Annotated in this window: 42 protein-coding genes, 1 pseudogene and 1 riboswitch (2 of these 44 running past the window's edge); of the genes and pseudogenes, 12 read left to right on the top strand and 31 right to left on the bottom strand. The window is 48.3% G+C overall.

What is annotated here, in order from left to right; translation table 11 throughout:
- The 12 genes from BUB38_RS04725 to hisE all read right to left on the bottom strand — a co-directional run.
- Window positions 1-194, bottom strand: the start of a protein-coding gene (locus tag BUB38_RS04725; protein WP_083538299.1) for a ribonuclease R family protein. 2,179 nt of this gene lie to the left of the window's left edge; the window shows 194 of its 2,373 coding nt (coding positions 1-194); its start codon is at window positions 192-194; its stop codon lies beyond the left edge, outside the window.
- Between the two features lie 13 nt (window positions 195-207).
- A complete protein-coding gene (locus BUB38_RS04720; protein WP_073157749.1) occupies window positions 208-960 on the bottom strand; it encodes a lysophospholipid acyltransferase family protein in 753 nt (250 codons plus the stop codon).
- A 111-nt stretch (window positions 961-1,071) separates the two neighbouring features.
- Window positions 1,072-2,073, bottom strand: coding sequence for a dihydroorotase (gene pyrC / locus BUB38_RS04715; RefSeq protein ID WP_073157746.1), 1,002 nt, complete (start codon window positions 2,071-2,073; stop codon window positions 1,072-1,074).
- 164 nt (window positions 2,074-2,237) lie between these two features.
- The gene (locus BUB38_RS04710) at window positions 2,238-2,750 is read right to left on the bottom strand and encodes an ATP-binding cassette domain-containing protein (protein WP_254794877.1); all 513 of its coding nucleotides are present in this window, start codon (window positions 2,748-2,750) and stop codon (window positions 2,238-2,240) included.
- Between the two features lie 123 nt (window positions 2,751-2,873).
- Window positions 2,874-3,875 (bottom strand): dihydroorotase, encoded by a 1,002-nt coding sequence (pyrC, locus tag BUB38_RS04705; RefSeq protein ID WP_073157746.1) that lies wholly within the window; start codon window positions 3,873-3,875, stop codon window positions 2,874-2,876.
- A 164-nt stretch (window positions 3,876-4,039) separates the two neighbouring features.
- Entirely contained in the window at window positions 4,040-4,855 is an 816-nt protein-coding gene (locus tag BUB38_RS04700) for an ABC transporter ATP-binding protein (RefSeq protein ID WP_083538298.1), read from the bottom strand.
- Window positions 4,855-5,733, bottom strand: a complete 879-nt coding sequence (locus tag BUB38_RS04695) for an MlaE family ABC transporter permease (protein WP_073157744.1) — start codon at window positions 5,731-5,733, stop codon at window positions 4,855-4,857. Before BUB38_RS04695 ends, BUB38_RS04700 begins: the two co-directional genes overlap by 1 nt.
- Window positions 5,733-6,371 carry a ribosome biogenesis GTP-binding protein YihA/YsxC gene (gene yihA, locus BUB38_RS04690; protein WP_073157742.1) on the bottom strand — a complete coding sequence of 213 codons (639 nt, stop codon included), beginning with the start codon at window positions 6,369-6,371 and terminating at the stop codon, window positions 5,733-5,735. The genes BUB38_RS04695 and yihA overlap by 1 nt, the downstream gene beginning before the upstream one ends.
- Complete coding sequence (gene recR / locus BUB38_RS04685; protein ID WP_083538296.1) at window positions 6,368-6,964, bottom strand: recombination mediator RecR; 597 nt, start codon at window positions 6,962-6,964, stop codon at window positions 6,368-6,370. Before recR ends, yihA begins: the two co-directional genes overlap by 4 nt.
- Window positions 6,961-7,824 (bottom strand): EAL and HDOD domain-containing protein, encoded by an 864-nt coding sequence (locus tag BUB38_RS04680; RefSeq protein ID WP_073157739.1) that lies wholly within the window; start codon window positions 7,822-7,824, stop codon window positions 6,961-6,963. The genes recR and BUB38_RS04680 overlap by 4 nt, the downstream gene beginning before the upstream one ends.
- A 175-nt stretch (window positions 7,825-7,999) precedes the next feature.
- Complete coding sequence (gene hisG / locus BUB38_RS04675) at window positions 8,000-8,839, bottom strand: ATP phosphoribosyltransferase (protein ID WP_073157736.1); 840 nt, start codon at window positions 8,837-8,839, stop codon at window positions 8,000-8,002.
- Window positions 8,836-9,096 (bottom strand): phosphoribosyl-ATP diphosphatase, encoded by a 261-nt coding sequence (hisE, locus tag BUB38_RS04670; protein ID WP_073157733.1) that lies wholly within the window; start codon window positions 9,094-9,096, stop codon window positions 8,836-8,838. Before hisE ends, hisG begins: the two co-directional genes overlap by 4 nt.
- A gap of 131 nt (window positions 9,097-9,227) precedes the next feature.
- Between hisE and BUB38_RS04665 the strand changes: the two genes are divergently transcribed.
- Together BUB38_RS04665 and BUB38_RS04660 are read left to right on the top strand one after the other, a co-directional pair.
- Window positions 9,228-10,283 carry a hypothetical protein gene (locus tag BUB38_RS04665; protein ID WP_073157730.1) on the top strand — a complete coding sequence of 352 codons (1,056 nt, stop codon included), beginning with the start codon at window positions 9,228-9,230 and terminating at the stop codon, window positions 10,281-10,283.
- Window positions 10,284-10,334: 51 nt separating this feature from the next.
- A complete protein-coding gene (locus tag BUB38_RS04660; protein WP_073157727.1) occupies window positions 10,335-11,561 on the top strand; it encodes a hypothetical protein in 1,227 nt (408 codons plus the stop codon).
- Window positions 11,562-11,656: 95 nt separating this feature from the next.
- On the opposite strand, the gene BUB38_RS04655 is transcribed toward BUB38_RS04660, so the two are convergent.
- The 6 genes from BUB38_RS04655 to BUB38_RS04630 form a co-directional block, all read right to left on the bottom strand.
- Entirely contained in the window at window positions 11,657-12,394 is a 738-nt protein-coding gene (locus BUB38_RS04655) for a tRNA (guanine(46)-N(7))-methyltransferase TrmB (RefSeq protein WP_073157724.1), read from the bottom strand.
- Window positions 12,394-13,644, bottom strand: a complete 1,251-nt coding sequence (locus BUB38_RS04650) for a carboxypeptidase-like regulatory domain-containing protein (RefSeq protein ID WP_139258236.1) — start codon at window positions 13,642-13,644, stop codon at window positions 12,394-12,396. Before BUB38_RS04650 ends, BUB38_RS04655 begins: the two co-directional genes overlap by 1 nt.
- A 35-nt stretch (window positions 13,645-13,679) precedes the next feature.
- Window positions 13,680-14,537 (bottom strand): TIGR02147 family protein, encoded by an 858-nt coding sequence (locus BUB38_RS04645; RefSeq protein ID WP_073157948.1) that lies wholly within the window; start codon window positions 14,535-14,537, stop codon window positions 13,680-13,682.
- A 114-nt stretch (window positions 14,538-14,651) separates the two neighbouring features.
- A complete protein-coding gene (locus BUB38_RS04640) occupies window positions 14,652-16,769 on the bottom strand; it encodes an ATP-dependent DNA helicase (protein ID WP_073157719.1) in 2,118 nt (705 codons plus the stop codon).
- Between the two features lie 11 nt (window positions 16,770-16,780).
- Window positions 16,781-20,566: a UvrD-helicase domain-containing protein gene (locus BUB38_RS04635; protein ID WP_254794876.1), complete on the bottom strand. Its 3,786-nt coding sequence runs from the start codon at window positions 20,564-20,566 to the stop codon at window positions 16,781-16,783.
- A 1-nt stretch (window position 20,567) separates the two neighbouring features.
- Window positions 20,568-24,266, bottom strand: a complete 3,699-nt coding sequence (locus BUB38_RS04630) for an exodeoxyribonuclease V subunit gamma (protein WP_073157716.1) — start codon at window positions 24,264-24,266, stop codon at window positions 20,568-20,570.
- Between the two features lie 131 nt (window positions 24,267-24,397).
- Here BUB38_RS04630 and BUB38_RS04625 point away from each other — a divergent pair, with 131 nt between their 5' ends.
- From BUB38_RS04625 to BUB38_RS16255, 3 genes are all read left to right on the top strand, one after another.
- On the top strand, window positions 24,398-25,729 hold the full coding sequence (locus BUB38_RS04625; protein WP_073157713.1) for an FISUMP domain-containing protein: 1,332 nt from the start codon (window positions 24,398-24,400) through the stop codon (window positions 25,727-25,729).
- 121 nt (window positions 25,730-25,850) lie between these two features.
- Complete coding sequence (locus BUB38_RS04620; protein ID WP_073157710.1) at window positions 25,851-26,918, top strand: glucokinase; 1,068 nt, start codon at window positions 25,851-25,853, stop codon at window positions 26,916-26,918.
- Between the two features lie 182 nt (window positions 26,919-27,100).
- Window positions 27,101-27,505, top strand: coding sequence for a hypothetical protein (locus BUB38_RS16255; RefSeq protein WP_083538295.1), 405 nt, complete (start codon window positions 27,101-27,103; stop codon window positions 27,503-27,505).
- 56 nt (window positions 27,506-27,561) lie between these two features.
- On the opposite strand, the gene BUB38_RS04610 is transcribed toward BUB38_RS16255, so the two are convergent.
- Together BUB38_RS04610 and BUB38_RS04605 are read right to left on the bottom strand one after the other, a co-directional pair.
- On the bottom strand, window positions 27,562-28,350 hold the full coding sequence (locus BUB38_RS04610) for a hypothetical protein (protein ID WP_073157707.1): 789 nt from the start codon (window positions 28,348-28,350) through the stop codon (window positions 27,562-27,564).
- A 9-nt stretch (window positions 28,351-28,359) separates the two neighbouring features.
- On the bottom strand, window positions 28,360-29,772 hold the full coding sequence (locus BUB38_RS04605) for a hypothetical protein (protein ID WP_139258234.1): 1,413 nt from the start codon (window positions 29,770-29,772) through the stop codon (window positions 28,360-28,362).
- 266 nt (window positions 29,773-30,038) lie between these two features.
- On the opposite strand from BUB38_RS04605, the gene BUB38_RS04600 reads away from it, so the two are divergent.
- Both BUB38_RS04600 and BUB38_RS04595 read left to right on the top strand, forming a co-directional pair.
- Window positions 30,039-35,339: an InlB B-repeat-containing protein gene (locus tag BUB38_RS04600; protein ID WP_073157701.1), complete on the top strand. Its 5,301-nt coding sequence runs from the start codon at window positions 30,039-30,041 to the stop codon at window positions 35,337-35,339.
- 40 nt (window positions 35,340-35,379) lie between these two features.
- The gene (locus BUB38_RS04595) at window positions 35,380-36,975 is read left to right on the top strand and encodes a DEAD/DEAH box helicase (RefSeq protein WP_073157698.1); all 1,596 of its coding nucleotides are present in this window, start codon (window positions 35,380-35,382) and stop codon (window positions 36,973-36,975) included.
- 870 nt (window positions 36,976-37,845) lie between these two features.
- On the opposite strand, the pseudogene BUB38_RS04585 reads toward BUB38_RS04595, so the two are convergent.
- Window positions 37,846-38,046 (bottom strand): annotated as a pseudogene (locus BUB38_RS04585) (FAD-binding protein); the annotation flags it as partial.
- Between the two features lie 586 nt (window positions 38,047-38,632).
- On the opposite strand from BUB38_RS04585, the gene BUB38_RS04580 reads away from it, so the two are divergent.
- From BUB38_RS04580 to BUB38_RS04570, 3 genes are read left to right on the top strand one after another with little or no spacing between them, the layout of a single operon-like run.
- Complete coding sequence (locus BUB38_RS04580; protein ID WP_073157693.1) at window positions 38,633-39,535, top strand: BRCT domain-containing protein; 903 nt, start codon at window positions 38,633-38,635, stop codon at window positions 39,533-39,535.
- A gap of 17 nt (window positions 39,536-39,552) precedes the next feature.
- Complete coding sequence (locus tag BUB38_RS04575; RefSeq protein ID WP_073157690.1) at window positions 39,553-40,689, top strand: type I restriction enzyme HsdR N-terminal domain-containing protein; 1,137 nt, start codon at window positions 39,553-39,555, stop codon at window positions 40,687-40,689.
- Window positions 40,686-41,468, top strand: coding sequence for an ion transporter (locus tag BUB38_RS04570; protein WP_073157687.1), 783 nt, complete (start codon window positions 40,686-40,688; stop codon window positions 41,466-41,468). Before BUB38_RS04575 ends, BUB38_RS04570 begins: the two co-directional genes overlap by 4 nt.
- 134 nt (window positions 41,469-41,602) lie before the next feature.
- Here the strand turns inward: BUB38_RS04570 and BUB38_RS04565 are convergent, their stop codons facing one another.
- The 8 genes from BUB38_RS04565 to BUB38_RS04530 form a co-directional block, all read right to left on the bottom strand.
- Window positions 41,603-42,019 carry a putative toxin-antitoxin system toxin component, PIN family gene (locus BUB38_RS04565; RefSeq protein WP_073157685.1) on the bottom strand — a complete coding sequence of 139 codons (417 nt, stop codon included), beginning with the start codon at window positions 42,017-42,019 and terminating at the stop codon, window positions 41,603-41,605.
- On the bottom strand, window positions 42,016-42,237 hold the full coding sequence (locus BUB38_RS04560) for a hypothetical protein (protein ID WP_073157682.1): 222 nt from the start codon (window positions 42,235-42,237) through the stop codon (window positions 42,016-42,018). The genes BUB38_RS04565 and BUB38_RS04560 overlap by 4 nt, the downstream gene beginning before the upstream one ends.
- A 232-nt stretch (window positions 42,238-42,469) precedes the next feature.
- A complete protein-coding gene (locus BUB38_RS04555; RefSeq protein ID WP_073157679.1) occupies window positions 42,470-44,179 on the bottom strand; it encodes an acyl-CoA dehydrogenase family protein in 1,710 nt (569 codons plus the stop codon).
- 5 nt (window positions 44,180-44,184) lie between these two features.
- On the bottom strand, window positions 44,185-45,213 hold the full coding sequence (locus tag BUB38_RS04550; RefSeq protein ID WP_073157676.1) for an electron transfer flavoprotein subunit alpha/FixB family protein: 1,029 nt from the start codon (window positions 45,211-45,213) through the stop codon (window positions 44,185-44,187).
- A 3-nt stretch (window positions 45,214-45,216) separates the two neighbouring features.
- Window positions 45,217-46,098: an electron transfer flavoprotein subunit beta/FixA family protein gene (locus BUB38_RS04545; protein ID WP_073157673.1), complete on the bottom strand. Its 882-nt coding sequence runs from the start codon at window positions 46,096-46,098 to the stop codon at window positions 45,217-45,219.
- A 279-nt stretch (window positions 46,099-46,377) separates the two neighbouring features.
- The gene (locus tag BUB38_RS04540) at window positions 46,378-47,832 is read right to left on the bottom strand and encodes a YncE family protein (RefSeq protein WP_073157671.1); all 1,455 of its coding nucleotides are present in this window, start codon (window positions 47,830-47,832) and stop codon (window positions 46,378-46,380) included.
- Between the two features lie 57 nt (window positions 47,833-47,889).
- Entirely contained in the window at window positions 47,890-49,860 is a 1,971-nt protein-coding gene (locus BUB38_RS04535; RefSeq protein ID WP_073157668.1) for a TonB-dependent receptor, read from the bottom strand.
- Between the two features lie 112 nt (window positions 49,861-49,972).
- Window positions 49,973-50,170, bottom strand: a riboswitch (cobalamin riboswitch).
- Window positions 50,171-50,227: 57 nt separating this feature from the next.
- On the bottom strand, window positions 50,228-51,373 hold the full coding sequence (locus BUB38_RS04530) for a sigma-54 interaction domain-containing protein (protein ID WP_073157666.1): 1,146 nt from the start codon (window positions 51,371-51,373) through the stop codon (window positions 50,228-50,230).
- A gap of 315 nt (window positions 51,374-51,688) precedes the next feature.
- Between BUB38_RS04530 and BUB38_RS04525 the strand changes: the two genes are divergently transcribed.
- The gene (locus tag BUB38_RS04525; protein ID WP_073157663.1) at window positions 51,689-53,815 is read left to right on the top strand and encodes a glutamine synthetase III family protein; all 2,127 of its coding nucleotides are present in this window, start codon (window positions 51,689-51,691) and stop codon (window positions 53,813-53,815) included.
- A 72-nt stretch (window positions 53,816-53,887) separates the two neighbouring features.
- On the opposite strand, the gene BUB38_RS15755 is transcribed toward BUB38_RS04525, so the two are convergent.
- Both BUB38_RS15755 and BUB38_RS04510 read right to left on the bottom strand, forming a co-directional pair.
- Window positions 53,888-54,220 carry a helix-turn-helix transcriptional regulator gene (locus BUB38_RS15755; RefSeq protein WP_083541920.1) on the bottom strand — a complete coding sequence of 111 codons (333 nt, stop codon included), beginning with the start codon at window positions 54,218-54,220 and terminating at the stop codon, window positions 53,888-53,890.
- Between the two features lie 733 nt (window positions 54,221-54,953).
- Window positions 54,954-56,192: an aminotransferase class V-fold PLP-dependent enzyme gene (locus BUB38_RS04510; RefSeq protein WP_073157658.1), complete on the bottom strand. Its 1,239-nt coding sequence runs from the start codon at window positions 56,190-56,192 to the stop codon at window positions 54,954-54,956.
- A 132-nt stretch (window positions 56,193-56,324) separates the two neighbouring features.
- Between BUB38_RS04510 and BUB38_RS04505 the strand changes: the two genes are divergently transcribed.
- A protein-coding gene (locus tag BUB38_RS04505) for an FISUMP domain-containing protein (RefSeq protein ID WP_254794874.1) crosses the window boundary here: on the top strand, window positions 56,325-57,671 show its 5' portion. The gene runs 45 nt beyond the window's last position; the window shows 1,347 of its 1,392 coding nt (coding positions 1-1,347); its start codon is at window positions 56,325-56,327; its stop codon lies off the right edge, out of view.

Raw genomic sequence — 57,671 nt, 5'->3', positions numbered from 1 at the left:
CCGTCACCAATCTGGTATTCCTTGTGATTGGTACGCTTCAAGACGCCCTGGCTGACCAAATCGGCCAGAAGCTGCTTGAATTCCATTTTCTGTTTCTTGGGAAGGCCGAGGGAGGCGCGGAGTCTGCTCCCAACCATGGGTTCTTCTCGGAGAACGGCGACAATCTGCTCGACTGTCGGTAATTGCTGTGCCATGTTAATCCTCCTTTTATGCTTCGGCCTGGGCCGCTGCCATTTCCGCCTGCTTATAGGGCAATGCGGATTCAATCAAATCGTGTACTTCGTCGCGGAAGTCTGCCATAGGTTTATCGGCGTAATCTTCGTATTTGTAAACCGGATGGACGACAATCTTGACTTCACCGGGAACGAGCGAAAACTTCGTCTTGGACAGACGTTCGCCGGTTCCAATTAATGTAATTGGCAAAATTGCAAAATGTTCTTCTTTCGCCATGCGAAATATTCCATTTTGGAACTTCAGCATTCGGCCATCGGCACTACGGTGTCCTTCGGGGAACACGCTGATGGTGTAGCCCTTGGAAAGTCGGTCACTGACCAGCTTGCCCATGCCGGCATTTTTCTTGGGATCCTTGTGGTTTACTGGGATACAACCTACGTGGTTGAGGACCCATCCGAAAATGGGGATGTTCCAAAGTTCGCCCTTGGCGATAAAGGAGCTAATGATGATGCCCGGCCAGATAACGTTGATGTCCAGGAAACTCTGGTGGTTGGACACGATAACGAAATTGGTACCTTCGGGGATATTTTCTTTGCCGATCACGTTCAGCTTGATTCTAAAAATCTTGAACAGTACGTTAAAATAGGTGATACAGACACGGGTACATTCTTGCCATTGACCCAAAAGTCCACCACGGAAAAGCATGTAGGGGACGCCGATGATGATAAGGGAAACGGCGATGGTCAGGTAATAAAGTATTGCTCTAATAAAAGATACAAAAGCCATAATTGGAACCTTAATGTTGTGATGCGATGGGTCCTTGTTCTCTTGTAGACAATCTACATAAAAAAAGGGACCCCTGCGTCATCAAGGGTCCCGTACTAGATGTTTTTTAGCTTACTTCAACTTCCATTCCAAGGTTTGGCCGGCTGCCAGGGGAACCACTCCGTTGACGACCTGGGGAACAGTCCAGTTTTCCTTGACCACTTCGATTTGACTGGTGGTTCGGGGAAGTCCGTAGAAGTCTGCACCGAAGCCCGCGATGAAATTGGCTAGCTTGTCCAATGCACCTGCCCGGTCAAATTCCTGCACGAGAAGCGGGATGGCTACGGGGGCGCTATAGACGCCAGCGGCACCGCAGGGGCATTCCTTCTTACCCTGCTGATGGGGGGCGGAATCGGTGCCCAGGAAGAACTTGGGATTGCCGCTAAATGCGGCTTCGCGAATGGCGGCGCGGTCTTCGGGGCGCTTGGGCAGAGGTTTGCAGAAGTGGTGGGGACGCAGGGCGTCGCCAATCACATCGTCCAGAGTCATCATCAGGTGATGAACGGTAAAGGTGGCTGCCACATTGGCGGGCAGACGCTTTACGGCTTCTACGGCCTTTGCACTGGAAAGATGTTCAAAGACTATCTTCAGCTTGGGGAATTTTTCGGCCAGAGTTTCCACGCGCTTGATGAATGCGGGTTCGCGATCCAGGCAGAATTCGCCCGGTTCTTCACCATGGACGCAGAGAATAAGGCCCAGTTTTTCCATCATGGCCACTACGGGGAATACGGCTTCGAAATCACTGATTCCGTCGGCGCTGTTGGTGGTGACGCCTGCAGGATAGTACTTGCCTGCCACGACACCTTCTGCCATCATGTCCTTTAGATCCTGTTCGGTGTAGTTCGGATTCAGCTTGAAGGTCATGAGGGGCTGGAAATCCGGGCGGACACTCTTGGCGGCTTCAAGAATCTGCTGCTTGTATTCCTTGATGGATGCGGCAGATGTCATGGGGGGCATGGTGTTGGGCATGATGATGGCACGGCCGAATTGTGCAACAAGGTCGCGGACATAGCCGGGCATCAGTTCGCCCTGACGGAGATGGGCGTGAAAGTCATCGGGTAAAGGAAGGAACATAATAGTGAACAGTGAATAGTTGGGAGTGAATAGTGAAGAGTTATGAGCGATGAGTGATGAGTTATGTGCTAAAGTTAGGTGCCTTCGGCGCGATTATCTAGCTCATTGCTCTCGGCTCAAAACTCACCGATGAAAGGAGCCGTAGGCGACCGCCCTCGCGCCTCTTATCCGCTTGTTCTTAGGTCTCGGAACAGTTCCCTGGAGATTTCGCTGTTGGAGGTTCTCCAGTATTCAAAGGAGTTGGGTTCCGTAAGAACTTTGCGGTGCAAGAAGCAAATATTGCAATCCAATTCTTTAGAAATCAGCAAGTCATGGGTCACGATGATGATTGTTGTCTTAAACAGCATTCGCATGTTGTCGATCAGAGGCAACAGGTTTCGGCGATTGTAGTTGTCCAGACCTGCGGTAGGTTCATCCATCAAAAGGAGCTTCGGGTCCATGGCCCAGGATCTTGCGATGGCCACGCGCTTCTGCATACCCATAGAAAGCTGGTGCGGGTAAAGGTCTGCTTCTTCACGGACTCGCATCAAGTCCATGGCCATGTTGATCTTTTCGTCGATTTCGTCGGGTGAGCCCATCTTGTGGTATCGCAGGGGGAGGGCGATGTTATCTCGCACCTTCAGATTGGAAATGAGGGCTCCATTCTGAAAAACCAGTCCTACCTGACGTTTTGCCACTTCCAGTGCCGTTAGACGTTCCGGTGGGATGTATTGCGATGGGTCCTTGTTCTCTTGTAGACAATCTACATAAAAAAAGGGACCCCTGCGTCATCAAGGGTCCCGTACTAGATGTTTTTTAGCTTATTTCAACTTCCATTCCAAGGTTTGGCCGGCTGCCAGGGGAACCACTCCGTTGACGACCTGGGGAACAGTCCAGTTTTCCTTGACCACTTCGATTTGACTGGTGGTTCGGGGAAGTCCGTAGAAGTCTGCACCGAAGCCCGCGATGAAATTGGCTAGCTTGTCCAATGCACCTGCCCGGTCAAATTCCTGCACGAGAAGCGGGATGGCTACGGGGGCGCTATAGACGCCAGCGGCACCGCAGGGGCATTCCTTCTTACCCTGCTGATGGGGAGCGGAATCGGTGCCCAGGAAGAACTTGGGATTGCCGCTAAATGCGGCTTCGCGAATGGCGGCGCGGTCTTCGGGGCGCTTGGGCAGAGGTTTGCAGAAGTGGTGGGGACGCAGGGCGTCGCCAATCACATCGTCCAGAGTCATCATCAGGTGATGAACGGTAAAGGTGGCTGCCACATTGGCGGGCAGACGCTTTACGGCTTCTACGGCCTTTGCACTGGAAAGATGTTCAAAGACTATCTTCAGCTTGGGGAATTTTTCGGCCAGAGTTTCCACGCGCTTGATGAATGCGGGTTCGCGATCCAGGCAGAATTCGCCCGGTTCTTCACCATGGACGCAGAGAATAAGGCCCAGTTTTTCCATCATGGCCACTACGGGGAATACGGCTTCGAAATCACTGATTCCGTCGGCGCTGTTGGTGGTGACGCCTGCAGGATAGTACTTGCCTGCCACGACACCTTCTGCCATCATGTCCTTTAGATCCTGTTCGGTGTAGTTCGGATTCAGCTTGAAGGTCATGAGGGGCTGGAAATCCGGGCGGACACTCTTGGCGGCTTCAAGAATCTGCTGCTTGTATTCCTTGATGGATGCGGCAGATGTCATGGGGGGCATGGTGTTGGGCATGATGATGGCACGGCCGAATTGTGCAACAAGGTCGCGGACATAGCCGGGCATCAGTTCGCCCTGACGGAGATGGGCGTGAAAGTCATCGGGTAAAGGAAGGAACATAATAGTGAACAGTGAATAGTTGGGAGTGAATAGTGAAGAGTTATGAGCGATGAGTGATGAGTTATGTGCTAAAGTTAGGTGCCTTCGGCGCGATTATCTAGCTCATTGCTCTCGGCTCAAAACTCACCGATGAAAGGAGCCGTAGGCGACCGCCCTCGCGCCTCTTATCCGCTTGTTCTTAGGTCTCGGAACAGTTCCCTGGAGATTTCGCTGTTGGAGGTTCTCCAGTATTCAAAGGAGTTGGGTTCCGTAAGAACTTTGCGGTGCAAGAAGCAAATATTGCAATCCAATTCTTTAGAAATCAGCAAGTCATGGGTCACGATGATGATTGTTGTCTTAAACAGCATTCGCATGTTGTCGATCAGAGGCAACAGGTTTCGGCGATTGTAGTTGTCCAGACCTGCGGTAGGTTCATCCATCAAAAGGAGCTTCGGGTCCATGGCCCAGGATCTTGCGATGGCCACGCGCTTCTGCATACCCATAGAAAGCTGGTGCGGGTAAAGGTCTGCTTCTTCACGGACTCGCATCAAGTCCATGGCCATGTTGATCTTTTCGTCGATTTCGTCGGGTGAGCCCATCTTGTGGTATCGCAGGGGGAGGGCGATGTTATCTCGCACCTTCAGATTGGAAATGAGGGCTCCATTCTGAAAAACCAGTCCTACCTGACGTTTTGCCACTTCCAGTGCCGTTAGACGTTCCGGTGGGATGTATTCACCAAAATAATATAGGTTCCCCTTGGTGGGGCGCACCAACCCTGCAATGATTCGCAGAATGGCACTTTTTCCCTGACCGGATCCACCACCGATACAAATAGTGTCGCCACGGGTCACGGTAAGATTCGCTCCGGTCACTAACTCTTTCTGGGGGTCGTCTTCAACTTTCTTGAAGAATCCCAAGGCTCGGGGCTTTGAGAAAATCGTTCCTGCCAGATCGTTGTAGGACAGGTGAATATCTTCCATTCTTAAAGCTTCGTCAATCATTAGATAATCGAGTTGATGTTGTTCATGTAGTCGACGAAATAGAATATAGAAAGCACTACGTCTGCGCACACAATATACAGGAAGGACTTGATAACGGATCGGGAGGTGGCCTTGGGGACCTGGCGGATGTCTCGCGGAATATTCAGTGCCTGGTAACAGGCGTTGGTTGTAATGATTGCCCCGAAAACGAGAGGCTTGATTATGATATAGACGAAATCTGTAAGGGTCAGTGCGCTCAGGATTTCAGTGGTCAGATAATCCCAGGTCAGCTGGATGTTGATGATATTTCCGGTGAGGGCGATCATGGCCTTGGTTACGAGGAACCCTGCACAGATGGCGCTTGCACTGAAGATGATGTTCATGAAAAACAGGGCGATGCATCCACCAAAAAGGCCCGGCATAACAAGGAATCGAATCGGGTCCACACCCATGGTGGCCAGCGCATCAACTTCCGAATTAATGACCATGCTTCCGATGTATGTGGTCAGCGAGGATCCACTTCGGCCAGCGATAAGGAATGCCGTAAGAATGGGCCCTAATTCTCGGATGATTACAATAACAATCAGACTTCCAACCACATCGGAGAAACCCATCCTGCCCATGAGGGAGATTACTTCGATGATGACGACTGTACCGAACAAGGTGGCCACGACGAACAATACCGGAAAAATTTCTACGCCGGTAAAGAACGTCTGGGTGATGATATTCTTGGTGTCTGTCTTGAAATTACGGTTGCGAGAGAAAAGACTGGTGATGGCGTTCCAGAAAAGAGCGCACTGCTGCCCAAAGGTACGATGCAGCAAGAACATTCCCAGGTAGTGGAATATCTTTGCCGGGGGGCTGAGCTTCTGCCAGTTTTTTGATCTCTTTGTTCTCACTAGACCTTTTCGCCTTGGTTCATTGCTTCAAGAATTTCAGTCCAGAGCTGGTCAAGACCGAATTTTTTTAGGGAGCTCACGCAAAGAGGGTTAGATTCAAGACCGAACTTTTCCTTGATGGAACGAAGTCCCTTGGCAAGTTCAGACTGATTGACCTTATCGCGCTTGCTGGCAACGATCAGCACGGGGCATCCTGCGGCGCGGATATTTTCCACGGCGTCGATGTCTACGTCATGTCCGCCGTGGCGGATGTCTACCAGATAGACCAGACCCTTCAAGTCCTTGCATTTTGCGATGTAGTCTCGAATGGCGGTGGACATCTGCTCGCTTTTGGACGAACTGACCTTTGCGTAGCCTACACCTGGTAAATCTACTAGAAAAAACTTGTTGTTGACTTTGAAGAAATTGATTTCGCGGGTTTTTCCGGGGGTAGAACTGACCTTGACCAGTCCGTTCTTGCCCATAAGTGCATTCATAAGGGAAGATTTTCCCACATTGGATCGTCCAAGAAATGCGATTTGAGGGAGGCGTTCCTCGGGAAGCCCTTTCATGTTTACGGCTGCCGTTACAAAGACTGCCGAGGTGACGGTGAAGCCGCCCACTTCAACGGGGGCTTGGTGCTTTACGGGTGCGCTCATAGGCTTACTCTTCCTTCGAAGGCTCTTAACATGGTGACTTCGTCTACAAATTCAAGATCGCTGCCCATGGGGATGCCGCGGGCCAGGCGGGTACGCTTAACGTTGACTCCGTTGAGCATGCGGTCGATCATGAGGGCGGTGCTGTCAGCTTCGGGGCTGGAACCTAATGCCAGGACCAGTTCTTCGATCCCTTCGGTCTTGATGCGGTTGACCAGTTGGTTTAAGTGGAGTGCCTCGGGACCGATACCGTCTAACGGAGAAATGACTCCCCCCAGTACAAAATAAAGTCCGCGGAAAATGCCTGACTTTTCAAAGGGGATGATGTCTGAACTTTTTTCTACGACGCAGATGGACTTTGCTCCTGCCCTGGCCTTGCAGGTGGGGCAGAGGTCTTCGTCGGTAAAGGCGTAGCAGTTGGGGCAATGATGAACTTTGGTAATGGCGTTCACCAGGTTCTCGGCGAAGCGTTCCACGTCGGATTGCTTGCGGGTGAGAATGTGATAGGCCAGGCGTCGGGCTGTCTTTTGCCCGATGCCGGGGAGACCTGAAAATTCCCCGATGAGAGCTTCAAGACTTTGTGGTTCTACCATCATAGGCTATTTTCCGGTCTGGCGTATAACATGAGCAGCAACCATTCCTGAATGTGGCGCATACCAACCCAGACGACTGCATCTTTTATGTTGTCTATATGGTCGTGGGCCTGGCTGTCGGAATTGACGAACTTTAGAAGGTTTGCGGCAATTTCCGGATGTTTGTCCAAGTTGCTGCAGAGTTCTTCTAGAGTGGGGCGGATCCGCAATAGCTGGAGCAACTGCAAAATGGCTGTAGATGTGGCGTCAATTTTTTGACCGGTGACCATTTCGGGTCGGGCGAAATAGAACCCTTGAAAATAATCGTAACCGGCTTCTACGCAACGCTTGAAGGTTTCTTCGTCTTCGACTTTTTCGGCTAGGAGCTTGATGTTCCTTGCCTTGAAGAAGGCGGCGGCCTTGCTCATGCTGTCTAGGCTGTTTTCTACAACGTCCATCTTGATGTAGCTGACGTAGGGGAACAGCGGGGCGAAGCGGTTGATGAAGTTCTCTTCGAAGATAAAGTCGTCCAGGGCGATTTCGAAACCCATGGACTTATACTCCTCGATGGCTTCGATGACGCGATCGTCCACTTCTACACTTTCGAGAACTTCCAGAACGAAATATTTAGGATTCAGCAGGCCGAATAAATTGTCCAGCAGCATGTTCCGGCTGCAGTTGACAAAAGCCTTGCTGCTGCCGACCAGACGCTGGATGCCGATGTTGTTCAGTACGTTCTCCAACACCTGTGCGGTTGCCAGCAAGTCGCTGGAAATAACAGCCGTACTGCTGTTCGGAGAATCTCTGAACAGCAACTCATAGGCGCACACCTTGCCATCGCGGTCAAGGATCGGCTGACGGGCTAAATAAGCGAGTGATTCCATGAGGTAGTGGCTAGTGGTTGGTGGTTAGTGGTTAGTGGTTAGTGGTTGGCGGTTAGTGATGTTGGAAACGTTTTTTACCTGCATATCCTGTTTACTAACCACTGCTTACTAATCACTATTTTAAGGTCCTGTTTACTAACCACTAATCACTGTCTACTGAATTTAACGCGAAGCGTTAAATTCGGGCGGACTTGATACCGAAGAGCAGGATGCTGCGTGCGCCTGCGTCCCAGAGCTTGTCCATGATGGCGTTGGCATCTTCCTGGGGCACCATGGCCTTTACGGAGTACCAGTCACGACCGTGGAGCTTGGCAACGGTAGGAGCATCGAGACCCGGGGTCAGGGCTACAGCCTTGTCGAGAACGTCTGCGGGGCAGTCGTATTCGATCATCATGTAGGACTGTGCGACCAGCTTACCCTGGATGCGGCGGATCAGGGTGTTCACTTCTTCCAGGTCGGTCTTCTGGGGGTTGCAGTAGAGGGCTGCGTTGGAGCGGAACAGCGGTTCGCCGATAATACGGAGGCCTGCCTGCTTCAAGGTGGTACCGGTTTCCACAACGTCTACGATAGCGTCGGCCACGCCAAGGCTAACGGAGATTTCCACAGCGCCTTCCAGAACCACAAAGTTCATGGGCTTCTTGTAGTAGCCTTCAACAATGTTGGGGAAGGAGGTGGCGATGGTGGAATCCTTCAGTTCGTCGAGAGTCTGGATGGGGCTTTCGTTAGGAACGGCGGCGCACATCTTGGAAGCGCCATAGGGCAGGTCCAGAACCTTGACAGCCGGGCTCTTGGCTTCTGCGTTGAAGTCGATGCCGGTGATTCCTGCGTCGATGATGCCGCGACCCACATACATGGGGATGTCGCTAGGGCGCAGGAAGAAAAATTCGATACCGTTCTTGGTGTCGATCTGGGTCAAAGTCTTGTAGGGCTTGGATGCCTTGTAACCGCAGGCCTTCAGAAGTTCCTGGGTGGGTTCAAAGAGCATGCCCTTGTTCGGGAGAGCTACCTTAATCATAGTTTAGCGTACACTTCTTCGAGGGTGAGACCTTTTTCTGCCATCATGCAGGCCACATAGTACAGAACCTGGGAAAGTTCCAGGCACTGGTCGTCGCGGGTTTCGTAACGGGCGGCCATCCAGCTTTCGCCGGCTTCTTCCACCAGCTTCTTGCCGATACCGTGAGCACCCTTCTTGAAGAGTTCAGTGGTGCTCTTGCCTTCGGGCATGGTTCTCTTGCGCTCGCAAACCAGCGCGTAGATTTCTTCAAACGTCATGATTGACCTCTTTTTGATATTTCTTTACGAGGTACAAGATAGAAAATTCAAAAAAGCCCACTTATGCATTTTGAATGTTCAATAAGGTTTAACGTCCTATTTTGCGGAACATCTATTTTATATTTGGAAATATGAAGTCTTTCGTGAAAGTTCTTGTTGCTGTGGCTCTTGTATTGGTGTTGGGAGTGTCACTTTACCAGTTTATCAGTTCTCGTGAAAAGGGGATTGCCCCGCAAAAATTGAGTTTCCCTGAAGCCCTTGAAAAAGCGGACCGAATGGAAGTGACTGCGGCGGGCCTTGGTAAAATTGAACGTAGCAAGATAATAGATGGTCGGTTGTACCAGAACTTTGTACAGATACTCCGTGTCGGTCTTCTTTATGAACATCCGCAGGATACTCTCGAATCTGACTGTAAAGAGGGTGCCTATATTACTTTGTATCGCGGTGCGGATTCCCTGGACAGATTCCGTTTTACCACTGCGTTTAACCGAGAAGGTTCGGTGGGATACTGGAGTACTCCCAGATTGCATAAGATCAATAAATTCCTGAAGGATGTGGGCGTTCCCTTTAGAGGTTGCAAAATCGAATCTGACGTGGTTACTGAAAAATCTGAAAAGACCGAAGTAATGACTGTTCCCAAATTCAAGAAAAGACATGGGAAACGGGATGCTGATTCTTCTGAGATCCAGTATGAAGTAGACAGAGACGGTAACGTGTTTGAGTTGGGCGATTCTGTAAAAAAACAGGTTGCCGTAACGATGGAACTTTTGAACGAACTGATTTTCCCGGCCGATACGGCTCTTGGAACACCGCTTAGTGAACTTGTACGAGACTGCAACCGGGCCGAAGTGATTTTTAACTGCAATGAGGATTGTAAGAAAGAGGTTCGCGTAGCTTCTAAGAAGGTGGTGCTTGATTCTGTGCAGCTGGCGGAATTCAAAAAAATGTTGCTGAACCCCACGTTTGAAACTTTTGCTGGTTCTACTGTGTCTCGTGCCGAAACGGTTATTACTTTGTATAAAGATTCCGCCGAAGTTCTAGAACTTTGGACTATTGGCTCAGGCTTCGGAAATATTGACAAGCATCAGCGGGACAAGGATTTTGATAGAGGTGGCGCCTGGTATAAGAAAGAGCCCAAGGATTTGGATGCCTTCTTCGCCCCAATCAAGGCTGCCGCATTTGAATAGACATCCCGTTATTTCTATATTTGCCACCGATTTTTTTTAAGGTGGAAGAAAATGAACAAGTTTGCAAAGAGTATTTGTGCTTTGTCCGCTGTGGCCGTGACGGGTGCCGCACTGATGGCATGTGCCGGCGGTTTCAAGGTCAAGGATCCGGAGTCCTTCAAGAATAAGTCCGGCGTGATTGGCGTGTTTCGCCAGGCCGCTTTTTATTGCAGCGATGTGAATCCCCAATACATGACTTTGGGCGACAAGCGAATCCTGGTAAAATCCGGTTGGAGCAGCGAACAGGACAACCTGTTTGTGAACGAAATGAATCCCGGCGTTGCAACTCTTTATTCCTACGAATATACTTGCGGTGAAAACGATAACAAGCTGGTTCTGGATACTGCCGATAATGGCAAGCGTCCGTTCCCTATTGCCGTAAAGATTCCGGATGACGGCTTCTGCAAGATTGTGATTTCCTTCCTGGAAAATGACAATCTGTTCTCTCACAATGACGCCCTGTTGCAGGAACAGTTTGAGAAGGAGAAGGTGGCCCTGAATCCGGATAATGTTCCTTACTGCGATATTATCGATACCAAGGGTAACGTGGTCTCCTTCGTCAATCGCGATTCTTTGATTGATGCCCAATATGAAGCAGCACTGAAGAGCGCTCCCAAGTTGACTAGCGATGACATTCAGCCCCTGGTGAACCTGGACCAGAATTCCAGCGTCGCTACCTTGAGCGGCGACAACACTCAGGTGATGTTGGTGACCTGGCACAATGATCCGGACCAGTTCAAGGATGGTCAGATCATGACCTTGAAGAAGGACTTCGTGTGGGCCTTTACCGACAAGGAATTCATGAAGTGGTTCAACGAAAATAAGGATGGCGTGAACAACTGGACTTTGCGCCTGAAGCAGCTCCTGGGCAAGGCTCCTGACTTTGACGGAACTTACTTTACCGTATTCTGGGTCCCCGTGAAGGATGTGTTCCGTCCGGCATTTGTTCCCGATCCCACCAATGACGTGATGAACGTGGCGTTCCCCAGCTCTTTCGAAGAAGACCGTAGCGAAAGCGCCATGTGGTTCAAGAAGTGGTTCGACAAGACTCGCTCTCAGGCCTATGGGCGCGAAGGCGGTTTCCCCTGGACACGTCTGGGCTATACATACGACTGGGGTCGTACCGATGGCGGCAAGTATGGCCTTACCGAATTCATTGTTAGGGAAGGTGCCGAAATCGAAGTGAAGTTTACACGTGGAACCAAGGGTTTCCTGGCCTGGACTAGGGACCGTAAATAATAGGGTTCTGCAGGTCTAGTACCGCTAACTTTTAAAAAGAGCGGGTTCACCATTTGAGTGAACCCGCTTTTCTATTTGAACTCAATTTGGGAATTCTATTTGCGGACTAGAGTTCGCCAGAGTTGCTGGCCTGCTTCCTTGAATTTTCGCTCGAATGCCGTTTCCGGATTTTCGGGATTGAAGGATTCGCAAACGACAGTGGCTGAAGTGTTCACGATGCGGGCTGCTTCTGCAAATTCCTGTGCATAGATGTCCCAGTTGGTACGAAGTTCCGTAACGGGACTCAGGGACAGCAGCGTAGGAAAGATGGGGTGCAGATGGAATCGTCTGCCGGCTTCGCTTTCCTTGGGCCAGGGGTTGGGGTAGAACACTGCGTGATGTTCGATGATCCAGTTGCCTGCAAGAACTTCTTCCTGGGCTAGACGCCAGAAATCCAGAAGTTCGGCTCGGATCCAGAAAGCGTTGGCGGGCTGGTCTGTGCCTGCGGCCTGTTGCTGGTGCTCGTTACCGGCCTTGTTCAGGCGAACTGCAGACTTGTCCACTCCGATGACAGGAATGCCTGGAAAACGTCGGGCCAGATGTAGCGTGCTTTCACCTGCGCCACAGCCCGAATCCAGAACGATGCGGAACCCTTCGGCGTTGCCAGAGACCTTGTTCCCATTCTTCTCGTAAAAAGATTTGACGTAGTCCTTTGCGACCCCAAAAGCCTCGCGGGTATGGTCGGCTATAGGACGCAAAAAACGGGTCGCAATATACTTGCGAACCGTTTCGTCTAGATTTTTGTAAAGACCGTCTTGATTAGATGTTACCGCATGAACTGCGTTGTCTGTCATTACTTTTCCCAAATGCTCTGTCTGTCGCCACCAATCAGTTTGACATCATCCATCCAGAAGTCAACCGTATTAGTGAACTGCCAGGTCAAGATGGTGACGCAGCTGAGGCTACCCTTGGTTTCGTCGACGATGTCGGCGGTCGCCACGGTAACAGTTTCCCACTCGTCAGAAAGTTCCTTAAATCCGTAGGACTTGTTTTCGACGGTGATGGAACCGTTTCCGTCGGTAGGCTTCTTGTGTGCTTCGTCTTCGATGATGAAGTAATAGCTGCCAGTACCTCTAACCTTAAAGCTAATGGAATCGACGGAAGAAAGGTCGTAACAGATAGACTTGTCGTTACTGCCGATGCCGACGCCCACATTAGCCCAGGGGTAGACCAGCAGGGCGCCCTTGTCGTCGGTGTTCGTGTCGCGCAAGGTGTCGAAATTGAAGGTGACGTGCAACAGACGCTGTTCACCGTCGTCGTACATCTTCAGGTATTCGCTGGTATCGCCTTTTGCAACGACAATCTCGGTACCTGCATCGATGATGACATTGGAATGATGAGACTGGAACCACCAGCCGCCATCACTGGGACCAAAATACTTGGGACCAAAACGATGCTGGTTGTTGCCGTCTTCGAAGTCGTCCAAAAGCAAGGCTTGGCGTTCGTTGGCAAAAGTGCTAGTGGAGGATTCCTTACCTGCATCAATCTTCAGGTATGTGCTAGTGGTATCCTTTGCCTTTTCGTTGGGAATGTACACCAGGTCGAAATGACCGGCGGGCAGGGAATCCAGAACGAATTCGCCGTTGACAACTTTTGCGGAATGGTCGAGGCCGCGAACCTTGATGGTTCCTTCATCGATGTAACCCAGGAAACCGTTGATGGTTGCCATATCGGCCAGGTTCACTGTTCCAAGATCTACTCCGGCGTCAGAAACCTTGACCTTTGTCTGGATGGCCTTGCCCTCGAGGGAGGCTTCCAGAATGTAGCTGCCGCTGGCAACGCCTTCAACAACTACCTGACCGTTCTTATCGGTTTCGGCGGTGTAGGCATCCTTGGAACCTTCGAGGCTTGCGCTTTCTACAAGCTTAACCTTGGCTCTTGCGGCAGGAGTCTTGTCGGCTGTTAAAATCTGTGCGGTAATGGCGTTTCCGGCTTCGGTGCCAGAGGGGCCGCCGCCTGCAACCTTGTCGTCAGAACATGCAGAAAGACCGAGGCCAAAGCCAAGGACTGCTGTAACTGCCAATGTTCTATAGGACTTGCTCATACCCAAAAAATAAAAATTTTTTCCGAATAGTTCCATCATCCCTCCTTCTTTGGCGGCTCGGAACCCGTGCAAGGGTCATCCACTTTGTTGGAGAGGGGGAACATGGCGATATTCAGTGCGTAAACTCGGTCGGCGCGTTCACTCTTGCGGGCGAACTGCAGAAGTCCGCGGCGGAATTCCTCGATGCGGTGGCGGATTTCCGGCAGATCGGACTCGTCTGCGGTAAATACCACGCTGGAAATGTCACGGTCTTCGGGCTTGTGGCGGTCGATAGATTCCAGGGCCAGTTCCATGGTATGTCTATGGAAGTCGCGGACAGCGGTGCTTTTGACTTCGCCGCCGGTACTGATAATCTGGTCGGTAATGTTCCATCCGCCGTTGCCGTCGGGTACCACCAGGCCCAGCTGCTTCATGACGCCCAACGCGTTGCGGGCTTCATCCTGGGAAATGGCGGGATTCAGGTTGGATGCCAGCTTGTTGATGTCGCTGGTGTCCTTGGTAATGCCGATAAGGGCGCGTAGAGCTGCGCATGCCCAGCTGCCGAAGTAGGAAAGTTCCGGTGTAGAGAGCACTCGGGTTTCCAGGGAGCGCAATTCCATAAGGCGGTAGTACAGTTCGGAAAGAGCCTGCTTTGCCTTGGTCTTGTTAAAGCGGTAAAGTGTCTTGAAATATTCCGCACGGCGGTCGTCGAGTCCGCAAAGGCGGATGAACACCGGCAAGGTGCTTTCGTTCAGGTGTCCCTCTTTCTGGAACACGCGAACAAGCCAGGCCGGGTCAACACCGGTCTTCTGGCCAAGATAGCGGTATGAGGTGAAAGGATTGTCTTTTTTCGTTTCGACAAACCAATCTCTCAAAAACTCACGATACTCTAGATACTCTAATACTTCGGGCATGTTCATAAATCTAAACAAAAGTAGTTACATAATGCCACTCTGGAAACCGGGTGTTGAGAAATGCCGTTGAAAAAAATACAACGAAGTGTAAAAGTGCCTTTTTTTTGGAAAAAACTACAACTCAATCCCTGTTTCGCGTTCGGTGACCGTGCAACAAGCCGCCTTGAAGGTCTCGGGGGAGGCTATTATGGTTACAGATTCCTTGGCGCGGGTAATGCCCGTATACAGAATTTGGTTCGTTAATAGGGGGTGGCCCTTCTGCTTTGGGAGGTACATGGTTACATGTTTGTATTCGGATCCCTGGGATTTATGGATGGTGATGGCGAAGGCGCTTTCAATGGCTTCTTCTGGCAAAACCGCAATGGGATAGAATACATAGTTGTCCCTTTGGATGTTGGAATCCTGAGGTGGCGCTTTTTTTAACATCAGGTAGGGAGTATGCCCATCAAAAACTACAATACCGGTATCACCATTGTACAACTTGTACATTTCTTGGTTCTGGGTGATAATCAAAAGTTGACCGGGGAAATATCCGGAATCCTGAATGGCTATAGTTTCGGTGGGTTCTGTTTCTCGCGCAGTCTGTTTGGATTTCTTCCAGAGGCTGCGGAGTTTACTGCAAGCTTTCTTGTTCAGGTTTTCAACACCGCGGGGGCCGCGACGTTCTGCCGAAAGCATGCGCTGGGTGAGGCTCAAGTTCCAGAGTTCATCACGGAGTTCTGTTTCGCCAGTGGCCTTGTTCGGGTGAACCTGTTCTGCTAACTGGGAAAGTTTGCTGAAGTTGCTGACCCAGGCATTTACGATTTTTTCGATGCGTTTTTCCTCGATCTTTTTGGCGGTCTTACATTCGCTTTCGGATTCCAGTCGGTAATATGAAACCAAGTCCTTCATCTTTTCGGAACCGTTGTCTGCACTAGACATTGTATCGCCTTCGGAACAGAGGGCCGGATGCAACAGGAAATTATGGGGCTTGAAGTTGCCGATGTCCTTGGTTTCGGCTACAGTCTTGATTTCGTGAGCCAGGCGTCCGATGAGGGAATCATCGGTAAAACGGTTTGATATTTCTAGTTTGACAGTAAAGTTGCGAGCGCTGTTTTTGGCCTTTAGGATTTCTCCCAGAACTGCTCCCGAATCCACAGAGGGCAACTGGTACGGATCACCAAGAATAAAGAGACGTGCACCTTCGGGAATGGCCTGCAACAGGGCGGCGAACATTTCAATATCGATCATGCTGGCTTCGTCAATGACGAAGATGGAATTTTTGGAAAACTGTTCATTCTTGTTGTAATGAAAGTCGCCTTTTTCTCGGGAGAATTTCAGCAAACGGTGAATAGTGCTGCTTTCCAGATCCTTCAGCTTCTTGAATATGGGAGCGCCTTCTTCGCTTTCACGGATTTCGTCGTTGATGGCGGAAAGACCATCAGAAAGGCTTTCTCGCATACGGTCTGCAGCCTTGCCGCTGGGGGCTGCCAAATAGATAGACCAGTCCAGCATATCGCTGTTAGATTGCAATAGCTTCCACAGGATGTAGAGAACCACGGTGGTTTTACCCGTACCCGGGCCACCTGTAATAATCAAATTCTCAGAAAGTCCGCGAAGGATTGCCGTTGCCTGTTGTTCATTGACCAGGAATGGTTTACCGTTTATAGGCTTTCTAATTTTTGAAATTTCATCAATGCATTTCTTGATTGATGTAGCAGAAGGGTTGCTGCCGTTCTTGAACAGAAGTGCTGCCGACTTTTCAATGAGACATTTTGCATTGAAATGCTTGGCAAAATAAAGGTAGGGCGTTACGCCGGTGGTGATGATAAATGGCTTAGAATAGTTATCATTGTCAATGGCTTCGTTTACCAGGCGTCCTTCTACGATTTCAGAAAATTTTAGGCTCTTGAATTCGGAGATTCCCGCGTCTATAATGTCCAAAAATTCATGCGGTGCGTGGAAGTTGTTTTCGTCTATTTCTGTTTCAGAAGCGCTGATGCTCAATTGCACAAGGCCTTGCCACTTCTTGGACCACATTTCAAAAAATTCTTCGGCGATAAGAGGCAGGCGGGTATTGCCATCGTCCAGCAACGAAAAGCAGAGTGCGAGAAACTTCTGTACCTTCAGGCTGATATCCGGCTGAATGTCAAACAGCAAAGAGAGAAGGTGCTTGTCGATGGCGGAAATCCCACGCATTTCCTTTAATGCGTTGTAGAAATCTTCAAAGTTTTCTGTTTCAATAAAGTTCATTATGTTGCCTCCTACTTGCTCATCAATTTTTTGATTTCGCCATAGGCATTTTTAAGATCGTCATAACATTTCCAGGTCTGGGCGTAAATTCCCTTGCCTGTTCCGCCCTGGGTGCCGCGGACAAATGCGTAGTAGATGCCGCCGAAATGCTTGTTGAAGATTTCTTCTTCAGTCAGGTTTTCTGCAGTACCTTCTCCATAGAACTGTTTCAGCCATTGAATAAGGCAGTAGCTGTATAGCACTCGTTGAATGGAATAGTCTGCATCAACGCGTTCCTTTAAGGCTTCTGGTGTATAGCGATTTTCCTCCAGAACGTCGGATTTCCAGTCCAGAATGCTGTAGAGGTTGTTGCCCTGGGCATCAGTTCGCACGAACATCAAATCGATAAAACCCTTGCAGAATCTGCGGAGCTCTTCGGAGGTTCCTGCATTCAGGTTGAACTGCATTTCTGCCTTATGATTTTCCAGAGGAATTTCTGTTAGGGTGAAAAATTCTCCTGTAGCGCAATTTCCTGCGATGGCGGGTAGTTTTGCATTCAGTGTATTCCACAAGTAGGCAATGGCGATGTCAGTCCATTCCTTCTTGTGATTCCAAATAGGCAACGCCTCGTTCTTGAATTCTTCTTCGACGACATTTATGCATTTGGAATCTGCCAAGGCACTTTCTAGAGTAGGCAGCTGTTGTCCGATTTCAAAGAACTTGGCTCGTTCAAAGACATGGTGGATGGCGTTACCCAATTTGCTTCCGCGAGGGAACTTCTTTAGATTTTCTTCGTAGTGGCTCTGATAATCGCGAGATTCCTCGTAGGCAAGGGTACAATCTAGTGCATTGACATCAATACTCTTGATGGAGACCTTGTTCTTGCCTGCAACATCAGCCACAGAAGATTCTTCGTTGCCGTCTTGATCGATGGGAGTATCGTCTTCGTTGCTGATGCCGTTGTCGGCCTTGCCCGAAAGGGATGAGTAGGAATACTGCATAATGCAGGCCTGAGGCACATGCTTCTGCAGGTCTTCCATGATGCCTTTTTGTTCCTGAATCAGCTCTTCGATATTGTCTGTGGATTCCGCAGAGGAACTGTTTTTGCTTAATGGCTGCAGAATATATTCCCGTACGAGTTTTTTCTTTTCGGCAATGCTCCAATCGCTGTCTGTTTTTAGAATTGTGTAGCAGGGATATTCAAAAACGCTGTTTTCAGCATTTTCGATACATACGGCATTTTCACAAAATTCCTTATGGGAATCATGTAGAAACTTGAATTCTGGTTTAACAGAAATAATGGCTCCGCTCTTGTCCTTTTTGGTCCAGTTTTCGTAGCGAGGTAGCATTAGAATAGATGATGCTCGTGTAAAGTCCACGTAGAACAAACGCTTCCATTCTTCCAGTTCTTCTGCCTTGCGAATTTCCTTGGCGTCGCTGCCTAAGCCCAAATGGATTCCATTGTCGTCATGATACAGGAAGGGACCTCTAGAAAGATTATTCACGCCCTTGAATCCTGCCACAGAAATTACCACGGGGAATTCCAACCCCTTGGAGGCGTGAATGGTCATGACCTGAACGGCATCGTAGTCGGTTCCCTTTTCAACGAGGCTTCCGTCTTCATCGTCGGCGTCATCACGGAATGCAGCCAGTCCTTCCAAGTGACGGACTAGATCTTCCAGGGAACAGTTGTGGCTATAAAGGAATTCTACGGCGTAGTTTCCGATCTGACGGAGCTTCGCCAAATTTTGCAACTTGGAAATATCCATTAGACGTTGCTCAATCTGGGTGTCGCTATAAATACGCTCCAGCATTTCGGCGTATCGACGCTTAAGAGCCAAGTCTCGCCAGACATTCAGCAGTTTGCGTTCCCTATTATTGGGGTCGTCAAAAACCTTGCTGTCAACATAATGAAGTTCATCCATGCTGTGATCTTCAGAAGAATTGTCTTTTTTGGTAAAGACCGTCTTAAAGAAATCGGTAATGAGAACTTCACTTAAAAGTTTACGGTTCCATGCAGAAAAATCCGGAGCATTCAAGGCACGGAACAGGGCTATCCATTCGGCACATTCACGGCTGTTAAACAGGTTGTTGTCTTTGTAACGACTGAAAGGGATACCTGCGTGTCGCAGTGAATCTTCCATGACTTCCATTTCGCTGCGAGTACGGGCCAGTACGGCAAAGTCCTTGAAGGAAACGTTGCGGTATTTGCGACAATCTTTCTTGTCGAAAACCTGGAGCTTGGTCTTTCCGTTTTCGAAGGAACACCAGTCTACGATTTTTGCCACAGCGGAACGTGCGAAATTCAGACTGGAAATTTCGTTTTCGCTAATCCAGATTGGTGCAACTTCCTTGCCGCTTATCATAGGCGGAACTTTAACTTGGCTTTCGTTGGTAGGAGCACCAGATGGTTGGAATTTTACCAGTTCGGGAGAGCTTTCTGCAGGAGTAAAGAAACTTCCCTTGAACAGTTCGTTGCAACCTTCAATGATTCCCGTTGTAGAACGGAAGTTGTTGTTGAGAGAAGTTCCGTTGTTGATTTCCAGGATCGCTTCCTTATAGACGTTTACGTCGGCTCCCTGGAAACTATAGATGGATTGTTTTGGATCGCCTACCACAAAAATGGAATGACCTTCGACGGCCTTGCCCTGATCTTTCAAAAAGATTGTGCGGAAAATATCCCATTGCAGTTTATTGGTATCCTGGAATTCATCAATGATGGCGAAGTTGAACTGCTGACGCAACTTTTCCTTGAGATTGTCACTTTCGGTGATAGCCTTATGTACCGAAAGAATCATGTCATTAAAGGATTGCCTTTTGTCATCCTTCTTTGCTTTTTGCCACTTGTCAAAAAGTATGGGAATCTGCTTGCAGAGAAATTCCTCGTACTGGGCGCGATAAAGGTGTTTTGGGGCGCTCTTGATCAGTTCCCTGATTTCCTTGATTGCATTGAAATGGGGAAGGGTTGTCTCGGAGAATGATTTTGTTGTGAATGAGTGGCCGTTAAAAAGAAGGTCCTGACTTTCGTTGGTCCATGACTTGATTTTTTCGGTGAACTCCGTGGCTCTTTTTTCTGTATTAGAAACGCTGTCGAAAAAAGTCAGCTCATCTTCAAAACCGGGAATACACTTCAAATCGTTATAACAGGTGGCTTTAGAAATTTTTTCAAGAGCGCTTAGGGGGACCTCCTGACCATTGATTTTCGGAAGACTGGGCCCGTCTAACGGAATGATTTCGCCTTTTTTACAACAGCCTTTATAGTTGTTGATGGCGCTGACAATGGTTTCCGTTAACTGGTTGGTCAAGGATTCTGTTTTTTCAGATGCGAGAAGTTTCTGGAATTTTTCGTCATTGACCCACTGGTCGCGAATATACTGTTCTACCAAGGTGGTAACCGCGGCATCATCGATCATACCCATATCAAAGGGGCGGCCCGCGTCGTAGGCGTATTCCTTCAAGGCCTTCTGACAGAAGGAGTGGATGGTGAAGATCGCTGCGTTGTCAACATCCTGGTTTGCCTTGGCAAAAAGGGACAATACGTCCTTGGAAAGTTCCGGTTCGTCAGAGTCATCCTTGTTGATTTTTTTGAATTCAAGGACTTCGTTAATCTTTTTGCGGATACGGTCCTTTAACTCACCCGCAGCTTTTTCGGTGTAGGTGACGATAAGAATCTTTTTGAGAGGCGTGCCTTGACTAATCAGCTTGGATACCATGAGCTGAATGGTATAGGTTTTGCCTGTTCCTGCTGACGCTTCGATAAAGAGGCTGTGTTTCGGATCAAAATTTTTCAGATTGAAACTTTTCAATGTGTCGCTCACCTTATGCCCCCTTCTTCGTTGCGGATTTTGTTCCCTTTGCTGTTTTAGCAGGCTTTTCCGGTTTTTCGTAGGCCTTGATTTCCATAAGGGACTTCATCTTGGCCTTCGCTTCTGCCCACTGCTCCTTGAAATTCTCGGAATCGAATCCCACATCCTTTACCGGATCGAAAAGTGCTTTCTTGCCGAAGTAGGACCAGGGACCATCCAATAGTTTTCCTCTGTACTCATATATATCGTCGCTTTCCTTGATTGTGTCAAGAAGGTCTGCGGGGACAGCCTTACTGTAAGGCATCTTCCTTGTCTTTTCGCAACCGTAGGCTTCGCTGTATATACGTTCCAGCATTTCCCTAGCTTGAACGGGTGACATTTTTACAGATGTTGTTGCAGGGCCACCGATATTCTCGTCGCAAGAATAAATGGAAATGCCAATGGTCTGTTCCTTATTTGCCGAGTCCGGATGCTTTTCGCATTTAAGGGCGAGAAGGGCCAAGGCCTTGATATACGGGCTTAAGTATTTACTGAAATTGATTTTATCGGCAGTGCGGTTAGATGTTGTTATAGAAATGATTTCGGTAACATCTCCCAGTTCCTTGTTGTTGCACCAGTCCATGGTTCCGGAAAGGTTCCACTTGGTTCCGTCACCACGCAATAATTGCAGATCTTGCAAACGGTCTTTATACGTCCAGCCGTTGCGGAGTTCCTGAATTTTTTCTTCGCCCATCTGGCAAAGAATAAGGTTCTTTTTTACGTTCAGGTCTTTCCAGATTTTTTCACTGAAAATCTGGTCGGGCATCTTGCCCTTCAGCTGACTATCCCTCTTGAATTTTTCCAGTTCGTCTTCCTTGCCCGAAAGTTCTGCTGCCAGCATCATTTTCAGTAAGTTGCTTTCTTCCAACTTGTTAAAGAAAATCGGTTCAAAAAATTCTTTTTCGGGATCGTCATCATCTTGCTCCATCATCATCAGGCCGATTCGGAATTCAAATGGGTCTTCCAGGAATTTGCACAACTGGAACAGAGAAACTCGTTCGGGAATCTTGATGGCAATGTTCTTGATGTCAGTAGACTCGTCACCTCGAACTTTTATGTTGGTGCGGGCCTTGGCATTTCCGTCGTGGACCATGTCTACGTAAGCCTTTTTGTTACGGAGGCTTCTGGGCGTAAATAGTTCTGTAGTGTCGCGGGTCTCGTCCAGCGAGATTGATTTTTTATTCCATGCGATGCCATTCTTCAAAAGAAATTTCTGGATGTCATTGACGACGGACGTGGGGTAAAGTTCCGCATCCTTTTTAATGTCCTGGTCGACAAAGCTAATATGGAAGCTTTCGCTTACGCTCATGAGCTGACAGAGGAAGGCGTAGCGTCGCTTGGAGATAGGGGAGCCATCACCGGGCCAGGGGCGGCAGGATTTACGTAAGTCCAAAGTGTTCTGCTGCTTGGCTCCAGGGAAGTTGATGGAATCTCCACCAATAAAGAACAGGTGCTTTACAGGAATGATTCGGTTAGGGATGAATTTCATGAAGGTTATGCCATTCACGAACAGGTTACCGCAACTATATGCGGATCCCTGGGCTGCCGTAATCAGACTCTGCTCGATAATTTTCCATGAAATGGCCTCAATGCCGGTATCCAGCTGGTAGTGAAGATTTTCCACGGATTCCGTCACTCGCTTGAAGATGATGGATTCTCCTCCAAGACCTTCGGGAGCGCCAGTCATGGCGAGCCATCCGTTTAGGTGATCGTTCAGCTTATTAAGATCCGCAATTTTTCCTTGGGAACCGAAGGCAATCCAGTCTCTTAAATCGTTAATGGCTTCTACAAAGCGGCAAAGGCTGGCGTTGTTGCTGGTGGCCATATCGGAGTATGGTTTTAGCGAGTCTTCCTCGCCAGAGAACTTCACCAGATTTTTTGTCATCTTGGCCAAAAGCAGTCGGCGGACTCCGTCGAGCCAGTCCTGTTTCTTTGAACTGCGGTCGCGATAAACATTGGTTTCTTCAATCCAGGTTTCCCAATCGTTAACTTCCTCTTCCTTGATGCCGCGGGTTTGCTGCACTACAGGATTGCGCATCAAGCTAAAGAACTGGGGACGTCCAATGGAGTTTCCCTCTAAAATAGAGAACAGATCCTGTAGGGCGGTTTCGGTTAAAGAGCTGTGGGCCGGTGAATCAACAATGGAAAATGGAATATGAAGGTAGCCGGAATTGTTATGGCCTGCCACGTCAGAAACCTTTCGGTCGGGAGTCTGGTCGAATACGGTCTTGATGGCTGTGCGGTAACTATCTAAGTCTGGTGAAACTACCAGAATGTCATTGATGCGGGCTCCGCTCTGCAGAAGTTTGCAGATGCTGGAATGCAAAGCTTCCACTTCACGAATTTTTGTGGGAGCTGCCGTTAATGTTAGGCTGTTCTCTTCTGTTGCCCCTTCGCCGATAATGTTGGTTCGGTTGGCGATAGCGTACTGCAATTTATGCAATAGGGTGTCCTGGGGCAAGTCGCTTGCCGATGAAGCACTCCCATTGCTTGCGTCAAAATCGAAATCGTAATTTGCGGCCTGACACCACAACTTGATGTTGTCGCGGCCGGATCTTCCCCAGGTGCAGAGCAGTGTGTTTTCGGACTCCTCTTCGGCGAGATTCTGATATTCCGGGATGTCGTCTGGATCGGTCGCACTGACTTCTGCAACGCTATTTCCCGCTTCGCCAAGATTTACATCCATGCGGCGTTTAACGCTGTTCAGTTCGTTGCCATTTTCATCGTTCCAGGAACCGTTAGATGCAACCCACCTGCGAACAATCTTATCGCTGGCAATATCTTCCCAGAATTCCATACAGGGATTCTGGATGTAGGCAAAAACGTCGTGCTCCTCGGCAAACTTATGAAGAATCACCCGGTAGAACTGCCCCATACCAGATAGACCGAAAATGAACAGGGGCTGGTCCTTGATTTTTTCCAGATGGAATTTGGCGATGCCGTTTTCATCGAAGCAACTGTAGTAAAGGAAAGGGATGGTCAGATAGGTAATCTGGTCATCATTCTTGCGTTCTGCCTCTTTCTTAAAAACGCGGGTGAGAAGGGAGTCCTTGTTACCGTGCTGGTGAAAAATGGCGGAGTACAATTTCTGCTGCCATTTTTCGCGGACCGCCACGTCTCCATTGCGGTTGCCTGTAAAGAAAGGTTGTAAATCTCCCTGTTTCCACTTATCGAGAATCCCATCGGCTGCACTGCCATCGGCGTTCTTCACAAAATCTCTGGGACGGCTCGTCTCGTATTCCAAAAACAATGTGGCGATTTTCTGTGCGAAATCAAAAAGATGGGTCTCGTCCAGTTTGCCCTTGCCGTCTGCGTCTTCCACAATCAAGTACCGACGGACTTCGTCGCCCAGCTTTTCGTAATTGTAGGATCCTCCTTCTTCCATTTTCAGATAGGCGAGAATCACATTGCACAGCATATCTGCCGTCAGCTTCTTTTTGCTGTTGTCGTCACCCACCAGAATTTCCATGAGGAATCGGTCGATCATCATGGTGCTGAGGCCAGCCAGAGCGCCCTTCTTCTGAATCCAGCGGAGCCTGAACCACTGTTCCAGTTTTGGATCCGGAAACACGACTATTGGACATACGAAAGGGTTCTTCCAGCTGGTGGAAATGGCGTCGATCATTTCGTCGGCGAGGTTCTCGAGATTCAGTGCGAATTTTAAGTGAAGCATAGTGGGCAATATATTTTATAAAAAAAGGATTGTTCTATTTGATTATCGTTTTCAGCCCCGATTTTGTCAAATGATTTGGGAATCTGCAGGTAAGGAATGCTAATTTTTAACGAGAAAAAAGGAGTTTGCCCATGAGGAACGCTCGTGTACCTTTTATTTATGTCACATCACTTCTTGCGATGTTCTTTTTTGCCTGCGAGGATTCCACCAGTGCGTCCGGTTCTCAGGATGAACAGAGTCGTGTAGATACTGTCTATGTAAGAGACACCGTCAACATAAAAGGTGATACCATTCGCGTAAAAGGTGATACGGTCGTTGTAACCAAACAGGATACCGTTATCAAAAATGGCGATACCGTAGTGGTCTCCAAGAAAGATACCTTGGTCGTGAAGGGCGATACCGTTGTGGTGACCAAGAAAGACACCTTGGTTTTAGATGGTGATACCGTAGTTGTCCGTGATACACTTTATCTTCGTGATACGGTTTACGCCCGTGACACGATTTTAGATACTCTTTACCTTGCGGAAGAAAAAATTCTTCAGGAATGCGCCAATCATAAGTTTGATGAAAAGTCCCAATTCTGTTATATGGGTAACGTATATCCCCTGTGCGGAGGCAAAACCTATAATCCCGATAGTGCGACCTGCGTGAATGATGTGACGGTCCTTGCCTGCGGCGGTACTGTATACGATAAGGCCAAGAAGATCTGTTATAAGAACAAACTTCACGATCGCTACGTCCGTATGGGTAAATTCAATTACGAATATTTTGTGGATGATCGTGACGATCAGTTCTATCGCAGCATCCCCATCGGTAATCAAACCTGGATGGCTCAAAATTTAAACTATGCCGTTGATAGCAGCTGGTGTGCTGGCGGTATCGCCACGAGTCCCGATGACTTTACTCAGGGCGATTGTGAAAAGTACGGCCGTGTGTACAGATGGGCTAGTGCCATGAATATCCCTGATGAGTATAATGAGATTAGTGCCGTAGGAACCGTGGTGGATACAACCAAGGAATATCAGGGAGCTTGCCCCAACGGCTGGCACGTTCCCAATCACCATGAATGGTATGCCCTCGAAGATTACATTTATACCAACATAGACCCCGATTCTTCGCATTCTATATCCGAACACCTGAAGTCTGATAGCTTGTGGGTCGATGGCTATGGTTGGATGGGTTCTGGCGATGACCGTGTGAAAGTTGAAATTCCGAAGGGAATTAACTCTGTAGGGCTGAATATACTGCCTGTAGGAAGTTTCATTTATTACGATTCAAAAGTTTACCCTTCGTATTTTGGCCAGGATTCCCGCCTTTGGAGTGTTAACGAAACGTACAATACCGGAGTCTATGTGGTGTTCTTTAGCTATTCCACCGATTACAAGACCCTGAAGTATTATAAGGGCTCTGCGGCTTTCAAGAATTGGGCTTGGTCTCTCCGCTGTTTAAAGAACAATAATTAAGAACGTAGGGCCCAAAAAACATCTATTTATAAGGGAAAATTTTATTCGTTAAACATGGAACGTCTAATCTTATACTAGATTAAAAGGCGTAAATTATTTACCGTAAACTCGGAGTTTTATTATGGAAATTAAATGGCGTAATCCTGATGCAAAGTTTGATCGTCTGGTTTTGGCTGGCGATATCGGCGGTACCAACACCAACCTTGGCGTTGTTGGCTACAAGGATGGAAAGTTCACCTTGATTCTCGAAACCGTATGTCCCTCCAAAGACATTGACGGTCTGGATGCTCCCATCCGCGAAACCCTTAAGCTGGCTGCAGAAGCTCGCGCTGACCTTAAGGTGAGTCACATCTGCATTAGCGCTGCCGGTCCTGTTGCCAATAACAAGTGCGTCATGACCAACCTCCCTTGGTCTGTGGATGGCGATGCCATCTCTGCTGCAACGGGCATTCCCACTCTCGTGATCAATGACTTCATGGCTATCAGCTACGGTATCCCCACTCTGGACGTGGACGATCCGGAACAGATCCACAAGCTGGTCCACACCGACGGATCCACTCCCGCTCCCCAGGCAGCAACCAAGGCTGTGATTGGTCCGGGTACCGGCATGGGCGTTGGCTTCCTGGCATTCGACGGTCAGAAGTACATTCCCGCTTCTTCTGAAGGTGGCCACTCTACTTTCGCACCTTTCGACAAGGACTCCCAGGAATTCCACGATTACATGGAAAAGAAGCTTGGCGTTGTTCCCGGTGTAGAACCTCTGGTTTCCGGTATGGGTCTTCGCAACATGTACGAATGGTGGAAGGAAACCCGCGGCGTTCCGAACAACGAATACTTCCAGAAGATCGAAGAGACCGAACCCAACGATCGCCCCAAGTACATTTCCCGCGCCAGCGACAACGATCCGGTGGCCGCCGAAATGATGCGCCTGTTCGTAAAGATGCTGGCCCGCTTTGCTAGCGACGCTGCAACCCTGTTCCTCCCGCTGGGTGGCTTCTACCTGGCTGGCGGTACCGTACAGAAGGATCTGCGCTGGCTGGAACGCGATAACCTGTTCATGCAGTACTTCGAAAAGAACTATAACCCCAACATCCGCCCGCTTCTGAACAAGATTCCTGTGTACGTGATCAAGGATTATAGCATCAGCCTTTACGGCGCTGCAAACGCAAGCCTGAATCTGCAGAAGTAAGCGGTCACGCGCAGCGTGTCATCCTGAGCCCGTAGAGCGAAGGATCTAGCTAAAAAGTCCCCGATCAATCGGGGATTTTTTATACAAATTGCGATTTGTTTATGCTATTTGTATAAAGTCCGTTCGGTCTCAAGATTTTTTGTTTAAATTGAAAATAAAGAACTTCAAAAAAGGAATGAATTATGGCTGTAAAAAAGTCCGCTGCTAAATCTGCTCCCAAGAAAGCTCCTGCAAAAACTGCAGCAAAGAAAGTTGCCGCAAAGCCCGCTGCAAAGAAGGCTTCTCCGAAGGCTGCTGCAAAGCCTGCTGCAGCTGAAGAATCCGAAGGCTTTGACATTGAACTGAATGCAAACCCGGCCATGGGTGCCATTGTTGTCGAAGCTCTCAAGAGCGAATACTTCGAAAATGCCGCCGACGAAATGGAAGCTTTCTTCTCCAAGGAAGAAGTGAGCGATGTGGATGTTCAGTCCCTGCTGTTCAAGGTGTTTATCCAGGGAACTATCGCTGGTGCCGCTATTGCCGCTGACGAAGCCCAGAAAGGCTTTGAAGACGTCAATAAACTGCTGAAGAAACTGTCCAAGAAGTAACTGCTCAAAGTAACTAAAAAAGGCATTCCGTTTTATCGCGGAATGCCTTTTTGCTTTTAGTAAAGTTTTGCTTCCCAGGTTATGGCGTAATCGTCGTTATCTTCGTCATCTAGGAACGTTTCCGTATCCTTGATGTATCCGATATCCTTTGCTGACATGCATCGGCCAGAACTGACGATTTCGTCTTCTTCGTCATCGCCTGTCTGGCTGATAACGACGGGGCAAATCCTGATTTCGTCAATGCCGCGGACAACCGAAATGGGGTCAAAGGAAGTCGTATCGCGCCATTTCTTTTCTTCAAGTTCTAGGGGTAGCACTCCCGTTGAAAGGGTGTTCGCCTTGACGCTGTCGCTGTACAGTTCAACCTTGAAACGAACCATCGGGTTGCTGGCCTTGTCTGACTTCTGCTTAAAGGACTTCAGCGTAATGGTGATGTTCTTGTTTTCCTGCAGGTAGTAGACTTCCACAACGGTATCCTTGGGTGTCACGTTGCTAGTATCTTGCGGCGTGACGTTGCCCGTAGTGTCCTTTGAACCATCGTCGTAGGTGTATTCGCCCTTGTCGTTGTAGTACGGATTGGAAATCTGCGGACAGTCGTAGGAACCGAATTTCTTGTAGAAATTGGAGCAGCGTTCCTTGCTGTAGGCTGCCAGGCAGTTATACAGATCTACGCGGCCCAAGTTGGCTTCCAGGGAATCCAGGAGACCTTTTTTAGGACCCTTGTGTTCGCTAAGAATTTCATTTTCGGCCTCGATAACACTTGTTTCGCTACAGGCGGAAAAAATAACGGCGGTAGATGCAATTGCAGATGCTACAAGAAGTTTTTTGATAAAATTAAATCTCATAATTCCTCCTTACTTTAGACTCAAATCCACCATTACGCGCCATGAGGGCATGCCACCATGGTTAATGGCGTGGAATCTATGATTGTCTTTGGTGGAACCAGCAGCGAGGAGTACCTGGTATTCGACAGAGATGTATTTGCAGTCGATGCCTGCGCCGGCCCAACTGCTGAACTCCCAGTCGTCTACGTAGAAATTGCCTTCAACAGTGTAGTTTTCGTAGGCCGGATAAAGTCCTTTACTTTCAAGAACGGCCAGGTCTTTCTTCAGTTCCTTGGACGGATGCTTTACGGTATATTCGCGAGTTGTATTGATCTGGTCGAAAATGGACTTTGTGATATCCCCTGCAAGGCTGAGGAAAATGAACGTTGTGTGGCCGGTGTGAGCTCCGAATTTCAGTGTAAGAGGAGCGTCAACGGCGATGTCATGATAGTCTACGGTAAGCTTGTTGTTGACGTCAAATTGGGTTTCCTTGTATGTGATTCCGTCCTTGATTTCGTCATTCTTTGTGAATCTTGCATAACGGTATATGGCGCCAAGGCGTCCCTGCAAGGCAAAGAAACTGGTAAAGTAGTATCGATAGAAAAGATATACGCCAAAGTTTCCGTCCCAGTCGCTGTTTTCTTCGAGATTGCCCAAACGCTTGTCCTTGGCTCTTCCTCCGATAAAGGAAAGACCGAAGTTGTAGGTGATCGAGGCGATGCTGTCTCTGATGGCGTTCTGGGTGCTGTCGTATTCCGCGACGCTCTTCTTCTTGCGCATGGCCTTGAAGCGGTTGGCGTAAGTCTTCTTTTCGGTGAGAGTCTCGTCTTCAACCTTGTTTGCTGTGTCTGCAACTGCTGCAGTGGTCGCCTGTGTCGGGGTGCCTCTCAGGATAAATGTCTGCTGACCGGGCTTCGTGTTCAGTACCGCCGGATTAACTGTAGTTGCCTTGGCTGCCGGCTGTGCTGATGCTTGTGTTGCGGGCTGTGCAGCCGGTTGAGGGGCGGGCTGTGCTGCGGGCTTGGCCTCAGGTTGCGGAGTCGGTTCTGCAACAGGTTGAAGTGCGGATTCTGCCGGGGGAGTGGGAGCTTGTTCCGGTGCGGCACTGGACTGCACTTCCTCAAATGCACTTTCAAGGTCAGACTGTTCTTCCTGCGGAACTTCGGCCTCGGCGGTCTGTTCTTCGGCGTTGTCTTCAACGGCTTCTGTAGAAGATTCTGCTGCGGATTCTTCTTCAGCAGTCTCGACAACCTGTTCTGCCTGTTCTTTTTTCTTTTTCTTCTTCTTGGATTTCTTTGCCTTTTTGGCACTCTTTGAGGTCTTGGACTTTGCCTGTAGAACCTTCTGTGTCTTCTCCACAGATGTTGCCGGCATAGATGGCGCAGCCAAGACGACCGCAGCCATGAAGGCCAAGAATGTCAGTATTTTTCGAATTAAAGCCATTTGAAAAAACTCCCGAGATAAGCAAAAACTACCACTAAACTTACGCAATGTTGGCTTGTCGTGCAAATGTTTTTTCGAGAAAATGTCCTTTTTCCCGCATTTTATCCCTTATTTTTGATGAATTTGACTCGTTTATTCCAAATTGGAGTGCTTCTTGGGTGTCATTGGTCACATATAATGGGTGACTGCTCTCTATTTTGGGGGTAAATGCCTATTTTTAACGTAAATGGAGACGCTTTTTTATGAAATCGCTTAATTGTGTTTTTTTGTCTGTTTTGTTTGTCCTGCTGTTGGTAGGTCAGTCTTTTGCTGCGCTTAAAGATACCACGGTCAGTAGTAAAAAGTACAAGGTCATTGCAACGTGCGAAAACTTGGTGGAATTTTCCAGTTTGGTAAACACGGTTGTTTGCCCGTCTGGTTATGACTATGTGTATGGCGACAATAAATGCCAGAAAAAAGGCTCCCTTATAATAAAATCTGAGGCGTCCTTCCCCAATGCCGGGCTTAATGCGATTGTGACTGGTCCTATTGATATGACCTGTACCGAAAACTTTGAGCCGATGGGTTATGAAAATAGTGGTCGTCAGTATGTTGGTAATTTTAATGGCCAGGGATATCCTATCCGTAATTTGAAAATCGATAGTGATGATCAGAATGTGGCCCTGTTCGGTGTGATAACGACAGAAGCTGTGATTGAAAATGTGGTTCTTGAAAATGTGGAAATTAAGGCTACGGGTATACAGGAAAGAGGAGGAAGCCGCCCCATTAGTGTGGGTACTATTGTCGCATGGCAGGAAGATGGTACGGTCAGTGGATGTTATGCCTCCGGCTCTATTGTTACAGATGGTTTGGCTCAGAGTGTTGGTGGTATAACAGGCTATGCAACTGCTGGTACGATAAAGGATTGCTTGAGTTCTGTTGAAATTCATAACTTGAGTAACGCAAGCTTTGTGGGCGGTGTTGCAGGAACCCTTAGCAATGCAAAAATTGAACGTTGCGTGTATGGGGGCAATGGCGTTTACAATGCTGGCGATGGTACGTTGGGCGGCCTTGTGGGGCAGAAAATCGTGAGTACAGGATCGATTGCGAACAGCTACTATGACAATAAGACTGTTGATAAACCTGTCGGAAACGAAAATAACGGTTCCGGTAGCGGTGTAGGTCTTCCTGATGTAAATACGTCAGAAACCGTTGAAAATTTGAATGAAGGGTGTGGCGAAAAATGTATTTGGTCTAACGGATCGGACAATATCACCAATACCGGTATTTCCAACGATAATGTTGACAATACTGTGTACACGATCTATTTCGCTGCCGGTACAGGTTGTGCATTCCCGTCAGGTGCCATTACTTCCAAGGCTTTGAGGTTTGATAGTCCGATTACATCTACCGGTATTACGGAACCTGTTTGCGACGAGAAGAAGTTTCTCGGTTGGTCTTTGAATGCTTCTGCTACAAAACCGGATGAAAGTCTGGGCGAGGTGTCTGGCTCTAGCACGGTGTATGCCGTGTGGGAAAACTATGTAACCGTGACCTTCCATTCTAATGGTGGTAAGTTTGCTGGTGACAAGACTGAACTGGCTAAGAAAGTTGCCAAACAGTCTGTGATTGTCTCTTCTGATATTGAAATTCCCTCTAGAGCTCCTGAAGGCACCGGAGAAGATACGAAGTATTTCTCATTCAAGGGCTGGGCTTTGACAAGTGATGCTGTTGATGTTCAGAGCCTTGGTGCGGCTGAGGGTGATGTTAATGTTTATGTTGTTTGGGAAGAGACGAAGATAGTTTATTACTCCGTCATCTATGATGTGAATGGACATGGTGAAACTCCGGCTATTGATCGTGTGAAGGAACATTCAACGGCTTTTAGACCCGAAGATCCAATTGCTGATGGTTATAAGTTTGATGGTTGGTACACCTCTGCCGATGGCAAGGGCTTGCCTTATGATTTCGAAAAAACGGTTTTGAATGATTTGAAATTGTATGCAAAGTGGGTTCCCGTCAGCTACGCCATTCTTTATGAATTGGGTGAAAATGGCGTGAATAATATTGCTAATCCTGTGTCCTATACGATTGAATCTGCAAACATTATTTTGCAGAATCCGTCCAGGGATGGTTATGATTTTATTGGCTGGTATGACAATGCTGACTTTAATGGCGAAGCCATTAAGACGATTCTTACCGGTTCCTTTGGTGATAAGAAATTCTATGCCAAGTGGAGTGTGAAATCCTACTACGTCTACTATGCCGAAGGTACTGATGGCGTCGGTGAAGTTCCTGCCGCACAATTGGTGAATCACGGGGATTCCGTTAAGTTGGCTGGAAAAGTCTTCACGAGGAATGTCTACAAATGTGATAAGGATGGTAAAAATTGCTCTGTACAAACGACAGTCAATCAAATTGGTTGGTCTCTTTCTGATGGTGGTAAAAAGGTCTATGATCTTGAAAGCTACTATAAGGGAAATGCATCTGTTACGTTGTATCCTGCCTGGGATGAAAGCGCTTTGACGTTGTATGCCGTTACTTTCAAGATTGTTGGCGCTGCGTCGACTGACGCTGCTGAATATCTGGAAGCTAGGTACCTAGATGTGTCTAGCGCTTCCGATGTGAATGTCAAGTATCCCGCAATGTTGATTCATGATGGATATGAAATTACTGAAGTGTCTTCCAGTGATGTGACGTTAGATACGAAGACGACAAGTTTTGTGATGCCGAAGAAGAATGTTGTAGTGACAATCAATGTTGCTCCCAAGAAGTTTAAATTGGCTTGGAATCTTGAAGGTGGCAGTGTTGCAACGGCAGGAACTGCAGCTGGTGAAGTTTCATATGGAACTTCCTTGAATGCTCCGGTTGTTGAAAAGGAACATTATACTTTCTCTGGTTGGAATCCGAGTGTCCCGGAAACGATGCCTGCAGAAAATGTTTCCTATACGGCTGTGTGGACCGAGAAAACGATTGATGTGACGGTTAATCTCGGAGGAAATAAGATTACGGTCACTGTAAGTGAAGATGCTTCAAAGGATGAAATTGAAGAAAAGATTAACGAACTGCTCCGTGATCCGAATTCTGACTTGAAGGTTCCCGAAAAACCTTCCGATGATGATTTCGTTTATGAATTCAATGGTCATTGGAAGGAAGATGGTGGCGAATATGTTCCCGAATACGATGCCATTTCTCGTGAAGACCAGAATATTCATGTTGTAGTGGGTGGTTCTCAAGTTGATGTTACCGTCAGAAAGGATGATTCTAAGGAAACCGTTAATCAGAAAATTAACGATGCTGTGAAGGATGCCGGAATTGTAGTTCCCGCCAAGGATGGCGATGGTTATAAGTTCAATGGCGAATGGGAACAGGATAAGGACGGTAATTATGTTCCTGTTTATGATGTTGTAACAATCAAGGTGGTTGTTGCTGGTAAGGAAATCGATATTGATATCAAGAAGGGTGATAGCGCCGATGACATCAGCGATAAGATTAATGATGCTTTAGCTGAGGCCGCCAAGACTGATCCTGCCGTTGTTGTTCCTGCCAAGGATGAAGCTGGTCGTGATTTCAACGGCAAGTGGGAAGACGCCGATGGCGACGACAAGTACACTCCGGTGTATGTTGTACCTGATGACAGCAAGGTCATTGAAGTTGTTGTTGGCAAGGATACCATCGAAGTTGTTGTTCCCAAGGATGCTTCTGACGAAGAAGTTGAACAGAAGATTAACGAAGTCGTGATCAAGCCTGTCGTTGGCGACAAGGATGAAGATGGCTTCCAGTTCAATGGCGAATGGGAACAGAATAAGGATGGCAATTACGAACCCGTCTACGAAAAGACTGTCCAGGCTGAAGTTGCAGGCAAGGACATCCCCGTTGACATCAAGAAGGGCGATAGCGCCGATGACATCAGCGATAAGATTAATGACGCTGTAGCTGAGGCTGCCAAGACTGATCCTACCGTTGTTGTTCCTGCCAAGGATGAAGCTGGTCGTGATTTCAACGGCAAGTGGGAAGACGCCGATGGCGACGACAAGTACACTCCGGTGTATGTTGTACCTGATGACAGCAAGGTCATTGAAGTTGTTGTTGGCAAGGATACCATCGAAGTTGTTGTTCCCAAGGATGCTTCTGACGAAGAAGTTGAACAGAAGATTAACGAAGTCGTGACCAAGCCTGTCGTTGGCGACAAGGATGAAGACGGCTACCAGTTCAATGGCGAATGGGAACAGGACAAGGATGGCAATTACGAACCTGTCTACGAAAAGACTGTCCAGGCTGAAGTTGCTGGCAAGGACATCCCCGTTGACATCAAGAAGGGCGATAGCGCCGATGACATCAGCGATAAGATTAATGATGCTTTAGCTGAGGCCGCCAAGACGGATCCTACCGTTGTTGTTCCCGCCAAGGATGAAGCTGGTCGTGATTTCAACGGCAAGTGGGAAGACGCCGATGGCGACGACAAGTACACTCCGGTGTATGTTGTACCTGATGACAGCAAGGTCATTGAAGTTGTTGTTGGCAAGGATACCATTGAAGTGGTTGTTCCCAAGGATGCTTCTGACGAAGAAATTAAGCAGAAGATTGAAGAAACCTTGAATAATCATGATCCCAAGATTGAAGTTCCTGAATCTGAAGATGGTTTCGAATTCAATGGCGAATGGAAGAAGGATGATGATGGCAATTATGTTCCTGTTTACGAAAAGGAGATTGTCGTAGTCATTGGAAACACTACTATCAGCGTTGTTATCGACAAGGATGATTCTGATGATGATGTCAATCAGAAGATTAACGATGCCGTTGCTGAAGAAGTCAAGAAGGATTCCTCCATCGTCGCTCCGTCTATCGGCGACAAGGATTCTGTTGGTAATGAATTTGATGGTAAGTGGGAAAAAGATGAATACGGCAATTATGTGCCTGTTTATTCAAAGGCATACAAGATTGTCTATGTGATGCCTTCAAATGCGGTTCTTTCCAGCGACGTTTCAAAGTACGTTCTTGGTAAAGGTGTGCAGCTCCCGTCTGCTTCCATCAAGGATGATGAATCCTGGAAGTTTATGGGTTGGTATGAAACTGAGGATTACGCTGGTCTCAGGGTAAAGTTTGTCGGTGCCGAAGCCAAGGGCCGAAAGACTTTCTATGCCCTGTTCCAGAAGACTGTCCATTATAAGGCTGGCGATGTATCCGGAAAAATGGAAGTGGTGTTCAACTACGACGTAGAAAATTCGGATGAGGTCGTTCAGCGTGCCTTGATGGGTGTTGCTCCCGAAGGCTACACCAAGAAGGGTGTGGACTACGTCTTTGACAAGTGGGTTCTTTCTGACGATGTGTATGTGGCCAAGTTTGTGGATGCTTCCACTGGCATGAAGAACATTGCTGTGGCACGTCACTTTGGTGTCTCTGTTAGCGGTCGCACTCTGAACATTGTTGGCGCTAAGCAGGGCGACAAGATGCTCGTTGTTGATATGAAGGGCAAGATTGTGGCCCAGGACAGAATCAGCGGTGTAAACCACATTGTTGAACTGACTTCCGCAGGGAACTATTTGGTTCGCGTCAATGGAGTTTCTACTCGTGTGATGGTGCGATAAGATATAGGTTGGACTTCAAATTTCTACATTTGACTTTAATATGAAATTTGAAGAACTTCCTTTGGCAAATCCGCTGCAGCGTGCTGTTCGCACTGTAGGCTACGAAACCCCCACTCCCATTCAGGAACAGTCCATCCCCAGTTTGCTGGAGGGTAAGGACCTGCTGGGTATCGCCCAGACGGGAACGGGCAAAACCGCAGCCTTTGCGCTCCCTATTCTGCAGCGCTTACTGGACTCTGGTAGGTTCCGTCAGCCTAAAACTTGTCGCGCCCTGATTTTGCTGCCCACTCGTGAATTGGCAATTCAGGTGGAGGAATGCTTTAAGCAGTATGCCCAGTATACTGCTATTTCTACTGCCTGCATTTTCGGTGGCGTTAGCGATGTGAAGCAGAAGAACGTTCTTGTTCGCGGTGTAGATGTTCTGGTGGCAACTCCGGGCCGCTTGCTGGATTTGATTGGCCAACATGCCGTGACCCTCAAGAATGTGGAATTTTTCGTTTTGGATGAAGCTGACCGTATGCTGGATATGGGCTTCATTCACGACATTCGCAAGGTGGTGGGCATGCTTCCGGGCAAGCGTCAGAACTTGTTCTTCAGCGCCACCATGCCTAAGGAAATTTCTGACCTGGCTGCAACGATCCTCAGTGCAAATCCGGTTCGTGTGGAAGTGGCTCCCCAGAGCACTCCCATTGAACGAATTCGCCAGGAACTGTACCGCATTGATAAGCGTCGCAAGGGCGCCCTGTTGAAGGAACTTCTTGCTTCTCATGAAGAGATGAAGAAGGTGCTGGTGTTTACCCGCACCAAGCATGGCGCAGATAAAATTGTACGCGTGCTGGAAAAGGCTGGTGTCAAGTGTGCCGCCATTCACGGCAACAAGAGCCAGAATCGTCGTCAGGAAGCTCTTGGCAATTTCAAGGATGAACGTATCCGCGTGCTGGTGGCAACAGATATTGCTGCTCGCGGTATTGATGTGGATGATGTGACCCACGTCTTCAATTATGACCTGCCCAACGAACCGGAAACTTTTGTGCATCGCATTGGCCGTACGGCTCGCGCTGGCAAGGAAGGCGTCGCCATTTCTTTCTGCGCTCCCGATGAAGAACAGGATCTGCGTGCCATTGAAAAGCTGACCAAGGTGAAGGTTCCCGAAGGTGACAAGGCTATTTACGAAAAGTTGCCTGAACAGCAGAAGGAAACTCCTGAAAGCGAAATGCGTAATGCTCGCGGACGTTTACCTCGTGGTCAGAAGGGCGACCGTCGCGAAGAAAATCGCGGCGAAGGCCAACAGCCCGCAAAGTTCGACTGGCGTAAGCACCAGGCCGACAAGCGTAACGCCCGCGCTGCAGAACAGGCCCGCGAAAATGGTGAACAGCCTCGTCAGTCTCGAGAAGAGCGCCGTGGCAATCGTGCGGAAAAATTCGGTCGCAAGCCGGAACAGGTTCGAGGCGCCTCCAACCCGCAGAACCGTCCCAGTTCTCAAAATGGTTCCGTTCCGCAGAATGGTTTCGAAGGCGACAACCTGAACCGCCGTACCATCGGCAAGAATCGCCCCGGCTCCCGTGCCCGTAAGCGTATGCGTGAGGCTGCCGCCGCCAGCGCCGCCGCTCAAGCTCTCCTCGCCAAAGTGAAGTAAAGTTTCGCGACGGAAAAAACGCGACGAAACAAAGTAAACCACACTCCCTGACACATGAAAACGCAACCCTTGTCATACAAGGGTTTTACGTGGCTATGGATGAAAGCTTCCTCATCGGGAGAAAATCTTAAAAATCCTAGGGACTCGTAATGTTCAATCAATTTGTCGTTGGGTAAAGCGTATATATATCGTGCTTGCACGCCGGATTGTTTTTGGATTTGCTTAACTAACGGGATTATGAATTCATTGAATTCTGTTGTTCCTAATTTCCGGACGATGGAATATTTTTCCTTGTAGCTATTATTCACAGCAAAATTGGAAAGCTCTATTGCGGGGATTGTTGAAAAATGCTGAGAATTGTTAGGTAGGGTGAACAATCCGTTACGCAAACTGAAATAGCATACAATCTCATTGGTATTTTTATCCTTAACGAGATAAGTTCGATTTTTGTAGCTTGATTCTTCCTCGAATGCGTATTTCTTTAGAAATGACTCAAGATTTATCGCGTCTGGATGTTTGACTGTAAATTTTCTTGATTGACCTTCGGAGCGTTAATGACCTTGAGTAGGATGCGCTTTGCCATTCCATCTGGCATTGCGTCTAGTTCCTGTTGTTGGCTAATGCCCATCATGATTGACCTCGCTGGTGTATGTTACTTAAATTCGGATATACAAAACACAGCGAAAGCTGCTTCGCAAAAAAAGTACTTGCCATATTCTTGTCAAGGATCGTGACTTTTGGGTCAGGATTTTGCAAACAGTTGTTTGCATTTTTAGAGAATATGTACTACTTATCCTCGTTTTGTCTGTTTGATAATTTAATTGTCTCGGAGGACTTTGTTTATAATCGCAATTTGCCATAGAGCTTCACCTACTTGTTGTTAGCCTTGTAGTACTTGATTAACTTGGGAACCACTTCTTCAACGTTACCGTTGATGACGTAGTCGGCAATTGCGTTAATCGGAGCATTCGGGTCATTGTTCACGGAAATGATAATGCCGGAATCCTGCATACCAGCGATGTGCTGGATCTGGCCGGAAATACCGCAGGCGATATACACCTTCGGGCGGACAGCTTTATTTATAGGAGGGGGGAAGAGTCCCGCACCACCTAAAGGTGGCCATGTACACTAAGGCCTAAAGGCCAAGTGTCCAAAGGTCGCTCCAGCCCCGGCCCCACCCTTATAATCATTCCCTTCGGGAATAAAGTTTCGAAACCCACCCGGCCGGGTCTTCCGCTACCCCCTCTGCGGGGCTCAGTCGCCGCCCCGCAACGCCCTGCTTCTTTCACTTGTTCGTCTATATGCAAATAAAAACGAGTTACTGTCACTTTAATGACAATTAAATGAATTATATTGTGAATGTATAAGCATAAGAGGTTTTTATAAGGATTTGATGCATTTTTGACATATAGAGCTTTGCTCTTGTTCGTCACCTGAAATCGGCAAAATTTCACATCACGATAGAATGAGTAGCAGACGCTCACGTCCAGAAATGGGCGTGGGTCGTTTGTGTTTATTTCGTGGTAGGCTTTGCCGAGCCTCAGGTGAGATTGCACTTACGCACCCACGCTTTTTTTGTTTGGTAAAATGTGCAAGTTGAAGTTCTTTAGTCTTTTTGCAAAAGAATCTTACCCTAAAACCATATGGGAAATGATTTATGGAAGGCATTGAAAAGAATACAGAACTTGACGTTGATGGTCAGCCGTTGAATGGCAATTTTAATAGAGTGCGCAACAGAAATAAAGCTGCAGCAACTCTTTACGGCGTATTGAATGGAATTACGGCGGACCAACAATTAAATGACACAGAAATATTATTCCTTCAGGTCTGGCTTGAACAGCAAAGCGAAATGAAAGGAGATATCCTTGATATTTATGATGCCGTAAAGGCTGCTTTGGAAGATGGTGTGATTACAAGTGAGGAACGTGAAGATTTAAAATGTCTTCTAGATGATTGTCTCGAATTTTCGGAAAACGTCTTTGAAAGTGATGTTGAGGTAAATCAGTTTGTGGGCTTTTTGAAAGGAATTTCAGCTGATGGTATAATAAACAAAGCTGAATTTGAAAGACTTAAACAGTATGTGTTTAATGCACCTTTGAAACTTCAAAAAACGTTCCCATTCAATATTGTGTATGATAGAATCAATATGATTCTAAGGGATCAGGTTGTGGATGATGCGGAACTTAAGGAATTGAATACCCTTGTCTCTGACATTGTTGGAACCCACTTTACAGAAGACGGTGATGCTATTGGTGGTGCAACGTCTCTATTTAATGATCCCATATCGGGAAGCTTAAATGGTAAAAATATTTGTTTTACGGGAAAGTTTATTTCCGGAAGTCGTAAGCAAGTTGAGTCAAAGGCCGCTAGCCTTGGAGCTATCCCACAAGGTAGTGTTACCAATTCTACGGATTATGTAGTGATTGGAACAATGGTCAGTCGAGATTGGATCCATGAATCATCGGGACGTAAAATTGAAAAGGCCGTAGGTCTTAAAAAGAAAGGTGGCCCGATCTTTATTACAAGTGAACAGACTTGGAATGAATTTATAACAGAATAATATCAGAAGGAGTAAAAATGAAAAATCTTAACGCTCTTGTTGAGAAGTATAAGTCTCTCACCCTAACGAACGAACTTAATAATGAGGAGGCTGTAAAAAATTACATCATCCGAAACATGGTGGAACGAGTGTGGGGGTATGAATATGGTGCTGGTGTTGATTGCTATAAGGTTGAAGTAGAGTTGCCTCAAATTGGAGCTAAGGTAAATCATAGTCGTTGTGATTATCTTATTCAAACAGCGAATTACAAGTGCATTATTGAGGCGAAACGTCTTTCGGAAGATGTTGAAAATCAAAAGCATATTGATGAACTGGCTTCCTATGTGCAGAACATGCTTGTCGAAGTTGGAATTTTGACAAACGGACGTAAATGGTCCTTCTTTATCGCAGATGCTGCTAGTCATGTCATGGAGAAATCTCCGTTTAAAACGATAGATTTTGAAAAGATTTCGGATGAGGATAAAAAGTATCTTCTGGATCTTTTTAAGAAGCCTGGCGCTGATTTAGCGAAGATTCGCTCTGCCTACGAAGAGGGTAAGAAAAAAGCTGAAGAACAAAATCTTATGGCGAAAATTGAAGCGGCAATTATGGAAGAACGTAAATATCTTTCCGAAGATGAGAAGAAACATATCATCCGTAAAGTTGAGCCTGGCGTTAATGTCGTCAATCAAAATAAACTTGATAGCTACGAGAATTATTTTCAGGCCGCCATGATGAATATTGTGGAAAAGGAAAAGGCCAAGTATAAAGCAGAAGCGGAAGCAGAGGCAGCTCGTTATAAGAATGATATTGAATCCGAAGAACTTATGGTATATTCTATTGTTCTTGGTCTTCTTGCTGATAAATATGATACATCAATTATCAATTTGAGCGATTTCAATAGTGGTCTTCTTGCAAAAGTTCATTTTAACGGGCCTAAATCTGGTCAGCCGATTCTTTGGATCATTGGAAAAATTATCGACAACAAGTATCGTTTTGAAGGTATTGCATTTCCTAAGGCTGACGGGGCGCAAGGTGATACAATTGCTCTAGTTGATCCCAAGGAAATTTTTGTTCACAAAGATCGAGTTCGTGCGGAAGCGGAAATAAGCTTTGCTGGACCTCGAGTCAAAGAATTAAAATCTGAAAATCTTGCAACAGAATCTTCCGTATGAATCATATAGTTGAAAGCAAATGGTTCCAGTTAATCGTAATGTTCTTCATTACGGTTAACGCCATTGTCCTAGGTTTAGAAACGATTCCTACGGTAATGGATTCTTGTGGAAAAATTCTTGATATCATAGATTCCTTTTGCTTGGGAGTCTTTGCCTTAGAAATCATTATAAGAATCATAGCTGGACGAAGTCGTTTTTTCGTATCTGTGTGGAACTGGTTTGATGTTTTAGTTGTCGCAATATCGTTTATTCCTGTTACGGGGTGTGTCTCAAGTCTTCGTGTTGTTCGTTTGCTGAAACAATTTCGGGCAATGAGATTGGTTAGCTCGGTAAAAACAATGCAGGTTATCGTAAACGCAATATTCAAGAGCATTCCGAGTCTAGGATATGCAGGATTGTTAATGCTGGTAACCTTGTACATATACTCTGTAATAGGAGTGAATCTTTATGCGGATGTTATCTATGATGATATCCAACCGTTTGCTGATATAGGAACTGCAATGTTGACCTTGATAATTACCACAACTTTTGAAGGTTGGGGAGATCTCTTACGTGGGTTGATGGTTGTCCATCCTTATGCATGGATTTACTTGATTAGTTTCATTGTGATATCGGCGCTTATTATGCTCAATATTGTTGTTGGCATTGTTGTGAATTTTGTCAGCGAATCATATGAAGCGAAAAATGAAAACAATACTATGGATGTACAAAAGGAACTTGCAGTTGTTCAGGAACACCTGGATAATGTGAAACGTTCCCTAAACATAGGCAAAAACTAAATGCGTAAAAATTGAACGAAAAAAGACCCCGACTCCTATGAGTCGAGGTCTTTTACTTCCGTTATGCAGCCAGTATCTCGCCTGCTTTATAGCATTCCGCCAGGTATTCGCGAGATTGGTAGAAAAGGTCGGAATTATAATTCAGGATTTTGAAGCATTGCGGAGAACTCTTGCAGGCTCTTCAAAATTAACTTCGGAAAATCTATTTCTCGGAGGATGTTGAAATGAGTGTCGTTGGAAACAATGAATGTGGCGTTTCCGGCGATTGCGCAATCAACGAACTTGTTATCGTCTGGATCGTCTTTGATTAGATTGAATCTGAAAAAAGTGTCAATAAGTTCGACAGATGGAGCGTTCAGTAGAGTTTGAATTACGTTGGAAGCTATTGTGGAATTTGTTTTTTGCGCGATGATTTCTTCGTATTCTTCAAGTACTTCGTTTGACACGCAAAGAGTGTATTTTCCTTCTTGTAGTCCCCGCCAAACATTGAAATAAGCTCCCCGTTTTGATAGGGAAGCTAAAAGGCAGTTTGTGTCAAGTACGATTCTCATACGTTCTTGTAGGGAGTACGAAGGTGTTCGCTTAGAATGGCCTCGTTTTTCTTGTCGTCCCACTCACCGGATTCCCACAGTGCGTCCATGTCATTTTCTACTCGTTTGGCGAAAACATCCGTCAAGGCAACACGAATTTCCTCCAAAGACTTGGAATCCTTGGCGAAAGAGAACATTTTCAAAAGGTGTAATTGTGTCGGGTTTAGTGTGGTATCCATAAGAAACTCCATGAATATTCAAAAAAGAATATACATTATTTATTGGCTATAAAAAAGACCCCGACTCCTGTGAGTCGAGGTCTTTTAAGTTTTAAGGGAGATCCCGGCTCAAGGCCGGGATGACATCCATTAACTGCGCGGAGCCTGTCGGCGATAAGCAACTTCGTTGCTTTGATAACCGGCTCGGAAATGACTAAATAAATTTAGTCGCTTCACTCGCCTTAGTTATCAATTAAGCCTTATAATCAGCGATCTGTTCTGCAGTCATGCCCATGATGAAGTTGGAGTGCTTCATCACTTCTGCTTCAGCAAGGTTCAGGTAGACCTTGGCGCTCTTGCCGAACAGCTCTGCGTTTGCAGAAGCGTCGCGGATGAGGAGCTGAGCCATGACGCAGTTACCGGCCATTTCGTACAGGCGGCGGCTGCAGAGGTCCAGGAACTCGTTGTTTTCAGCGGCCTTGACGTAGTCGATGGCAGCCTTGAATTTGTCGTCCATAGCCTTTGCGCGGGCCTTGAGGCTTTCGAATTCCGGTGCAACAGCGGCTGCTTCCAGTTCGTCGAGCATGGAAGTGTAGGTGCCGGTGGTGATGTGCGGAAGGGCGGCAACAACCTGGAGCTGGGTAGTACCTTCGTAGATGGAGGTAATACGGGCGTCGCGATAGAGGCGCTGGCAAGCGTATTCCAGCATGTAGCCGGAACCGCCGTGAACCTGGATGCTGTCGTAGCTGTTGATGTTGGAGTATTCGGCATTCATGCCCTTGGTGAGCGGAGTGCCGGCGGATGCCAACTTGTTGTACAGCTTCAGTTCAGCCTTTTCTTCATCGGTGAGCTTGCGGGTACGTTCGATATCTTCAAGAGACTTGTAGATGTCGACGTAGCGAGCTGTCTGGTAAAGGAGGGCACGGCCAGCGTCCAGGCGAGCCTTCATGTTGGAAAGCATTTCGTAGACGCCGGGGAAGTTGATGATAGCCTGGTTGAACTGCTTACGGTCCTTGGCGTAGGCGAGAGCTTCGTCGTAGGAAGCCTGGCTGATACCCACTGCCTGTGCAGCGATACCGAGACGTGCACCGTTCATGAGGGCCATCACGTACTTGATAAGACCGAACTTGCGGCGGCCGCAGAGTTCTGCCTTAGCGTTCTTGTAAACCAGTTCGCAGGTCGGAGAACCGTGGATACCCATCTTGTTTTCGATACGACGAACATCGACGCCACCGTCGCGCTTGTCGTAGATGAACATGGAAAGACCGCGACCATCCTTGGTGCCTTCTTCAGAGCGGGCAAGAACCAGGTGGATGTCGGAGTCACCGTTGGTGATGAAGCGCTTCACGCCGTTCAGGTACCAGCACTTGTCTGCTTCGCTGTAGGTTGCCTTCAGCATCACGCGCTGCAGGTCGGAACCGGCATCGGGTTCGGTCAAGTCCATGGACATGGTTTCGCCTGCGCAGATGCGGGGCACGAAACGGGAACGCTGATCTTCATCGCCAAATTCGTACAAAGTTTCGATACAGTCCTGAAGGGACCAGATGTTTTCGAAACCTGCGTCGCCGGCAGCGATCATTTCGTTAATGGCGGTGTAGGCAGTTACGGGGAAGTTCAGGCCACCGAAACGACGGGGCATGGTAACGCCGCAAAGGCCAGCCTTCACGGTTGCTTCCAGGTTTTCGTAAGTCTTGCTTGCGTAGCGGACACGGCCGTTTTCGCAATGAGGACCTTCTGCATCAACTGCTTCTGCGTTGGGAGCGATCACGTTGGAAACGATGTCGCCAGCCAGTTCGCAAACCTTGTTGTAGTTGTCGATTGCGTCGGCGTAGTCGGCCGGAGCGTAATCGGACTTTTCTTCATTAGCAAAGCCATTTTCCCTGAGTTCCACAATGCGGTTCATCAAGGGGCTGCTTTCGAGATTGAACTTAATCTCTGGATGATCTGTATAGAAATTTGCCATAGCGCTTACTTGTTGTTTGCCTTGTAGTACTTGATTAACTTGGGAACCACTTCTTCAACGTTGCCGTTGATGACGTAGTCTGCAATTGCATTGATCGGAGCATCCGGGTCATTGTTCACGGAAATGATAATGCCGGAATCCTGCATACCAGCGATGTGCTGGATCTGGCCGGAAATACCGCAAGCAATGTAAACCTTGGGGCGAACGGTGAGACCGGTCTGACCGATCTGACGGTCATGGTCGGCAACGAAGCCTGCGTCGATTGCAGCGCGGCTTGCACCAACTTCGCCGTGGAGTTCCTTGGCCAGTTCGAACAGCATGTCGAAGTTTTCCTTGGAGCCCATGCCGTAACCACCGGCGACCACGATGGGAGCGCTCTTCAGGTTGTTCTTGGCGGCTTCAACGTGGCGTTCCAGAACCTTCACCACGTATTCAGCTTCGGGAACGTACTTGGCAACGTCGTGCTTTACGACTTCGCCCTTGTAGTTCGGGTCCTTGATTTCCTTCTTCATCACGCCTTCGCGGACGGTAGCCATCTGCGGGCGGTGTTCCGGGTTCACGATGGTAGCAACGATGTTACCGCCGAAAGCCGGGCGAATCTGGCAAAGCTGATTTTCGTAGAACTTCTTGACACCGCCGATGCTCATTTCGAAGCTGTCGATTTCGAGTTCGGTACAGTCTGCGGTCAGACCACTGTGGGTGGCGGCAGAAATGCGGGGGCCAAGGTCACGACCAATCACGGTTGCACCCATGAGGCAGATCTGGGGCTGTTCTTCCTTGAACAGGTTGATCACGAGAGATGCATGGGGATTGGTGGTGTAGGGGAACAGGCCTTCAGCGTCGAACACATGAACCTTGTCGACACCGTAGGGGAAAACCTGCTTTTCGATGCCGTCGATACCGGAGGCGGCGCAAATGCATTCCAACTGGACACCCAGGGTGTCGGCCAGCTTACGGCCCTTGGAGAGCAGTTCGAGGGAAACGTCCTTAACGGTAGTCCCTTCAATTTCGCAATATACAAATACGTTATTCATAGGTTAACCGATAATCTTTCCTTCTAAGAGTTCCTTGATCAGGCCTTCCACATCTTCATCGCTAGCGGTGAGGGTGCGGCTTTCCTTGGCCTTGAACACAATGTTCTTCACAGCCTTCACGTTGGTCGGAGAACCGGCCTTACCGATCTGAGCAGGATCTGCCTCGATGTCGGCTGCACCCCACTGGGCGATGTCCAGGTAGGGCTTTTCAGCGATAAGGGCTGCATACTTTTCTGCGGCTTCGGGAGCACGTTCGGCAACTGCGGTTGCGTTCTTGTACTTCATGACGCGCTTGGCGTTGCGGGGGCGGCAGGGAGCTGCGGAACCGTTAACAGTCACGACCAGCGGGAGCGGTGCTTCCACGGTTTCAACGCCACCGTCGATAAGACGGCGGATAACGACCTTGCGAGCCTTTTCGTCGAGAGAAAGGATTTCTTCGGCGTAGGTCACCTGGGTGAGGCCCAGCTTCTGGGCGATCTGGGGACCGACCTGTGCGGTATCGCCATCGATAGCCTGACGGCCGCAGAGGATAATGTCGTAGTTGCCAACCTTCTTGATGGCCTGAGCCAGGGTGTAGCTGGTAGCCAGGGTGTCTGCACCGCCGAGGGTACGGTCGGTAACGACGAAGCCTTCGTCAGCGCCGCGATAGAGAGATTCGCGAACGACTTCTGCAGACTTGGGAAGACCCATGGTCACAACGGAAATGGTGGAGCCGGGGAACTGGTCCTTCAGACGGAGGGCCTGTTCCAGTGCATTCAGGTCTTCAGGATTGAAGACTGCAGGCAAGGCAGCACGATTGATGGTACCCTGTTCCGTCATGGCGTCGGGACCCACGTTTCGTGTGTCAGGAACTTGCTTAGCAAGTACAACGATTTTTAGACTCATAATGATATTTCTTTAGCGGGTTCAAACCGCCAAGTGGTTAGTTTAATGTTATTTGGGCCAAATGTACCTTTTTGGTGGAAATCGTCAAAGTCGAAATTCTTAAATGGATCCGAAAAATCGGTCAAACATCATTGTTTTTGCTACAAAAAGATGATATTTAACTTACAAAGTATATTTTTGAGAATAATGTAGGGCGGTTCGTTCTGAATAAAAAGAAACCCTTCGATTTTTTCGAAGGGCCTCCTTGTCTCCTAACCAGTTTTACCTGGGTCTATGCAATTAGTCTGCAACCTTGACGGCGCAGAATTCCTTGGTGTCGATCAGCTTCACGGAAGAACCGTTGGAGGTGCTGATCAGTTCCAAAACGGGAGAGCCGTAGTAGGCGACCCATGCGGTGGAGGCACTTGCGGCGACCATGTCGTAGGGGTTCTTGCCGGAGGCGATGGACTGCCATGTAGCGGAACCGTCTGCGGTGTTGATCTTTGCGATGGTAGCGGCATCGCCGCGTTCCATCAAGAAGAGTTCGCCGTTTACTGCAGCCAGTTTGGAATCCTGGAAGAATGCTGTCCCATCGGAATAAAGATCTGCGAAGTCTACATAGAGTGCTCCGGTCTTGTAGTCGGAAACAAAGACATAGGGAACACCAGCAATAGCTTTAATACTATAGGCCTGACGGAATTCGAATTCATCTTCTTCTTCGTCCAATTCTACGTAAGGTGTGAGGGTAGAACCGTCGTAAGAATACACCATGATGTCTTCGAAGGTGTAGCTGTCGCCACGGTCACCGATGTAGAGTACGTTTTTTGTGGCGTCGAATTCAAGACTTCCCTGAGGATCCTTAAGGCCATCGATGGTCTTGGTGATGCTGCCAGTGGAAAGGTTGACTTCTACGACCTTGGCAGCAACCATCCAATTGCTGTAAATCATGGCGTAGCCCTTTTTGTTCTTGGCATCTACGACGAAATCGTTGACGCCACCGCCCAACTTTGTTCCTGCAATGAAAAGGCTGGAGGTCTTCTTGGAAAGGTCAACCTTTTCGATGCCGCGGTTGTTGTCCGCTGCAAGTGTGTAAGATTCGTCATAAGCACCTGCGGTTGCCACATAGACATTGCCGCCAGCGACCTTTACTGCGGAAGGGTTCTTGGTGGCAAGCTGGATGGTGTCCAGGAGGGTGCCGTCGCTCAACTTATACATGGCAAGCAGGCCATTGTGGGAAATGCTATAGTCTGCATTCTGACGCTGGAATACTGCGAATAGGGTGTCGCTGGAAACTTCCAGGTCTACCAGGTTCGGGGTGGTGTTTGCGTATTCGACAGGCTTTACTTCTTCGCTGGAGGAAGATTCGGAAGCTTCGGAAGAACTGGATTCCTGAGTTTCGCTTGAAGAAGAATCGCCCTTGCTGTTGGAGGATTCACTCTTGCTATCGGAAGATTTGTCGTCCTTTGTTTCAGAAGAACTGGACTTGTCTTCATCATTATCTTTCTTGACGGAGGAACTGGACTTATTTTCGTCCTTGCTATCCTTTACGCTGCTGGAAGACTTGGCGTCGCCCTTCTTGCTGCTAGAAGAGGTGGGCTCGTCGTCGGCACTGGAAAGGTCTTCGTCTAGGCAGTCGTCGGTGTCAAGGCAGGAAATTTCCGGACCGTTGCTGGATGCGCTGTTGTCGTCGCCGCAGGCGCCGAAGAATAGGGCGAAGCTTGCTGCTGTAAGGAGGGTGAGTATCTTGCGATTCATGTCGTTTCCTTTTTTGGGGGTTGACATTCCCGGTTTGAACGGGAAATGTTTTGGAGGTTAGAATTTTTGTAAAAGAGTGAAATGCCATTCCCTACCCGGAGTGGGGTTCGGGGCAAAAATGTTTGTGTAGGTTTCGTCTGAAATATTTGTAATGCCTAAAATCAAACGGGTGGTTTCCCAGGGGGCGAAGCCCAGTGCTGCGTTATACCTGGCGACGGGGGGCTGCCTTATTTTGTTTAACCTGTCCGTGTAAATCCGAGTTCTATAGTTTACGTCAAAAGCCAAGTCGAAGTGCAGTGGCAAATAGAACTTTCCTTCAACATAGTAGCTGTGTACGGGTTCGCTTGGCAAAATCTTGCTGTTGTACATTCTTACCTTGCTTTCGTCCCTTGGATTCTGGATTGTGCCGCGGATTGTGGTCTCGAAGAAGTTGGCGGGCCTGCTGTTTAATTCCAGCTCGATGCCTTGAATACTGGCGTCATCTACATTGAAAGCCTTCATTGTGTTTGTGCTGACGGTCCAGAAAATTCCATTTTCCAATTGAGTGTCAAAGTAAGTGGCGCGTAGGGTGCTTTTTTTGGAAGGACTTTGTACAAATCCGCCAACTTCAAAACGAACAGCGGTTTCGTCTTTCAACTTGGGATTGGAAAGCACTCCCTGGTACACACCGTAAAGTTCCATCAGCTGAGGTTGTCTATAATAACGACCGATGCTGATGTTTCCGCCAAACCAACCGTCCTTCTTGCCGAATTTTGCCTGGACCATTCCTGCGAAACTAAGGTCTCGATCTTCCGCATCGCTGATAATTGCCGTGCCTGTAGGCATAAGGAACTTTCCGCCATCAATTTCGTCATTGGTCTTGAGAATGTTTCCCTCTGCAAAGAGGCTTAGCCATTTCGTAAGGGCGAATTCTCCGTTGGCGGCGATGGAACCTGTATAACGTGCAATTCCAAAATCCTTGATAGTTCCGCGAGCTTCCCATTTTTCAGCGGAAGCGCCGAGCCGTACGGAACTCTCGAAACGGTCGAGAATCAGCGTGCCGGTGAGTTCAGGAATCAGTCGGTATCCTGCTAAACCGTAGTGGATAAAATCGGGGTAACTGTAGCCGATGTAATCCAGGGGGTAATAGGATGCAGAAACATTTTTTTCAAATTTCCCAGAAACGCCAGCTTCTAGCAAGAGACTCTGCCACAAAATGGGTGCCTCTAAACGGTAGGAAACCTGTGCGTTGTCGCCTACGAACTCGGCCACCTTGGTCTGTGAACTTTCGTGTCCCGGGTTGCCCGACTCGGTATGGGTGACGCTGGCCGAAATCGTAGAAAAGAAGTCACCCTTGTGAAGTATGCGGTATTGCAGGTTTCCGGAGTATTCCGTGAACTCGGCGTTCTCCCGTTTGTCGGTAAAATCGTCATCCGTGTTGTAGGCGGTTCCGTTTCGATTCAGGAATTCGTAATCGTTGTCGCTGTGCCGTGCGGAAAGTGTCGCGGAAAATTGAATGCTGTCCTTGGGACTTGCGGAAACTTGTGCAGAACCTTCGAAAGAATTGTGGGAACCGATGGTTGCGAGAATGCGCCCTGTGGTGCCTTTGCTTCCGTTTTTGCGGATGGCTGATTTTGTAACGAAATTGATTGCTCCGCCGAGACCTGCTCCGCCGAACTTTGCGGGAACGCGGTCCTTGTAGACTTCGATTTTTTCGATGTTGTTTAAGTCGATGACGCCTAAATCGGCTGCTCCGCCACCTGCGTCGTTGACGGGAACTCCATCAATGCAAATCAAAACGTTTCTTGCCGCCACGCCACGGATACTTACGGTCTGGAAGCTGCCCATACCGCCTTGCTTGTAACTTTGAATGCCGGGGAGTGCAGAAAGGACTTCCGCTGCGGAAAGTCCGCGGCCTTCCCAGGAGTCGGGCTTGATTTCTTCGTAACTGGGGGCTACATCGGCGGGTGTTGGGGGAGGTTCGACAATTTCGGAGACCCCTAAATCCTGTATTTCGGCTGCGTTTGTGATGCTAGTGATTACACCCAAGGCAAACGCAAAAAACGTAAACGCAAAAAGCGTTTGGCGTGTTTTCTGCATAACGCAAAAACGAACCGCATCTATTGCGGTTGTTGGGTTGGATGTCTCTCGCATCGATCCTCTACAAGTTTTCCGTTTTTGCAGTTCTTCTGACTCGGGGATCGTCCTACTTCCGGCTCCTTCGCAGAGGGATTGGCTACCTTCCACTGGTTTTGAAATTATGCCGGTTTCGTACTCCCATACAGCGGCGGGACCGTCCCGGATTTTCACCGGAGTTCTCTCTAAGGCTTTTCAGGGCACAAAAACTATGTTTACGCCGCTAATTTAGATAATTGATGTAATAGTGTAAAGTTATAAAAACGTTCTATCGCTAGGTCTAGCCTTTGTCTATTTCGATTCCAAGACGGTTTATCTTGTAGTGCATTACGCGGGGGCTGATGTCTAGATCTCTGCCGGCGGCGCTCATGTTGCCCTTGTTGCGTCGGAGGGCCTCGGTTATGATTTCTTTTTCGTAGGAATCCAAAAGCGTTTCTAGCGAGGCGGTTCCTTCGGGTAAAAGGGCTGAACCGCTAGTGACGTCTGTTTGTAGTGTTGGTGGCAAGTCGTAGGCGTTGATTGCCACGTCAGTGGTGACGAGGCAGGCGTGTTCAATGCAGTTTTCCAGTTCGCGGACGTTGCCCGGCCAGTGGTAGCTCAGGAGCATGTCGATGGCGGGGGAGCTCAGACGAAGGATTTTCTTACCGTATTTCAAGTTCATCTTGGCGATGAAATGGTCCGCCAAAAGAAGAATGTCCGTTTTTCTTTGGGTTAAGTCGGGCAGGTTAATCTGAAAGATGTTTAAACGGTAATAGAGGTCTTCCCGGAACAGCCCTTGCTGCATCATGGCTTCCAAATTTTTCCCGGTACTGGCCATGATGCGGACGTCGGTGTGCTGGACGATGTTGCTGCCGAGGCGGCTGAAGCTTTGCCCTTGGATGAACTGGAGTAATTTCTTTTGGGCGGTGGGGGAGAGGTTGCCGACTTCATCCAGGAAAAGGGTGCCGCGGGCGGCAAGTTCTGCCTTTCCCAAATGACGGTTGGTGGCGCCTGTGAAGGCTCCTCGTTCGTAGCCGAAAAGTTCCGTTTCGAAGTTGTTGGCAATGGAATCGTTCAGGGAATCGCAATTCAGGGTGACGAAGGGGCCGTCCTTTCGGTCGGAGGTCTGATGGATGGCGCGCGCCACGTATTCCTTGCCGGTGCCCGCGTTTCCGCGGATGAGGACGACGGCGATGGTGGGGGCGATTTGCTTGACCTGCTTGGAAACTTCGCGCATTTCGCTGGTGTTTCCAATGAGTTCACCGGATCTACCTTCTATGACGTCACGGATTTTATTGCATTCCTCGTTGTGGAGGTTTTCTGCGACGCTAAAATTCTTTTGAAGGATGTTTTGGACTTCTGCAAGTTGCAAATCGCGCTTACGGACGGTCTTGAGAACGTCCGCTATTTCGACAAAAGCTGATGTCTTTAGCGCGTTAAAATCCACTCGCTGTCCTTTTGGCTTTTCGGTCCCGTTCGGGGTGGCCCGTTATGAAAATTGCTGCACCGAGGGACTTTTTAGGAGTACTCTGCCCTCAGTGCAGCATGTTCTAGGAGAGAAAAAATCTCAAATGACGCCGTAAATATACATAATTTTTGTTTGATGTTTTACTAAAATGTAAAAAATCTAACCTTTTTTACAAAAATGTAATGAAAAGAAGGCTTTTTTATAAAAAAAACAGATGAAATGCGTCTATGATGTTCCTAATTTTGCCTTCACAACGGTTTTCGCAACGCGGAACCGAACACAAGGAAAAACATTATGAGCACCTATAGAAAGAATACCATCGACGAAATCGCCAAGGCAAAGACCGCTCCGGTGAAGCCTGCCGAAACCGTCAATGTGGATTACTACGGTGAAGACGTTTTCAACGCCAACGCCATGAAGGTTTACCTGCCCAAGGATATCTGCAAGAAGTTGCTTGCAACCATCGAACAGGGTGCTCCCCTTGATCCGAACATCGCCGGCGAAGTTGCCCATGCCATGAAGAAGTGGGCCATGGATCGCGGCGCTACTCATTTTACTCACTGGTTCCAGCCCCTTACCGGCTCCACCGCCGAAAAGCACGATTCCTTCCTGGAACCGGATGGCCTCGGTGGCTGCGATGCAATCATGGTCTTTAGCGGCAAGAACCTGATCGTGGGTGAACCGGATGCTTCCTCTTTCCCCAGCGGCGGTATCCGTTCCACTTTCGAAGCTCGTGGCTATACTGCATGGGATCCCACTAGCCCTGCTTTCATCAAGCGTCACGGTAACGGAGCCACCCTCTGCATTCCTACTGCATTCTGCTCTTACACGGGCGAAGCTCTGGACAAGAAGACTCCGCTGCTCCGCTCTCTGCAGGCTCTTTCCAAGTCCACTGAACGTTTGATGGCTTGCTTCAAGGCTGGTAAGAAGAAGACCACTGTTACTCTCGGTGCTGAACAGGAATACTTCCTCATCGACAAGCGTTTCTACCTGCAGCGCCCGGACCTTTATCAGGCTGGCCGCACTCTGTTCGGTGCCGTTCCTGCAAAGCATCAGCAGATGGATGACCACTACTTCGGTTCTATTCCCGCTCGTATTCTGAACTTCATGAATGAAGTGGAAATGGAACTGTGGAAGCTCGGTATTCCTGCAAAGACTCGCCACAACGAAGTGGCTCCCGCACAGTTTGAACTTGCTCCCATGTTCGAAGAAGTGAACCTGGCTTGCGACCATAACATGCAGGTTATGGAAGTGCTCCGCAATGTGGCTGACAAGAACGGCTTGGTTTGCCTCCTTCACGAAAAGCCTTTCGCTGGCGTGAACGGCTCCGGCAAGCATAACAACTGGAGCGTTTCCTATGGTGCTGCGAATCTGCTGAACCCAGGCAGTAATCCTCACGAAAACGCTGTGTTCCTTACAACCCTTTGCGCAGTGATCTACGCTGTGGATTCTCACGCTGACTTGCTCCGCATGACTACTGCAGGCGCTGGTAATGATCACCGCCTCGGTGCTAACGAAGCTCCTCCGGCCATTGTCTCCATGTACTTGGGCGATCAGCTCATGGACGTGATTGAACAGTTGGAACAGGGTGCTCCCAAGTCCAGTAAGCAGGCCGGTGCCATGAAACTTGGTTCCGATAGTTTGCCGCCGTTGCCCCGCGACGCTACGGACCGTAACCGTACCAGTACATTCGCCTTCACCGGCAACAAGTTCGAATTCCGCGCACCGGGTTCCAGCCAGTCTTGCTCCGAACCTAACGTTGTACTGAACACCATTGTTGCTGAAGCTTTCGACATGATTGCCGAACAGCTGGAAAAGTTGGATGACAAGAATTTCCACACCGGTCTCCAGAAGATTCTGCAGAAGATCGTGAAGGAACACAAGCGTGTCATCTTCAACGGTAACGGCTATACCGACGAATGGATTGCCGAAGCAGAACGCCGCGGCCTTCCCAACATCCGCACTTCTCTGGAAGCGTTGAAAGCTCTGAAGAACGAAGCCAACATTGCCCTCTTTGAAAAGTATGGTGTCATGAACCGCGTGGAAATGGAATCCCGCTACGAAGTGAACGTGGAAGATTACCACAAGCGCGTTCGCATCGAAGGTGAAATCTGCCGCGACATGGCCAAGAATATTATCTTGCCCAGAGTGGTGGAAGCATACTCCTGCGCTCTCAAGACCAACGAAATGGCTCTCAACCAGGGTTTCCCCGGTGTGGACGTTTACGCAAAGTCTTTGGGCGAAGGCTACCGCGACTTGACCGCTGCAATCTCCAAGATTGAATCCGCTCTCGAAGCTGAACACGAACATATTCTCGCTGCCATGGCAGAAACCCGTAAGGTAGTGGATGCTCTCGAAAAGGTTGTGTCCGACGAAATGTGGCCCCTGCCTAAGTATCGTGAGATGATGTTCATCTATTAAGATGAACGTCTTGCAAAATCCCCGACACTTACAACGAGTGCCGGGGAATTTTTATAGGTGCGATTTCTGTTTTTACCAGAACAGGTTCTTGTAGCTTGTTCCTAGTGCATCAGCCAGCTTATGAGCCATTTTGCGACCGATGGGTGCGCGGCCTCGCTCCATGGCAGAAATTGCCTGCACTGCAATGCCCACTTTTTCGGCAAGCTGACGCTGGGTCATCTTGAAGTTGGTACGAAGAAGCTTGAGACTCTCGCCAGGGGTTGTCATGGATTGAAATTTTTCTTCAAGTCCAGAATCTTCCCAACGGATTAATTCTTCGTCATCTTCTGCAGAATCGTTTTCTGTAAAGCATGATTCGGGCTCAAAAACTTGAACGTCGTTAAACTTGCTACGCAGATATTTCATCACGTATTCAGGCACGTTCCCTTGAATAGAGAAACATGCTGGCTCAGTTTTTGGCATACGGGGCGCTCTCACGACTGCCAACATATGTTACCTCCACTTGTATTCCTTGTTCTGTTTCAACCCAGCATGCAACCCATTTGAGTGATAGGTGACAATGGTGGGTGTTGGTTCCTTTCAAGATTCCGTAATTTGACCAGTTGGAGCGTGCGGGACCCTGAACTTTGATTTCTTCGACGAGTTGTCTAAATTTTTGAAAGATTTCTTTAGGCAACGTTGTCGCTTTCTTTACAATTTTCTTTTTAATTACAACTTCATACATAAGTATAAATATTTTTTATTTATGTGTCAATAGTTTTTATTTACATTCAAGGCGCATGTAGTTCGCTTAACTTAGAAAGCCATAATCATTCCATGTCAAAGAAAACCGCATTGTCTGAATGCGTGGAAGGAGCCGTCTTTACGGCTCAAGTAGAAAAATGTTTCCTTTTAGGATGATTTGCTAAGTTTGATGGCAGAGGTATTCTCTGGCGTTACCTGCGCTACCCAAGGTAGCGAACTCGAACCGGTCGTGTTCCGGTCAGCTATCCAGCGTCTTTTGCAAAAGGTTTGTGTGCCCATTCGGGGATGCTTACGCCCCAGTCAACAGGATTGTCTAATACGTTACGAATATAATAAAGAAGCACCTTTTGAACAAGGTGCTAAAAAATGTTACCGGTCGTTGTGATTACTTGCTTTAGGCGAACAACCTCACCACTCGCTTGATGCCTGCGATGAACCTGTCTACGTCTCGTTCTAGAGTGTAAACGCCAAAGGAAAGTCGGAGGGTGGCATCCACGCCGAACCGGTCCATGACCGGTTGAGCGCAGTGGTGGCCGCTGCGCACAGCGACGTTCTCTTCATCGAGAATCATGGCGGCGTCGCTGACGGCGATTCCGTCTAGAGTTACGCTGATGAGTGCCCCGCGATTCTTGGGATTTCCAAGGACCTTAATCTGCGGAATGGTGGCCAGCTGCTCCAACGCATATGTGACAATCTTTTCTTCGTGTTCGCGGATGTTGTCCAGGCCGATCTCCTGAATCCATTCTACGGCCTTGCCTAAACCCAGAACTTCTGCAATGGCGGGAGTGCCTGCTTCAAAGCGTTCGGGAACATCGGCGTAGGTTGTTTTTTCGAAGGTAACGTTCTTGATCATTTCGCCGCCGCCGTGCCAAGGTGGCATGGAGTCCAGTACGTCGTACTTGCCATAAAGAACGCCGATGCCGGTGGGGCCGTACATCTTGTGTCCGCTAAAAGCGATGAAGTCGCAGTCCAATTCCTGCACGTCAATCTTTAGGTGGGAAGAACTCTGTGCACAGTCAATCAAAATCTTTGCCTGGGGAGCGTTGCTGCGGACGGTCTTAATAATTTCCTTGATGGGATTTACCGTGCCCACGGCATTGCTTACATGGGTTACGGCCACCATCTTTACTTTTTCGGTTAGCAGTTCCGGTAGCTTACCCAAATCCAAATCTCCATCGTCCTTTACCGGGATGACCTTGATTTTTGCACCCTTCATTTCGGCAACGATTTGCCAGCTGACGATGTTTGCGTGATGTTCGAGGCCGCTGATGAGAACTTCGTCGCCAGCGTTAAAGAACTTGCGTCCATAGCTCCAGGCCACCAGATTGATGCTTTCGGTGGTGCCGCGGGTAAAGACGATTTCGTTTTCGCTCTTGGCGTTTATAAACTTGGCGATGTTCTTGCGGGTGGCTTCGTAGGCCTCGGTAGTGCGTGCGCTCAAACGGTAGACGCCGCGCTTTACAGAGCTGTAGTGTTCTCGGTAGAAGTCGTTCATGACATCGATAACGCATGCGGGCTTCTGGGTGGTGGCGGTGCTATCCAGGAATGCCAGGGGTTTAGCTTCCTTGTCGCCTGCCACGAGCATGGGAAATTCGCTACGGATTTTTTCTGCATCAAACTTTACATCAATCATATGTCCAAAAATAGAAATTGAAAAATGTTTAGAATTGTTTTGATGTCTTATAGAGCCGTGTTTTGTATATTTGGGGCTGAAAAAAATTAAAGGGTTATTGGTATGGTTTATAGACGTAAAAACATTTTTGTTATGACCGGGCTTGCATTGTCTTTTGCAGCGACTGCTTTTGCCCAACAGGAACTTCGTGACGCTGTGGATGCAGGCGATGTGGCTACTGTGCAGAAGATGGTGAAAAAAGGTCAAGTTGAGGAAATTTACTGCGGTGAACTTTCCCCCAACGATGCCGTAAAAGTTTATGAAAAGATTTTTAAGGCCATGCCTGGTGAATCTTTTGAAAGTTGCCCCAACCAGTTTGTGTATGGCTATGGTGTCAAGGCCTGCTCCAATGGCAAGGACATGGAAACATGTCTCAAGGTGACCAACAAATTGATTGCCGATGCTACGGCAGGAAATGCAAATGCCATTGAAACTCTTGGTTCCGTGGCAAAGTCCGCCTTGAAAACTAAGGCTTACGCGAAGCCTGTGAAGGAACAGGTGGACACGACCCTCTGGGTTCCTTGCGCGAAGAAAGGTAAGGCTCGCGAGGCTTGCATCGAGGAATGCTGGGCTCAGGCAGATACCCTGCGTGGCGTGGAGCATAAACCGGTTTGCGATGCTGTTCCCGAACATTATGTGGATACGGTGATCACCATTTCTAAACCGTCTCCCCTTTACGAGGCTCTCCGTAATGGAATCGTGGATGGCTTCTGGAAAGTCCCCATGTCCGCTGCGGAACCTTTTGCAAAATTGATGCAGGTTAATGCCAAGGGTCTTTCGATTCCCGATTCTTCTGTAATCAGCGTTTCCTACGTGAACCAGTGGGCTGACAGGCACAAGGCTGATAGTTCCGCTCTTCCCGGTGGCGAACTCTTCCGCTTCTGCTATATGTGGCAACCTCAGGTGGATTCTATTTTGGCTTCCAAGGAAATGGAAACCCGTTGCCCGGTTTTTGAAACTTTTGTGGATTCGCGAGATAACAAGAGCTACAAGGTGAAAGACATTAATGGTACCAAGTGGTTTGTACAGAACTTGGCTTACGTCATGGAAGACAAGTCTAAATGTTATGACGGAGAAGAAGAGAACTGCAAGGTTTTCGGACGTCTCTATTCCTATGATGGAGCTCAGGCGGCTTGCCCCGAAGGTTCTCACCTTTCTACTGATGACGAATGGAAAATGCTGGAAGTTTATGCCGGCGGTGCCAATGTAGCTGCCGAAAAACTTCGTAGCAATGGCTCTGACGATTACGCCTTTACAGTTCTCTTTGGCGGTTATGTCAACAAGAATAACATCTCTGTCATTCAGGGTGAGGGCGCATACTTCTGGACTGATGCTGACGTTGGTGATGGCCGCGGTGTGGCTCGTTCTATGTTCAGCACCGATAAGGAAGTTTCCTCTATGCCAGTGGACAAGGCTTTCTCCATGTCTGTCCGTTGCGTC

Origin of the sequence: Fibrobacter sp. UWH5, assembly GCF_900142505.1 — a bacterium.
Classification (GTDB): domain Bacteria; phylum Fibrobacterota; class Fibrobacteria; order Fibrobacterales; family Fibrobacteraceae; genus Fibrobacter.
This window is presented reverse-complemented; position numbering and strand designations above follow the sequence as displayed.

Bases quoted from the DNA above. Each gene is read 5' to 3' on its own strand.
- BUB38_RS04610 (WP_073157707.1), bottom strand. From the start codon at position 28,350: ATGAGATTTAATTTTATCAAAAAACTTCTTGTAGCATCTGCAATTGCA.
- BUB38_RS04655 (WP_073157724.1), bottom strand. From the start codon at position 12,394: ATGACAGACAACGCAGTTCATGCGGTAACATCTAATCAAGACGGTCTT.
- BUB38_RS04630 (WP_073157716.1), bottom strand. From the start codon at position 24,266: ATGCTTCACTTAAAATTCGCACTGAATCTCGAGAACCTCGCCGACGAA.
- BUB38_RS04645 (WP_073157948.1), bottom strand. From the start codon at position 14,537: ATGCCCGAAGTATTAGAGTATCTAGAGTATCGTGAGTTTTTGAGAGAT.
- BUB38_RS04665 (WP_073157730.1), top strand. From the start codon at position 9,228: ATGAAGTCTTTCGTGAAAGTTCTTGTTGCTGTGGCTCTTGTATTGGTG.
- pyrC (WP_073157746.1), bottom strand. From the start codon at position 3,875: ATGTTCCTTCCTTTACCCGATGACTTTCACGCCCATCTCCGTCAGGGC.
- BUB38_RS04650 (WP_139258236.1), bottom strand. From the start codon at position 13,644: ATGAGCAAGTCCTATAGAACATTGGCAGTTACAGCAGTCCTTGGCTTT.
- BUB38_RS16255 (WP_083538295.1), top strand. From the start codon at position 27,101: ATGGCTGTAAAAAAGTCCGCTGCTAAATCTGCTCCCAAGAAAGCTCCT.
- BUB38_RS04550 (WP_073157676.1), bottom strand. From the start codon at position 45,213: ATGAATAACGTATTTGTATATTGCGAAATTGAAGGGACTACCGTTAAG.
- BUB38_RS04700 (WP_083538298.1), bottom strand. From the start codon at position 4,855: ATGATTGACGAAGCTTTAAGAATGGAAGATATTCACCTGTCCTACAAC.
- BUB38_RS04660 (WP_073157727.1), top strand. From the start codon at position 10,335: ATGAACAAGTTTGCAAAGAGTATTTGTGCTTTGTCCGCTGTGGCCGTG.
- BUB38_RS04680 (WP_073157739.1), bottom strand. From the start codon at position 7,824: ATGGAATCACTCGCTTATTTAGCCCGTCAGCCGATCCTTGACCGCGAT.
- BUB38_RS04570 (WP_073157687.1), top strand. From the start codon at position 40,686: ATGAATCATATAGTTGAAAGCAAATGGTTCCAGTTAATCGTAATGTTC.
- yihA (WP_073157742.1), bottom strand. From the start codon at position 6,371: ATGAGCGCACCCGTAAAGCACCAAGCCCCCGTTGAAGTGGGCGGCTTC.
- BUB38_RS04525 (WP_073157663.1), top strand. From the start codon at position 51,689: ATGAGCACCTATAGAAAGAATACCATCGACGAAATCGCCAAGGCAAAG.
- hisG (WP_073157736.1), bottom strand. From the start codon at position 8,839: ATGATTAAGGTAGCTCTCCCGAACAAGGGCATGCTCTTTGAACCCACC.
- BUB38_RS04565 (WP_073157685.1), bottom strand. From the start codon at position 42,019: ATGAGAATCGTACTTGACACAAACTGCCTTTTAGCTTCCCTATCAAAA.
- BUB38_RS04555 (WP_073157679.1), bottom strand. From the start codon at position 44,179: ATGGCAAATTTCTATACAGATCATCCAGAGATTAAGTTCAATCTCGAA.
- BUB38_RS04595 (WP_073157698.1), top strand. From the start codon at position 35,380: ATGAAATTTGAAGAACTTCCTTTGGCAAATCCGCTGCAGCGTGCTGTT.
- BUB38_RS04605 (WP_139258234.1), bottom strand. From the start codon at position 29,772: ATGGCTTTAATTCGAAAAATACTGACATTCTTGGCCTTCATGGCTGCG.
- BUB38_RS04625 (WP_073157713.1), top strand. From the start codon at position 24,398: ATGAGGAACGCTCGTGTACCTTTTATTTATGTCACATCACTTCTTGCG.
- BUB38_RS04560 (WP_073157682.1), bottom strand. From the start codon at position 42,237: ATGGATACCACACTAAACCCGACACAATTACACCTTTTGAAAATGTTC.
- hisE (WP_073157733.1), bottom strand. From the start codon at position 9,096: ATGACGTTTGAAGAAATCTACGCGCTGGTTTGCGAGCGCAAGAGAACC.
- BUB38_RS04620 (WP_073157710.1), top strand. From the start codon at position 25,851: ATGGAAATTAAATGGCGTAATCCTGATGCAAAGTTTGATCGTCTGGTT.
- BUB38_RS04575 (WP_073157690.1), top strand. From the start codon at position 39,553: ATGAAAAATCTTAACGCTCTTGTTGAGAAGTATAAGTCTCTCACCCTA.
- BUB38_RS04540 (WP_073157671.1), bottom strand. From the start codon at position 47,832: ATGAATCGCAAGATACTCACCCTCCTTACAGCAGCAAGCTTCGCCCTA.
- BUB38_RS04640 (WP_073157719.1), bottom strand. From the start codon at position 16,769: ATGAACTTTATTGAAACAGAAAACTTTGAAGATTTCTACAACGCATTA.
- BUB38_RS04510 (WP_073157658.1), bottom strand. From the start codon at position 56,192: ATGATTGATGTAAAGTTTGATGCAGAAAAAATCCGTAGCGAATTTCCC.
- BUB38_RS04545 (WP_073157673.1), bottom strand. From the start codon at position 46,098: ATGAGTCTAAAAATCGTTGTACTTGCTAAGCAAGTTCCTGACACACGA.
- pyrC (WP_073157746.1), bottom strand. From the start codon at position 2,073: ATGTTCCTTCCTTTACCCGATGACTTTCACGCCCATCTCCGTCAGGGC.
- recR (WP_083538296.1), bottom strand. From the start codon at position 6,964: ATGATGGTAGAACCACAAAGTCTTGAAGCTCTCATCGGGGAATTTTCA.
- BUB38_RS04720 (WP_073157749.1), bottom strand. From the start codon at position 960: ATGGCTTTTGTATCTTTTATTAGAGCAATACTTTATTACCTGACCATC.
- BUB38_RS04580 (WP_073157693.1), top strand. From the start codon at position 38,633: ATGGAAGGCATTGAAAAGAATACAGAACTTGACGTTGATGGTCAGCCG.
- BUB38_RS15755 (WP_083541920.1), bottom strand. From the start codon at position 54,220: ATGAAATATCTGCGTAGCAAGTTTAACGACGTTCAAGTTTTTGAGCCC.